The organism is Streptomyces sp. NPDC040610 (assembly GCF_055594065.1).
In genome coordinates this window covers 115343-173013 of record NZ_JBVIXA010000016.1, presented here as the reverse complement: position 1 = coordinate 173013, position 57671 = coordinate 115343, and the positions used below count along the sequence as shown (strand labels likewise).

At 70.3% G+C, this 57671-nt stretch carries 33 protein-coding genes and 3 pseudogenes (2 of these 36 running past the window's edge); 14 read left to right on the top strand and 22 right to left on the bottom strand.

Features of this window, described 5'->3' with window-relative positions; genetic code table 11:
• Positions 1 to 1687, bottom strand: the 5' portion of a protein-coding gene (locus tag ACZ6AA_RS36230) for a twitch domain-containing radical SAM protein (RefSeq protein ID WP_471462719.1). It extends 218 nt beyond the left edge of the window; only the first 1687 of its 1905 coding nucleotides appear in the window; its start codon is at positions 1685 to 1687; the stop codon falls past the left edge of the window.
• Between the two features lie 514 nt (positions 1688 to 2201).
• On the opposite strand from ACZ6AA_RS36230, the gene ACZ6AA_RS36225 reads away from it, so the two are divergent.
• Positions 2202 to 3425, top strand: coding sequence for a serine hydrolase domain-containing protein (locus ACZ6AA_RS36225; protein WP_471462717.1), 1224 nt, complete (start codon positions 2202 to 2204; stop codon positions 3423 to 3425).
• Between the two features lie 44 nt (positions 3426 to 3469).
• Here the strand turns inward: ACZ6AA_RS36225 and ACZ6AA_RS36220 are convergent, their stop codons facing one another.
• Positions 3470 to 3715, bottom strand: coding sequence for a hypothetical protein (locus tag ACZ6AA_RS36220; protein ID WP_468462415.1), 246 nt, complete (start codon positions 3713 to 3715; stop codon positions 3470 to 3472).
• A 250-nt stretch (positions 3716 to 3965) separates the two neighbouring features.
• Between ACZ6AA_RS36220 and ACZ6AA_RS36215 the strand changes: the two genes are divergently transcribed.
• The 3 genes from ACZ6AA_RS36215 (at position 3966) to ACZ6AA_RS36205 (ending at position 5267) form a co-directional block, all read left to right on the top strand.
• Positions 3966 to 4445, top strand: a complete 480-nt coding sequence (locus ACZ6AA_RS36215; RefSeq protein WP_468462409.1) for a hypothetical protein — start codon at positions 3966 to 3968, stop codon at positions 4443 to 4445.
• Between the two features lie 116 nt (positions 4446 to 4561).
• Positions 4562 to 4903: a hypothetical protein gene (locus ACZ6AA_RS36210; protein ID WP_468482333.1), complete on the top strand. Its 342-nt coding sequence runs from the start codon at positions 4562 to 4564 to the stop codon at positions 4901 to 4903.
• A 4-nt stretch (positions 4904 to 4907) separates the two neighbouring features.
• Positions 4908 to 5267 (top strand): GntR family transcriptional regulator, encoded by a 360-nt coding sequence (locus tag ACZ6AA_RS36205; protein WP_468462411.1) that lies wholly within the window; start codon positions 4908 to 4910, stop codon positions 5265 to 5267.
• Between the two features lie 36 nt (positions 5268 to 5303).
• Here ACZ6AA_RS36205 and ACZ6AA_RS36200 read toward each other — a convergent pair whose 3' ends face one another.
• The 7 genes from ACZ6AA_RS36200 to ACZ6AA_RS36170 form a co-directional block, all read right to left on the bottom strand.
• Entirely contained in the window at positions 5304 to 6263 is a 960-nt protein-coding gene (locus tag ACZ6AA_RS36200; RefSeq protein WP_468462412.1) for a sporulation-delaying protein SdpB family protein, read from the bottom strand.
• Between the two features lies 1 nt (position 6264).
• Positions 6265 to 6780 (bottom strand): SdpA family antimicrobial peptide system protein, encoded by a 516-nt coding sequence (locus ACZ6AA_RS36195; protein ID WP_471462714.1) that lies wholly within the window; start codon positions 6778 to 6780, stop codon positions 6265 to 6267.
• Positions 6781 to 6904: 124 nt separating this feature from the next.
• Positions 6905 to 7540 carry a hypothetical protein gene (locus ACZ6AA_RS36190; RefSeq protein ID WP_468462413.1) on the bottom strand — a complete coding sequence of 212 codons (636 nt, stop codon included), beginning with the start codon at positions 7538 to 7540 and terminating at the stop codon, positions 6905 to 6907.
• Between the two features lie 809 nt (positions 7541 to 8349).
• Positions 8350 to 9057, bottom strand: coding sequence for a response regulator transcription factor (locus ACZ6AA_RS36185; RefSeq protein ID WP_468461333.1), 708 nt, complete (start codon positions 9055 to 9057; stop codon positions 8350 to 8352).
• Positions 9054 to 10283 (bottom strand): sensor histidine kinase, encoded by a 1230-nt coding sequence (locus ACZ6AA_RS36180; protein ID WP_468461335.1) that lies wholly within the window; start codon positions 10281 to 10283, stop codon positions 9054 to 9056. The genes ACZ6AA_RS36185 and ACZ6AA_RS36180 overlap by 4 nt, the downstream gene beginning before the upstream one ends.
• 128 nt (positions 10284 to 10411) lie before the next feature.
• On the bottom strand, positions 10412 to 12616 hold the full coding sequence (locus tag ACZ6AA_RS36175) for an MMPL family transporter (protein WP_468483800.1): 2205 nt from the start codon (positions 12614 to 12616) through the stop codon (positions 10412 to 10414).
• Positions 12617 to 12801: 185 nt separating this feature from the next.
• Entirely contained in the window at positions 12802 to 14055 is a 1254-nt protein-coding gene (locus ACZ6AA_RS36170) for an FAD-dependent monooxygenase (protein ID WP_471462711.1), read from the bottom strand.
• 79 nt (positions 14056 to 14134) lie between these two features.
• Between ACZ6AA_RS36170 and ACZ6AA_RS36165 the strand changes: the two genes are divergently transcribed.
• From ACZ6AA_RS36165 to ACZ6AA_RS36145, 5 genes are all read left to right on the top strand, one after another.
• On the top strand, positions 14135 to 14728 hold the full coding sequence (locus tag ACZ6AA_RS36165; protein ID WP_468461469.1) for a TetR/AcrR family transcriptional regulator C-terminal domain-containing protein: 594 nt from the start codon (positions 14135 to 14137) through the stop codon (positions 14726 to 14728).
• Positions 14729 to 15017: 289 nt separating this feature from the next.
• A complete protein-coding gene (locus ACZ6AA_RS36160) occupies positions 15018 to 15929 on the top strand; it encodes an alpha/beta fold hydrolase (RefSeq protein WP_468461341.1) in 912 nt (303 codons plus the stop codon).
• Between the two features lie 157 nt (positions 15930 to 16086).
• Entirely contained in the window at positions 16087 to 16692 is a 606-nt protein-coding gene (locus ACZ6AA_RS36155; RefSeq protein WP_468461343.1) for a dihydrofolate reductase family protein, read from the top strand.
• Between the two features lie 717 nt (positions 16693 to 17409).
• Complete coding sequence (locus ACZ6AA_RS36150) at positions 17410 to 17856, top strand: TIGR03618 family F420-dependent PPOX class oxidoreductase (protein ID WP_471462708.1); 447 nt, start codon at positions 17410 to 17412, stop codon at positions 17854 to 17856.
• 296 nt (positions 17857 to 18152) lie between these two features.
• A complete protein-coding gene (locus ACZ6AA_RS36145) occupies positions 18153 to 19052 on the top strand; it encodes a GNAT family N-acetyltransferase (protein ID WP_471462706.1) in 900 nt (299 codons plus the stop codon).
• Positions 19053 to 19170: 118 nt separating this feature from the next.
• On the opposite strand, the gene ACZ6AA_RS36140 is transcribed toward ACZ6AA_RS36145, so the two are convergent.
• From ACZ6AA_RS36140 to ACZ6AA_RS36085, 12 genes and pseudogenes are all read right to left on the bottom strand, one after another.
• Positions 19171 to 19431 (bottom strand): transketolase-like TK C-terminal-containing protein, encoded by a 261-nt coding sequence (locus tag ACZ6AA_RS36140; RefSeq protein ID WP_471462704.1) that lies wholly within the window; start codon positions 19429 to 19431, stop codon positions 19171 to 19173.
• Between the two features lie 88 nt (positions 19432 to 19519).
• Positions 19520 to 19759, bottom strand: a pseudogene (locus ACZ6AA_RS36135) (transketolase); the annotation flags it as partial.
• Positions 19741 to 20220, bottom strand: coding sequence for a hypothetical protein (locus ACZ6AA_RS36130; protein WP_471462746.1), 480 nt, complete (start codon positions 20218 to 20220; stop codon positions 19741 to 19743). The gene ACZ6AA_RS36130 and the pseudogene ACZ6AA_RS36135, both read right to left, overlap by 19 nt.
• Positions 20221 to 20526: 306 nt before the next feature.
• Entirely contained in the window at positions 20527 to 21684 is a 1158-nt protein-coding gene (locus ACZ6AA_RS36125; protein WP_471462702.1) for an oxygenase MpaB family protein, read from the bottom strand.
• Positions 21685 to 21805: 121 nt separating this feature from the next.
• Positions 21806 to 22861, bottom strand: coding sequence for a polyprenyl synthetase family protein (locus ACZ6AA_RS36120; protein WP_471462700.1), 1056 nt, complete (start codon positions 22859 to 22861; stop codon positions 21806 to 21808).
• Positions 22851 to 23129 carry a polyprenyl synthetase gene (locus tag ACZ6AA_RS36115; RefSeq protein WP_468461355.1) on the bottom strand — a complete coding sequence of 93 codons (279 nt, stop codon included), beginning with the start codon at positions 23127 to 23129 and terminating at the stop codon, positions 22851 to 22853. The genes ACZ6AA_RS36120 and ACZ6AA_RS36115 overlap by 11 nt, the downstream gene beginning before the upstream one ends.
• A 173-nt stretch (positions 23130 to 23302) precedes the next feature.
• A complete protein-coding gene (locus tag ACZ6AA_RS36110; RefSeq protein ID WP_471462698.1) occupies positions 23303 to 24328 on the bottom strand; it encodes an ion transporter in 1026 nt (341 codons plus the stop codon).
• The gene (gene glsA / locus ACZ6AA_RS36105; protein WP_471462696.1) at positions 24222 to 26018 is read right to left on the bottom strand and encodes a glutaminase A; all 1797 of its coding nucleotides are present in this window, start codon (positions 26016 to 26018) and stop codon (positions 24222 to 24224) included. The genes ACZ6AA_RS36110 and glsA overlap by 107 nt, the downstream gene beginning before the upstream one ends.
• 298 nt (positions 26019 to 26316) lie before the next feature.
• Positions 26317 to 28068, bottom strand: a complete 1752-nt coding sequence (locus ACZ6AA_RS36100) for a chitinase (RefSeq protein ID WP_468461361.1) — start codon at positions 28066 to 28068, stop codon at positions 26317 to 26319.
• 252 nt (positions 28069 to 28320) lie between these two features.
• The gene (locus ACZ6AA_RS36095) at positions 28321 to 28914 is read right to left on the bottom strand and encodes a YbhB/YbcL family Raf kinase inhibitor-like protein (RefSeq protein WP_468461363.1); all 594 of its coding nucleotides are present in this window, start codon (positions 28912 to 28914) and stop codon (positions 28321 to 28323) included.
• A 164-nt stretch (positions 28915 to 29078) separates the two neighbouring features.
• Positions 29079 to 29498, bottom strand: coding sequence for a DUF4267 domain-containing protein (locus ACZ6AA_RS36090; protein WP_468461365.1), 420 nt, complete (start codon positions 29496 to 29498; stop codon positions 29079 to 29081).
• Between the two features lie 34 nt (positions 29499 to 29532).
• Positions 29533 to 30261: a 2-oxoglutarate/malate transporter gene (locus ACZ6AA_RS36085; protein WP_471462693.1), complete on the bottom strand. Its 729-nt coding sequence runs from the start codon at positions 30259 to 30261 to the stop codon at positions 29533 to 29535.
• A 40-nt stretch (positions 30262 to 30301) separates the two neighbouring features.
• Here ACZ6AA_RS36085 and ACZ6AA_RS36080 point away from each other — a divergent pair, with 40 nt between their 5' ends.
• From ACZ6AA_RS36080 to ACZ6AA_RS36065, 4 genes and pseudogenes are all read left to right on the top strand, one after another.
• Positions 30302 to 30928, top strand: coding sequence for a TetR/AcrR family transcriptional regulator (locus ACZ6AA_RS36080; protein ID WP_468461368.1), 627 nt, complete (start codon positions 30302 to 30304; stop codon positions 30926 to 30928).
• 159 nt (positions 30929 to 31087) lie between these two features.
• Positions 31088 to 31550: pseudogene (locus tag ACZ6AA_RS36075) on the top strand (transposase family protein); the annotation flags it as partial.
• A gap of 1207 nt (positions 31551 to 32757) precedes the next feature.
• Positions 32758 to 55431, top strand: coding sequence for a non-ribosomal peptide synthase/polyketide synthase (locus tag ACZ6AA_RS36070; protein ID WP_471462691.1), 22674 nt, complete (start codon positions 32758 to 32760; stop codon positions 55429 to 55431).
• Between the two features lie 220 nt (positions 55432 to 55651).
• Positions 55652 to 55801 (top strand): annotated as a pseudogene (locus tag ACZ6AA_RS36065) (VOC family protein); the annotation flags it as partial.
• Between the two features lie 61 nt (positions 55802 to 55862).
• Here ACZ6AA_RS36065 and ACZ6AA_RS36060 read toward each other — a convergent pair.
• Positions 55863 to 56753 (bottom strand): NAD(P)-dependent oxidoreductase, encoded by an 891-nt coding sequence (locus tag ACZ6AA_RS36060; protein ID WP_471462689.1) that lies wholly within the window; start codon positions 56751 to 56753, stop codon positions 55863 to 55865.
• Between the two features lie 205 nt (positions 56754 to 56958).
• Here ACZ6AA_RS36060 and ACZ6AA_RS36055 point away from each other — a divergent pair, with 205 nt between their 5' ends.
• On the top strand, positions 56959 to 57671 hold the 5' portion of the coding sequence (locus ACZ6AA_RS36055) for a serine hydrolase domain-containing protein (protein ID WP_471462744.1). 538 nt of this gene lie beyond the right edge of the window; the window shows 713 of its 1251 coding nt (coding positions 1-713); the start codon lies at positions 56959 to 56961; its stop codon lies off the right edge, out of view.

The following is a 57671-nucleotide window of genomic DNA, read 5'->3' as shown; positions in this document are numbered from 1 at the left end:
TGTCCCACGTCGTCATGTCGGTCTGGGCGGGGCCTTGGCGCACCCGGACGACGTGGTGGGGGCTGGAGGTCACCCACTGCACGTCGACGGTGATCGTGGAGGTGCCGTAGGGCCCGGCGCAGACGAAGCGGTTGCTCCACTTGTTCTCGATGCCGGTCTCCCACGTCGTACGCAGTGACGCCATCGTGGCGGCGGTGATCCCCGCGTCGGGGTTGAGCTGGATCCGTACCGTGACGGCGGTGCAGTTCTGGAAGTACGCGGCGTTCCAGGCGAAAATGCACTCGGACACCCGGAATCCGCGCTGGCCGACGTAGGGGCAGGGGCCCGCGAGGGCCTCGGTGCCTTCGGCGGGCTCGGGGGCTTGGTGCGACACGACGACTCCCTTCGCCGCCACCGCATCGGGAGCGACAGGCTGGGAAGCGGATGAGGGTGAGGTCCTCGCCCGTGGCGGCGGCCCTGATGAGCCGGACGCGCCGGACGCGAGGTATTCGCTGTACTCCGGCAGCGGATCGACGCCGTAGAACGCGTCGGTCCTCCGGGTCAGGTCCAGGAACTCGGCGAAGAGGAGCGGGGAATACGGGACGGCGTCGATGCGGTGGAGGACGTTGCGCGCGTACGCCCGGGCGTTGTTCGCCTTGAAGTCGTACGCGTGCGTCGGCGTCGTCCCACCCGCGTCGCCGAGGTCGTCCAAGAAGCCCTCGATCCGCTCGCGCGCCGCCTGCCGGAGCTCGGGCGGGAGCGTGGAGATCCGGTGGACGGCCGGCACCGTGGCGATGTAGCTGGAAAGCGAGTCGGCCTCGGCGAACTGCCCCGACAGGACCATCGTGTAGTACGCGGGCAGGTCGAACAGGTTGATGTTGGTGATCGTGTTGTGCAGGTTGACGGTCGTGTTGGGAAGTGACTTGATCTCGGTGAAGTGACGGAACACGTCGTCGAAGTCGCTGTGCATGCGCACGTATTCGGTCGTCCGCCGGGTGCCGTCCAGGCTGATGTTGAAATGAACGTGCTGGAATCGCGACAGGTGCGGTCGGATGTCGACCTTTCCTGAAGTCAGTGTGGAACCATTCGAGATGATCTCCACGGAAACATCGTCCGACAGCTCGTTCAGCACGTCCAGGAAACGGGGCTCGTTGATGGGGTTGCCGCCGTGGAACGTGACGATACGGATCGGGTTCGCCCGGATGAAGCTGATGACCTTGTCGATGTCATTGCGCCGGTACCCGACCGGCTCCACGCCCAGCATGCGGTGGCGGTCGGAATTCAGCCGCGTGCTGAGTTTGTCGAAGCACATCCGGCAGCTGTACGTGCACAGGTTGCTGAGGGCGATCAGCAGATACTGCGTCCGACTGACGTCACCGGTCGTCTCGTCGTAGGCCTCCGCGACATCCCGCCAGTCGAATTTCTCCTGGTAGTAGTTGTGGACGGTCGGCTGACGCGTCGCCTCGTCGAGGCACGCCCGGCAGCCCGCCGGCACCTCACCGCGCAGGAACTGACGGCGTGCGAGACGCATCTTCTCGCTGTTGACAAGACCGGACACATCGTCGACCAAGCCCAGCCGACCGGCCTGCGGCCCCTTGTCCTCACAACAGATGATCGACTCGCCGTCGGCCCAGATGGCCAGCGAGACGAAGGGGGCGATGCAGAGCGGAGCCCTGGTCGCGGGATTCCTCTCAGGCTTCTGACTCATCACGGCTCCCGGCGGGTAGCAGATGAAGAACGTCAGCGGTCGGCCGGGGAAACCGAACCAGCCTCGCCGTACGGCATTCTCGCGGAGTGATATGAGAATCCGCCATGGGAATAAGCGCCCACAGATGAAGACCAGCCATACCGTGCGCCACAAGGGTGAGCAGATTTCGCTACCCAACTCGTGGGAGATGCCGGGGAGATGAGTGTCCCTGTACCCCACTCTCTGATCTGCAGTACACAATATTCTCGTGCGGAATGGCTCGATTCTGGCTCAGGCCTGACGTCAGCCTGTCATGGAGCGAAGAGGACCCGCTTCCCTAAGAGCAAGACGGGTCCGGCCGACGGCCGTTCGAAGCTGAGGTTCGGGATCGTGCCCTGTAGGCCTCTGGTGCCGTTCGCGTAGTACCACGGTCCCGTCCTGGCCTCACTGTTCAACCATCTGGCCCGAGGTCGACGTCACACGAACCACAGGGGCACACCTGCCCCCAGGGACGACGACCTGAAAGGCAACACCTATGAAGCAGCGGGCTGCACGTACCACCTCACTCGCGATGGCAGTGGCCGCACTGCTGGGGACGGCCACCGTCGCCCCCTCGGCGCAGGCCGCGGAGCGGACGGTGGACCGCGGGCACGAGGCGACCCGGGCGGCGCTGCGCACGCTGGTCGAGGAGGGGGAGCTGCCCGGCGTCGCCGCCGAGGCCCGAGGCGGCAAGGGGAAGTGGTTCGCCACAGCCGGGTACGCCGACACCGCCACGGGGCGCAATCGGTCGGCCGCCGACCACTTCCGCGGGGCCAGCATCACCAAGACCTTCATCGCGACCGTCCTGCTCCAGCTGGACGCGGAGGGGAGGCTGAGCCTGGACGACACCGTGGAGGCATGGCTGCCGGGTCTGGTCCAGGGCAACGGGTACGACGGCGCCAAGATCACACTGCGCCAACTGCTCAACCACACGAGCGGCATCGCCAATTACACCGACGACCCGGTCATCGCCCACAACTCCGCCGGCCTCGGCTTCCCCGCGCACCGGTACGACACCTACACCCCCGAAGAGCTCGTGGCGGTCGCGCTGAAGCAGCCGCCCCACCCTGACCCCAAGAAGTCGCCGCTGTACTCGAACAGCAACTACGTGATCGCCGGAATGGTCATCGAGAAGGCGACGGGCCACGGCTACGCACAGGAGGTCACCCGGCGGATCATCAATCCGCTGAAGCTTGACGGGACGTCGTTCCCCGGCACGCGGCCGCAGCTGCCGCACCCGCACCCCGTCGGGTACTCCCGTCTCCACCAGCAGACCCCCGACGCCGAAGTGGTCGACGCCACCGAGCAGAACATGACCTGGCTGGGTGCGGCGGGAGACATCATCTCCACCACCGGCGACCTCAACCGCTTCCAACGTGCCCTGATGCGTGGCGCGTTGCTGCCGCGCGCCCAGATGAAGGACATGCTCCGTGAAGTGCCGGACGGACAGGGCATGGGCTTCGGGCTAGGCGTCGAGTTCGCGAAGCTGTCCTGCGGGGTGAAGGTCGTGGGCAAGACCGGCCGCACGAACGGCTCGCTCTCGGCGATGGTCGGCACGGCGGACGGCAAGCACCAGCTGACGTTCAACATCAACGGCGACTGGCTGTGGGACAGCTCGATGTACACCGACGTGGTCGAGGCCGAGTTCTGCGGCAAGATCCCGGCGCGGACCGGTGACGAGCAGCGCCGAGACCTCCTGGGCCGTCGTCTCCTCCGGTGAGAGGGCGCTGGCCGCCGTGGGCGATGCGCGCTCAGAGCCTGTTCTCAAACTGCGGTGGCTTCGAAGGCGATGAAGGAAAGGCATCCATCATCCGATGGGAAATGCAGGTGCAAGGCCTGTTCGGAGGAGCCCGTGCGCATCCGCGCCGCCGCCACCCTTGCCACACTCACCGTCCTGCTCGCGCCTGCCAGCGCCCGTGCCGCGCCCGGCGACGACATCCGACCGGCGCCACCGAAGCGAAAGTCGACCGGTGCTGGCAGTCGTTCCTGCGTCGCTTCGACATCGAGCACACGTTTCGCCTCTTCAAGCAGACGCCGAGGTGGACCAAGCCCCGGCTTCGCAAGACGAACTCGTCGCCGTGCTTGGACGGAGCGGCAGGACTGAGTGCGCGGGCGGGCGAAGCTCAAGGCGCACGTCGAACGGGTGTGGATCAGCGAGATCGACGCCGCGCTGCTGCGTGGGGGCGAGCTTGGGCGCGCCAACTCATCAAGCCATTGTTACAGTAGTACTGTAACAATAGTTCTTGAAGTTGGAGAGCTCATGACCTTCCAGGCCAAGAAGACGCGTCCCGGAATCTCCGATCGCAGTCGGATCGTCTTAGGTGCCGCCCCGTGGATCGCTGCCGCCGTGGCACAGCTGGCCGTCTACGCGGCTGTCCGCGGTCGGCTGCCGGACGAGGTGGTCTCTCACGTGGGCTTCTCCGGGCCCGACGGCTTCATGTCGCCCCTCAAGCTGGTCGCCATCACCATCGCCGTGTACCTGGCCGAGGCAGCCCTGTTCGGATACTTGTTGACAAGCCGCCGCCAGACGGCCGGGCAGTATCGACTCGTTGCCGCCTGCGGGTGGGGCGCCGCTCTGGGCGAGGGCTACTTCCTCACCGCCTCCTTCGCCGCCAACGCCGGACTGTCCGACCCGCGCGACCTCGACTTCCCCATGGCGGTGCACGGGGGGATCGCCATCGCTATCTGCCTGGCGGGCGGCGCTCTCGGGGCAGCGCTGGCATGGAAGGCGGACCGGTGATGACGGCGCACACCCCTCGCAGGGCGGCCTGGAGCCGGAACGCGGGGCCTGCCTGGTGCGCACCGGTCGGAGTGCTCCTGGTCGCCGCAAGCGGCGGTCTCGCCTACGTCACATCGGTGAGCTGGTGGCTGCTCTTCGCGGCGTTCATTGGCCTGCTTCTCGTGCTGTTCGGCAGTACGAGGGTTACCGTCGACGCGGGCGGTGTCACCGTCTCTTCAGGTCGGCTGCCGATCCGGCGCTTCCGCTCGGATCAGATCGTCGCCGCGCGCTCCGGCTACGCCCGCCTCGCCGACCTGGGGGGCTTCGGCTATCGCGTGATGCCCGGTCGGCACTCCGTATCCTTGCGGCCGGGCGATGCCCTGTGGCTGGTGCTGAGCAGTGGGCGAGAGTTTGTCGTGACAGTAGACGATGCCGGGACTGCCGCACGTCTGATCACGGACCTCTCTGAAGGGCGTTGACGCCATGCTGGTGGAGATCGATACAAGCTCCACGCAACCGCTGTCGGAACAGGTTGCCGCGGCCGTGCGGCGCGCCATGCTCGCCGGCTCGCTGCGCGTGGGTGACCGGTTGCCGGCTGCCAGGGATCTGGCCGGGGCATTGGGGATCAGCCTGCACACCGTGCTGCGGGGCTACCAGGCGCTCCAGGCCGAGGGGCTCATCGAGTTGCGGCGCGGCCGAGGGGCGGTCGTCATCGCATGCGCTCCGCAGGACCGCGCCGCAGTCGTCGAACAAGCACGGCAGCTGGTGGCTGCCGCTCGGCGGATCGGCATCTCGGATGCCGAAACGCTCGCGCTGGTCTCGACATGCATGGGCCGGGAGTAGATGCGGTAGATCCGGTGGGAGTCCGTCCTCTGCGTGTCAACTGGCGCTTCGTACCGGAGGTCGCAGCGTCGTGGGCTCGACAGGTTCGACTGGTTCGGCAGGGGCCTCAGCAGTCGGCTGCGCCCGGCGCCGGGCCACAGAGGCGCCGGGCGGCAGGCAGAGCACCAGGATGCCGCCCGCCATCGCGAGGGCAAAGCTCCACAGGCCCATCATCAGCCCGATCGAGAAGTGGAACAGCAGCCCCGCCCACATCGCCGCATAGCGAACCCGCTGCGGCAACAGCGGGGCGATGGCGAGTGTGATCTCGATGAACAAGGGAAGCCACGTCATCAGGGCGACCCCCCATGGCGTCGACACGACAGGACGTACGATGGCGGCCAGCCAAGGGGGAGCGCCGAAGCTGAGGTTGGTGCTCCAGTACCACATGGCCGTTCCGTCGTACCACTCCTGGTGCGGCAGCTTGGCGACGCACGCGGTGAAGTAGACGACGCACATCTGCAGCCGCAGCATCAGCAGTCCCGAGGAGCCGATGAGAGCCCAGCCTCGGCGGGCCCGGGAGCCTTCGTCCGATGGCGGTGCCTGCCAGTGCCACCGGCGCGGGTCACCCAGGGCAGGCAGGATGAACAGCATCGACAGGATGAGCCCGATCTGGTCACCACCGTCGCTGATGGCGATGCCCGCAAAGACGCTGTAATTGACATAGGCGTGCGGAACGGCGGTGAGGCGGGGGCGCCATCCGGAAGCGACGACCAGGAGCAGAAGGACGCACAGCCACTTCAGCCACAAAAGGCCGGCGTGGTCGTCCTTCGCGAGGCAGAACACGGAAGCTGAAGTGGCCCCCTCGCAGGTAGGAAAGTCACCGGCGAGGGCGACCGGGCGAAACAGGGTGTCGACGCTGGAGAATGCGAGGGTGCCCGCGGTGCCGAGGGCGACGAGGGTGCGTGCCAGGCCGTAGACGTTGCTCCACGGCAGGCGGACGAGGCGGTCGGCGGCCATGTCAGCACTCCACCTCCCAGACGGCAGCGCGCACCGGCGTGTGGGTGCCCGACAGCAGATCACGCCAAGCCCACGGAACCGGTTTCATCTCGACCATGGCCGAGCGCCCGCAGATGCTGGGCGACGGCGAACGGTTCTTCAATTTTCGCGCCGCAGATACCTTTTGAAGGCACTCGGCAGCGGAGGTGGCGTCACCGCAGGGATGCCAGACGATGCCCTTCTCATGCAGGAGCAGGGCTCCCTCTATTCCCTGAGAGCGAGAGGCACGGTCCAGGCCGAGAGCATTGGAGGCGCGGGCATGCGGTCCCAGCCGGATATCGCGCCACTCCTCGCCCTGCCGATGGAAAGGAACGAACTCGGAGCTCTTGGCGGACTTGGTGTAAAACGCCCAGCCCTGCGGTGCGACCACAAAGGCGACGTCGTGCAACTTCTCCTGCCCCGGAAAGTGGAGGGCGTTCTTCGGTAGAAATATTTGGGCCAAGTAGAGGACGATCACAGCCCAGATGACGGCAGCCACGACGATCCAACTGCTCGGCACGCGGGTGCGACTAGCGCTATCAGTTACTCGTAGCGGTATGTGCTCGGCAAGTCTCATCAGCGATCTGCAAGCTGGGTGCAAAGAGGTGCTCGGCTGCTGTGGATCACGCAGCGGCGAGTCGGGTGATGTCGGCGACCTTTTGCTCCTTGGTGATGCCGTCCTCGTCGTCGTGTGCTGCCCTCGACATGTTGACGACGTTCTTCCACGCTTGCACATTGACTGCGACGGAAACATTCACAGCGCCGCCTACGTTCACGGCGACCAGCACGTTCACCGCGATCACAGCGCAGCGACCGGTACCCGTGCCCGCGTCCCCAGAGCTCTTGTCGGTGTCCTTCTCGTCCACCGTGACGTCGGCGAGCAGCTTGACGGCCTGGTCCATTCCGGATTCGACCTTGCGGGGATCGCCGGAGCGGACCTTTGTGGAGAAGGCGCTGAAAAAGCCGGGCTCCTTCTCGGCGATCGCGTCGAGCACCTGGGCGACGGCGCGCCGTGCCTCGGAATTATTGTTCTTTCGGTAGGAATCTGGGGCACCGGAGTATGACCCAAGCTCGGTGAACTTCTTGCCAAGGTCCCCCTGCAGGAAGATCAGTCCCGCGTAAAGATGGCGGCCGTCCTGATCGGTACCGACAGCCGGGCCCGACTTTTCGGCGGCGACCGGTGCGGTATTTACAGCAGGGGCGGCAGAAGCATTCGACGAGATCACCCCGCCCACACCGATCGCGGTGACTGCGGTCATTGTGGCCAGGAAGCGCTTGGTTATCGTTATCCGGGTGGACAAGATGCTCCTTCGGTGACGGGCGGACATGCTGGACGGCAGTGATGAGCACGGTAGTTCACCAATATCCGGCACGCCAAGATTCTACGCAGAGACCCGACTCTTGCCCATGACGGAATTCCCTATACAGGGATTGGGAAACCCTCTCACCGGCCCGCGCCAGGTGAATGCGCAGAGCTGTGAAGGCTTTGGAGGCACCTGTAGAACTGCCGTCCTCGTCGACGTATGGGCCCGGCGTGGGCTGCGGCACCGGGGCCGGTAGGGGGACAGCGGGCGTCGGGAGTGACGAACACCAGCCAGATCGCCTCTCGGCTCAACTCAGGCCGCAGGCCTGATGCCCTCGCCGCCCTGCCGATCACGCCGTCCGCGGCCTGTCTCCCTTCCGGGCAGCGCACTCGGCTCCGGCCCGGCGCAGACAGAGCGCGAGCCAGGAGCACTGCCCGCCGCTGCCGGCAGGCCCGAACCCGGCACCGGTCGGAGCAGTACACCGCCGACCTCACCCGCTCCACCCCCACCGTCCACGATCGCCCGCACACCGGACACACCGCCTGCTCGCCCCGCTGTATCGCAGCCACCCGCCTCCGGGTCCGCCGCATCCTCCGCCACCGCCGCGACCTGCACCGACTTGAGCACAACACCGCGGCCGCCGCATCGTCACCGGCAACGGATCACCACACTCCCGGCAATACCGCCGGACCGTCCCGCCCAGCCCCCACACCGCCGATCATCCAGCCGTCTCTGCCTCACGGCCGGAGTTCAAAGACAACTACTCAGGAGCCGTGGCCGGTGCGGGGAGGAGAAGGGGGCGGCTGCGGCACGCGGGCGAAGCCGGTCCGGTAGGCGAGGGCGACGAGCTGCCCCCGGTGGTGGGCGCCGAGCTTGTGCATGATGCGCTGGACGAAGGTGCGAACCGTCAGCGGGCTGACGCACAGGCGCTCGGCGATCTCGTCGTTGCTGAGCCCCTCGGCGGCGCACAGCAGGACTTCCTGTTCGCGGGGGGTGAGGTGCTCCAGCTCGCGCGGGGTGGCGGTCGGGCGGTCGGGTCTTGAGCCGGTGAGGTAGCGGGTGACCACGGCGTGGGTGGCGAGCGGGGACAGCACCATGTCGCCGGCCGCCACGGTGCGGATGGCGCTGAGGAACTCGGCGGGACCGACGCCCTTGCCGAGGAAGCCGCTCACGCCCGCGCGCAGGGCCCGCGTGATGTAGTCGTCGGTCTCGAAGGTGGTCAGGATGAGGACGCGAGTGCCGTGCAGCTGGGGATCCGACGTGATCTGCGCGGCGGCGGACAGGCCGTCCTGGTGGGGCATCCGGATGTCCATGACCACGACGTCCGGTGCGCTGGTGCGGGTGAGGTGCACGGCTTGGGCGCCGTCGGCCGCGGTCGCGACGACCTGAAGGTCGTCGGTGGCGTCGATGAGGACCTGGAAGGTTCCGACGAGGAGCGCCTGGTCGTCGGCGAGCAGCACGCGGATGTTCACGGGGTGTCCTCGAAGTGGGCGGGCGGCATGCCGGCGGGGGAGGGCGTGAGGGTGGGAAGTTCGGCGACGACCTCGAACCCGGCCCGCTCCCGGGGGTGGGCGTGCAGGTGTCCGCCGGCGGCGTGGGCCCGCTCGCGCATGCCGATCAGGCCGTATCCGGCGCCGTCGCGTGTTGATACGGGCGGGCCGTCGTCGCTGATCGTCAGGGTCAGCAGGCGGTCGGTGTAACGCAGGTGGACCGCGGCCGTGGTCGTGAGTGCGTGTTTGGAGACGTTGGTGAGCGCTTCTTGCGTGATCCGGTAGGCGGTGAGGTCGACGCCGGGCGACAGCGGCCGCGCGGTGCCGTCCTGGGTGAGCGTGACGGTGAGGCCGACACGGTCGAACGAGGCGAGCAGTCGCGGCAGTTGCGCCAGTCCGGGGGCGGGCTCGGTCACCGGGCCTTCGGGGTCGTCGCGCTCGCGCAGCAGACCCACGGTCGCGCGCAGTTCGCCCAGCGCCGAGCCGAGTGTGGCAGTGAGATGGCCCATGACCTGCTGTGCCTTGTCGGGCCGGGCCGCCAGCAGATAGTCGGCGGTGGCGGCCTGGGCGTGGGCGAGCGTGATGTGGTGGGCCACGACGTCGTGGAGTTCCCGGGCGATGCGCATCCGTTCGGCGCCGACCCGCCGGCGGGCCTCTTCCTCGCGGGTGTGTTCGGCCATTTCCGCGCGGGCCTCCACCGCGGTGACGTAGTCGCGGCGGCTGCGCAGGGAGTCGGCCACGGCACCGGGGACGAGGGTGAAGGCGGCCAGTCCCACCTGCTCGGGCCGCAGTTGCGGGCCGCCCGGCGGCCAGAGGGCCGAGGCGGCAAGGAGGGCAAGGGCGGCCGCCACGGTGTAGCGGGCCGCTGTGCGGCTGTCGGTGCGCCAGGCCAGCGAGGCGAGCGCCGCCATGACAGGAGCGGCGAGGGTCGAGCCGAACTCATAGCCGAAGGCGGGTCCCATCGCGCCCAGGACAGCGGTGCACACCGTGGCGGTGACCACGGTCAGACGCGGGCGGCCGCGGCGCAGGAGCAGCGCGGCGCACGCGCCGACGGCGACGGCGGTGGCAGGCAGGGGCGGCCAGCGCACGATCCGGGGCGGCTGCGCCATCGTGGTGGAGAGCACCGCGATGGCGCACAGGGCCGCGGCCATCGCGGCGTCGAAGCCGCGGGGGTGGCGGCAGGCCCACGACCGGATGCCGGGGATCACGTGCCCTCCTCAAGGGGTGGAGTACGACGGTTGGTCGGCCGCGGGTGACCGGGGCACGCGCTGCCGGGCGGGATGCCGGAATCCCCGGGGATGCCCGCGGATCGCGGGCGTCCCCGGGGCGGGGCGGGCTAGATGTTCACCGATTCCTCCCGGGATGAGCGCGCTTCCGGGACGGGGTGCCCGGCCGCGGGGGTGCGGGTGAGCTTCTCGCCTTCGACGTCCAGGTCGGGCAGCAGCCGGTCCAGCCACCTGGGCAGCCGCCACGCCGCCTGTCCCAGGAGCGCGAGAGCGGCCGGGACGATGGTCATGCGGACGATGAACGCGTCGAAGAAGACGGCGGCGGCCAGTCCGAGGCCGAGCATCTTGATCATGGGGTCGGACATGCCGATGAATCCCGCGAAGACGGCGATCATGATGACGGCGGCGGCCACGACGACGCGGGCGCTGTGCCGGAAGCCGGTGACGACGGCCCGGGTGGGCGATTCGCCGTGGACGTGGGCTTCGCGGATACGGGTCACGAGGAAGACCTCGTAGTCCATGGCCAGGCCGAAGACCACACCGATCAGGAAGATCGGCATCATGCTCATCACCGGTCCGGTCTGGGCGACGCCGAGCAGGTCGGCGAGCCAGCCCCACTGGAAGACCGCGACGATCGCGCCGAAGGCCGCGGCGACCGAGAGCAGGAAGCCGAGGGCTGCCTTGAGCGGGACGAGGACCGAGCGGAAGACGACCATGAGGAGCAGGACGGCCAGGCCCACCACGACCGCGAGGTAGGGGAGGAGCGCGGCGGTGACCTTGTTGGAGACGTCAATGTTCATCGCGGTCTCGCCGGTCACCAGCATGGAGGCGCCGGACGTGGCCCTCAGGTCGGCGGCCTCGGAGCGGATCGTCTTGACGAGGTCCTTCGTCGCTTCGTCGCTGGGGCCGGTGCTGGGTACGGCGGCGATGGTCGCGGTGTCGCCGACCTTGTTGAAGGTGGCCGGTGAGACGTCCACGACACCGTCGGTGGAGTTGAGGTTCTTGCGGGCCCGCGCTGCCGCGGCCTTCGCGTCGTCGGCGCCCTTGGCGTCGATGACGATGGTCAGGGGCCCGTTGAAGCCGGGGCCGAAGCCGTCGGCGAGCGCGTCGTAGGCGCGGCGCTGGGTGGTGGAGGTGGGCTGCGCCTCGTCGCCGGGCAGGCTGAGCCGGAGGTCCAGTGCCGGGATCGCGACGACGCCGAGGCCCGCCACGCCGAGCAGCAGCGTCGCCAGGGGACGGCGGACGACGAAGCGGGCCCACCGGCTGCCCGCGGGCTCCCGCACGGGCGAGGGCGCGTCGGCGTTGCGCCGGTGCTCGCGTGGCAGTACGGCCCGGGGGAAGAACCCGAGCAGGGCGGGCAGCAGCGTCAGGGCGACGAGTACGGCGATGACGACGGTCCCGGCGGCGGCCAGTCCCATGTCGGTCAGCATGGGCACGCCCGCCACCGACAGTCCGGCCAGCGCGATGACGACGGTGGCTCCGGCGAAGACGACGGCGGACCCGGCGGTGCCCACCGCCCGGCCGGCGGCCTCTTCCGGCGCCTGTCCCTCGGCTCGTTCCGCGCGGTAGCGGGAGACGATGAACAGGGCGTAGTCGATGCCCACGGCCAGCCCCAGCATCAGGGCCAGGGTGATCGTCGTGGTGGACATGCCCGCGGCGACGATGGCACAGACTCCGGCGCCCAGACCGATGAGGGCGGTCACCAGGGGGAGTCCGGCGGCGACCACCGCGCGGAAGGTGATGAACAGCACGAGTGCGGCGACGGCTATGCCGATCAGCTCGGTCACGCCGCCGAGTTCGGGTCCGCCGTCGACGGCCGAGCCGCCGGCCTCCACGGTCAGCCCGGCCTCGCGGCCGTCCCGGACGGCGTCCATGAGCGCGGCGGTCGTGGCCTCACTGAGGTCGTCGCTGGGGGCGGTGTAGGTGACGGTCGCGTACGCGGTGGTGCCGTCCTTGCTGACGGCGCCCGGCTCGAAGGGGCTCGAGGCGTCCTTCACCTGCGCCCCGCGCGCGATGGTGTCCACGACCTTCTCGACGGCCGCCCGGTTCTCACGGGCGGTCACCTTCTGTCCGTCGGGCGCGGCGAAGACGACGCGCGCGTCCGCGCCCTCCGCGTTGTCCCCGGGGAAGCGCTCGTCGAGCAGGTCGAACGCCTGCTGCGACTCGGTGCCCGGCATGGAGAACCCGTCCTCCTCGGCGGCCGGGGCGCTGAGCGCGGCGAAGGAGCAGGCCGCCAGGAGCGCCACCCACAGCAGGACGAAATAACGGCGTTGCCGGAAGGACAACCGGCCGAGCCGATAGAGCAAGGAAGCCATGACGAGGCGCTCCAGTCAGAAGGGGGAAAGGGTGCCGCGGCCGTGCGATCCGCGCTCCGGGCGGGACAGGTCCGCAGTCTCGGCTCCATCCTTGGCACCGCGGGCCGCCCCGTCGTCCCGCGTCTGCGGACACCCGCCCGTACTGCAAAAGCACTACGGGCCCGGCTCGGTCTCCTCCCGCGGGGTCAGACCGCGTGCCCGTTGGCGTACGCATAGGCCGGCAGCCGCCAGGCGCCGCCCCGGTCCTCTTTCGACAACCGCGCGACCAGGTCGGGGACGCGGAAGAGACAGGCCAGCGCGGTGGCGTTCTGGAAGGCGCTGATGGCGTGCTTGCTTCTGGGCATGCCGACGCGCAGGATGCGGGGGTTGACCTCGCCCTGGATCTTGTCGACGAAGGGCCGCAGGACGCGGTCGTAGTTCGCCAGCGCGGTCGGCAGATCGTCCGCATGCCGGTTGATCTCCCCGGCCAGGACGTACGCGCCGACGAGGCCGCCGGAGATGCCCATGCCGCTGTAGGGGGAGGCGCAGTGCGCGGCGTCACCGGCCAGGACCACGCGGCCCCGGGACCAGGTGTCGGTGCGCACTTGGGCGATCTCCTGGGAGTAGAAGAACGGACTCGTCTCCATGCCCGCGATGAACCGCTCGGTCTGCCATCCGGCGCCCCGGAACCGGCCGGCCCAGAACTCCCGCTGCTGCTCTGGGGGTGCGCGGTGGATCGCGGACGCTTCCGCCGACTCCTCACGCATCACGAAGTACACCTGGGTCTCGGTCGCGTTGTGGCTGCGCCGCATGATCTGACGGCCGCCCGGCACCATGTAGGTGTCACGGATGCTGCTGTCGGAGGCGATGCGCGGCACGAACCAGTACGCCATGTGGATGCCCACGCGCCAGTACGGGTCGAAGCCCTCCGGGAGAAGCACCCGACGGACCCGTGACCCCTGGCCGTCCGCGCCGACCAGCAGGTCGAATTCCCCACGGGAGCCGTCGGAGCAGCGGGCGGAGACCTGGGATTCGTCCTGGTCGAAGCCCTCGACGCTCTTGCCGAAGACGTACTCGGTGTCGTCCTTGGTCGCGTCGTGGAGGATGCGGACGAGGTCGCCGCGCATGATCTCGTACTCCGAGGTGAGGCTCTGGCGGCCCGTGCCGGAGGTGTTGGCCAGGATCGTCGCCTTCGGCTTCCCGCGGGAGTTGACGAAGGCGACTCCCGCCTCGTCCACGAGCCGACTGCGGACGGTGTCGAGCAGCCCCATCCGTTCGACCGCTTCGATTCCCTGCCCGCGGAGGTCGACCTGCGCTCCCGAGGCGCGCAGCGCCGGGAAGCGTTCGACGACCGTCACCCGGTGGCCACCGCGGGTGAGCCAGAAGGCCAGCGCCTGCCCGGCGACGCCGCCACCGGCGACGAGAATCCGCAGAGAACGCTCAGTGATCTTGTTCGTCATGCCGACCACCTCAAAATCTATCGGTGATTGGTTCCTGTCCAGAGTCTTCTATCACCGATAGATTGTCAATGTGACCAAGATGAACCGTGAGACCGTCGTCACCGAAGCGCTGAACCTGCTCGACGAGGTGGGCCTGGAGAACGTCAGCACGAGACGTCTTGCCCAGCGGCTCGGCGTCGAACAGCCCTCGCTCTACTACCACTTCCGCACCAAGAAGGATCTCCTCGCGGCCATGGCGCAGGCAGCCATGGCTCCCCATGCCCGCGCACCCCTCCCGACGCCCGAGGACGACTGGCGCGCATGGTTCCTTCAGAACACGCGCAGCTTCCGGCACACACTGCTGCAGCGCCGCGACGGCGCACGCCTCCATGCCGGCAGCGCCCCGACCGGCGACCTCGACCGGATCCGTCGCAAGATGACCTTCCTCATCACCTCCGGCGTGCCCGAGCGGGACGCGCAGATGGCCATGCTGGCCGCCAGCCGTTACACGGTCGGCAGCGTCCTGGAGGAGCAGGCCGACACGGACTCCGCCGACGTCACGGACCGACCGGCCGACGTACCGGAGATCGACCATGAATCGGCGTTCGAGGCGGGCCTCGCCCTCATCCTGGACGGCCTGGTGCAGCGCACCGCGGCGGCTGGATCCCGGGCCCGGCAGGACCCCGCACAGTGATCGCCGCGGGGGCAGCGCCGGCGAGCCCGTCCGGCCGGGCTTGAACAGGACGCCCAGGTGCGCGAGCGCGCCACGTCGCCCGCCCCGGCGAGATGCCGCGGCGCGCCGCGACTCTCCACAACCACTGCCATGGCTTTCTGCGTCTGGTTGTTCGTGTGCCTTCCCGCTCATGACAGGGCGTGATCCGGCAGGTCCTGCCGCACGAGGACGTGCAGGACGTGCAGGTCCTGCCGTGTCGCCGTCGCCCGCCCCGGGCAGCCGTGCTGCCGTCCGTACCAAGGAGACGTTCGTGCCCGAGATCCCCTGCACCCTCGTCGGCCTGCCCCGGCCCGACGGCGCGCGCCTGGCTCTCCACCTGCATGGGCCGAGTGACCCCGACCTGGTGATCGTCCTGGCCCACGGATGGCAGGCGACCTCCGCCATCTGGGACAAGACCGTGGAACAACTGAACCGCCCGTCCACTCTCGTAGTGCGCTATGACCAGCGCGGACACGGCCGCTCCACCACCGGCACCGCACAGCCGTCGATGTCGCTGCTGGCCGACGACATCCAGGCGATCATCGCCGCCACCGCGCCCGGGGACGTACCGGTCATCCTCGTCGGCCACTCCATGGGGGGCGCCGCGGTTCTCACGCTGGCCGCTTCCCGCCCCCGCCTCTTCGGGGAGAAGGTGATCGCGGCTCTGCTCGTGGCCACCAGCGGTGGCGGCCTCGACCTCGCCGCCGCCGGATTTCCGCTGCGGACGCGGTTGGTCGGCCTGCTGCGCCACGCCATGGCCAGCCTGTGCATTCACGCGCCCCGCGTGGCGTTGCGCCTGCACAACCTCTGGGAGCCGCGGCTGAGCACGCAGCCCCCCATGGATGTCGCGGGGCGGTGGTTCAAAGCCCTGATGCGCCACGAGGTCACCGAGCTGGGAGCCTTGCAGCGGATCCCGGTGCACATCCTGGTGGGGGAGGAGGACCCCACACTTCCGCCCGTCCACTCACACCGCCTGGCCGAGCAGATCCCCACCGCCGAACTGCACGTCCTCCCGCGAGGCTGTCACCGTCTGCCCACCCGGCACTCGTCAGTCGTCGTCGCGGCGATCGAGCGCACCTGCTCCGACGCGCTCCACGGGTCCGGCAGCCGACCGGCCGTGGACAAGACCGACGGCCCCGGGCCCGGCCCGGACCCGACCGCGGTCCACACATCACCGGCGTGACGCCGAGCATGGGTCCCCCCCCCGGAGGTGTCGGTGGCACGGAGTGTCCGCGATCGCGGGCCGTTCACGGGTGGGTTGGGTTGCTCCACAGCGCGGCCGATGAGTTTCTGGCTCCCGGCCGGTCCAAACTCGTGACACCTGAGGAAAGGACACCGCCATGTCGGAGCTTCTCGTCGACTTCATCACCTCCCTCGACGGTTACGCATCGGGAGAGGGATGGCCCGGGTTCTGGGGTCTCGAGGGCCCGGAGTACCTCGCATGGCTGGGCGAGCAGCCCGAGGTCACCTACCTGATGGGAGCGAACACCTACCGCCTGATGTCGGGCTTCGCCGCAGGCGAGGTCCCGGATGGCCAGGACGAGTTCAGGCCGGAGGAGGAGGCGTCCGTCGACGAGCTCACGCAAGCGTCCAAGGTGGTGTTCTCCTCCTCGCTCAAGGAGCCACTGACGTGGGCCAACTCCACGCTCGTCCGCGACGACGCCGTCGAGGCGGTCCGCGCCATGAAGGCGAGCGGCTCCGGGCTCCTCAGCACGCTCGGCAGCCTCAGCCTGTGCCGGTCCCTGCTACGAGCCGGACTCGTCGACCGCTTCCGGGTCGTGATGTTCCCGGTGATCACCGGGGCCACGGGCGAGGAACGCATCTACGACGGCTACCCGGACGTCGCCCTGGAGATGATCGAACACCGCACCTTCGACGGCCGCACCCAGCTGGTCGAGTACAAGCCCCGCGTGCTCGAGCACCCGCCGCTCGGCGCCCCTGCGTGACGTCGCCCCGCCCGCCGGTGCGGGCGGGCGGGAAAGGACATACCCGGCGCGGCCGTTACGTTTACGATCACCTGTGTGACTGACGGGACAGTGCGGGCGATCACCGGTCTGTTCCGGGGCCGCAGGCGTGCGGATGAACTTGCTCAGGTCGACGCGGAGATCACCGCGTTCGGGGAGGCGCTCGCAGGGCATTCCTTCGAACCGGGCCACCACAGGGACAATCCCGGTCTCCTCACGCTGGGAGAGCCGCGGAACCGACGGTGTCCAGCTGGTCCGCAGCTAGCCTCGGGAGCCATCCCTGCTGGTGGTCCACCTGGAACGGGCTGCGGACTCCTGGGTCGAGCTGACCAGCCCCCCCCCCCCCGCGACGGCGCACGACCGCCCGAACAACTCCTCACGCACGGCTCCCCGCTGACGCGGGCGATCGTTCCCGTCGAGTTCGACGGCAAGGATGCGATATGCCCGCAGATGAACACCAACGGAAGGTGGCGGATCTGGTTGCATCCGCCGGAGCAGATTCCGCTCCTGGAGCGCGAGCTGAGATCGACCGGCTCCTACGTCCCCCGGCGGCCAGGTGCCCCTGCGGATCACCCAGCATCGACCCGAGCGGCGGGGTGCACAAGTGAGCCTGGACAGGCTGTTGGGAACCGGTGAGGCTCCACCAGCGGCGCTCAACCGCACTCGGTGACGAACGATCATGGTTGTTAGCCTCGCGGGATGAATGCGACCTTTGATGAAGCCGTCCGTGCCCGCCTGAAAGCCGCCAACATTTGGTACGTCGGCACCGTGTTCGCCGACGGAGCGCCGCAGGTGAGCCCGATGTGGGTGGATCTGGAGGGGGACGGGGAGCTGACGTTCAACACCTCCGTGGGGCGGGTGAAGGAGGAGAATCTGCGGCGTGATCCGCGCGTCTATCTCTCACATGCGGACACGGCCGATCCTTTTGACCGAGTGCAGATCAGTGGCGAAGTGGCCCGCTTCATCGAGGGCGACGAGGCGCATGAGCGGATGGACCGGCTGGCCCGGAAGTACCTGGACAGCGAGCGGTTCGAGTGGACCATGCCGGGGGAGCAGCGGGTCTCGGTGATCGTGCGCCCGGTCAAGGTGCGGCACATCATCGGAGTGGAGCGGTTCCGGCCCGGCGGCCCCACTCCAGGACGCTGACCAGCCCTTCACGGGCGAACGCGCCGAGTTGAGCGCGCAGTTGCCCCTGCGGGCACGCACCGCAAGGGGCTTCGGGCGCGCTCGCGCAGAGGACGGATTTGGCCGGGGCGTGAAGAAATCCGTGGACGGCACCGCGGTAGATCACTTAATGTGTGGCTCCACGCCCTGAGACGGATGGAAGGAGGCGAGTGCCGTGCGGTTCACACCTTTCCAGCGCTCCCTCTTGCCGCTGTCCCGGCGTGGTTCTTGAGTTCTGACCGGGAGCGCTCCAAGCAGCCTGTATCCCGGAGGAATCCATGACCGACGCGGTCATCCGCGCGCTCTCCGCGAGCGACGCCCATCTCTTCGACGCACTCCCCGACCCCCTGGGCGCCCGTGAAGCCCATCGGCGTACCCAGTTCCGCCCCGACTGGAAGCGCGTCGCCCTGCGCGACGGCGAGGTCGTCGCACGCGGCGCGTGGTGGGGCGGCCCCAACGACTCGGAGCCCGTGAACATCAACTGGTTCGACGTGGCCGAGGGCGAGGAGGAGGCCGGGGCCGCACTCCTGCGCTCCGCTCCCCGGCAGGTCGAACTCGAGATCAACCTGCCCGGCGACTGGCGGGAAAAGACCGACCTGCGCGCCGCCGCCGAGGCACGCTTCGCCGCCGCACGAGCCGCCGGGTACGAACTCCTGGTGGAACGCTTCCTGTACCGCTGGACCCCCGAACGAGGTCTGCCCGAGCGGCCCGGACGCCTGCGCTTCAGCGCCGAACCCGACGACACCGTGTTCTTCGACGCGTTGCGCCGCATCCACTCCGTCACCCTGGACGCCCACGCGCTCAGGGCCATCGAGGAGGGCGGCATCGACCAGGCCGCCCAGGAGGAACTCGACTTCTTCCACTGGTGCCCCTCCCCACGGGAGTGGTGGCAGGTCGCGCACACACCGGAGGGCGACCTGGCCGGTATGCACATCCCGGCCCACAACCCCTCCGGCCCGACCATCGGCTTCATCGGAGTCGTCCCGGAACAGCGCGGTCACGGCTACGCCTACGACCTCCTCGCGGAGTGCACCCACGTCCTCGTGGAGCAGGGCGCGGAGTTCGTCAGCGGAGCGACGGACCGGGGCAACTTCCCCATGGCCGCGAACTTCGCCAAGGCCGGTTTCCCCGTCATCAGGGAACGCATCAACTTCCACCCGGCGGGCCAACCGGCCTAGCGAGGAGTAGCAGGCGCTGAGGGGTCCGGTCCGGGATCAGGTCCGGACCCCTTGTCGGCGACATGCGGGAGTTGCGCTGTGGCCAACGGCCACCATCGCGTCGCCGTCCCTTCGGGGGCTACCGGCCGAGCTGGATGAGAGCGGCAGCGGTGACGGCCTCGGCGGTGAAGCCGAAGTGGTCGGTGACCGCGGCCATCGGGCCGGAGGAACCGAAGGTGTCCAGGCCGATGACCGCTCCCTCACGGCCGACGTAGCGTTCCCAGCCGAAGCGCGAGCCCTGCTCGATGGCGACGCGCGCGTGGATCGACGGCGGCAGTACCTCTTCGCGGTACACCGTGCTCTGGTGCTCGAAGAGCTCCCAGCTCGGCAGGGAGACCACCCGGGAGGGGACACCGTCGGCGGCGAGTTTGTGGTGGGCGTCGAGGGCGAGGCCGGAGGCGGGACCGTGGACCGTGCGGTCCAGGGGGGGGCAGCGGCTGGCGGGTCAGGGCGAGCGCGGCCGGGCGCTCCGGGTGGGTCATGATGTGGCGCCACGCCTCGGCCGCTTCGTTCGCGTCGCACGGTCGCAGGACGTCCAGGCCCGGCATGGCGCGGAGCGTGGCGAGGTGTTCCACCGGCTGGTGAGTGGGGCCGTCCTCGCCGACGGCGAGGGAGTCGTGCGTGAAGATGTGGACGACGGGCAGTTCCATCAGGGCGGACAGGCGCAGCGGGCGAAGTCGGAGAAGCGCTCGAAGTCCTGGTCCCAGGCAAGGCGCGCGGTGTGGCCACGGTCGGCCAGGCCGGTGGCCATGTGCCCGGCAAGAGAAGCCGCCTCGGCGGCGACACCCTCCATCAGATCACCGTCACCGCACAGCGCGTACGTGTCGTACCCGAACAGGTCGTATCCGGGGCGGCCGTAGCGCGCGGTGAACCAGCGGGCCGCGGCCGCCGTGCCGACGGAGGTCGCCAGGCCGGTGCCCAGCGGGCCGGTGGTGGCTTCGACGCCGGTGGTGAGGCCGTACTCGGGGTGTCCCGCACGACGGGAGCCGAGCTGCCGGAAGTTCTGGAGATCGGCGAGCGACACGGCCGCGCTGTCCAGAACGCGCCCGTCCGGGGCGACCTCTTGGGCGAGGTGCAGCAGCGCGTACAGAAGCGCGGAGCCGTGGGCGACCGTCAGACCACCCAGCACGGCGCCGGGGGCGACCAGTTCGGGCAGCTGCCGCGGGTCGGGCCCCACGGCGTCAAGGAGCCACGACCAGGTGAAGGTCGCCACGTCGACCAGACCGAGCGGATCGGCCGACGCCCAGCTGGTGACCTGCGGACTGCCGTGCTCCTCATCGTCGACGAACGCACCCCGGAATCCGTCCTGAAGGACCTCCGCGAGCGAAAGGTCACCGTCGAGGTGGCCAAGACCCGGTGACAGGACGGGCCGGTTGACCGACTTCCGGGCACGGCCAAGTCCCCTCAGCCGCCCGAGGACAAGGTCGTCGGGTCGTCAGACGGTGGCGGCCGGAGGCACCCACCGGTGGGTGCGGGGCACGGCACCGGAGAGGCCGTAGTCCTTCTTGAGGGTTTCGGGGATCGCGTAGTGCATGACGCGTCCACGGGTGAGGGAGGACAGTTCGAGGACGGTGGTGAGGTGGCCGAGGCGGTCCAGGGCCCAGGCGCCGAGGGGGGAGCGGTCCTCGATGGTCTCCAGGACGCCGAGGAGGTGGGGCACGGCCTTGACGACGGTGTCCCACGATGTGCGCGGTACCTGGAGCCAGTCGGCGCAGGTGTCGCCCACGAGGTGGCGGATGAGGGCGGAGACGATCGGGTCGAAGAAGGTGCCGGGCACGACCTCCTCATAGAGGTCGATCAGCTGCCGGGTCAGATGCGTGCCCTCCTCGGAGGGCCCCATGTGCCGGACCATGTACAGGTCGAGGAACTGGCGGGCCTCGTCGAGGTTTTGCGGGACGGCATCCTGGTCGACGCCGAGCATGGCGCCGACGACACGCCACGCGTAGTAGTAGGCCTCCGCGCCCTCGGTCGACATGTGGATGCCGAGGCGGTGCAGGCTGTCCAGGACGAGCAGGGAGAAGAACATCTGCCCGCCGATCATGTCCTCCTGGCAGATCGGTGTGCCCAGGGCCTCGGTGTCCCAGTGGTTGTCGCGGGTGAGGTGGTGGCGGATGGAGGCGTGCAGGAGGCGGACCTTCTGGGCGGCGGGGATGAATCGGCTGCCGGCCTCGAAGGCGTCGGGCTGCATCAGATGGACGGTGAACTGGCCGGTCTCCGCCATCCGTTTGGACGGGTACTTCAGGCCGTGGGTCGCCGAGAGCAGCTTCGCCACGTGCGGGACGAGATAGCAGGCGGGCATGGAGGCGAAGGACAGGGCGGTGGAGATGTGCACGTTGTTGTCGATGAAGAACAGCCGGGCCTTCTCCATCTCGGTCCAGTCCACCCAGTCCGGCGGGGCGCTGGTGACCGTGAGGTAGTCCCGCGCGACGTCGGGCAGTCCGTCGGGCAGGGGAGCGCCGACGGTGGAGACGTAGCGCATCAGGGTGTTGAACTTGCCCACTTCCCCCCGTTCGAAGAGCGTGGCGACGGTGGCATCGGCAAGCTCGTCCCCGGCCTGCCGCAGGGCGTCCATCGATGCGTCGGTGTAGGTCATGGCGGGGGTCCTCATCTTCCTCGGGGGTGTGCCCACGACAGGCGGCTCGGGGGTGTCTCCACGACAGGCGGTAGGGGCGGCTGCCCGGGACGGCACGGGCCCGCGCCACCCCGATGCGAGGTCAGGACAGGCGTACCGCCGCGGAATGCGCCAGCGCGGTGAGCGCGGTCGCGGCATACGTCGGAAGATCCAGCTCGTGGAGGGCGCCAAGAGCCTCCTCGACCCGCGCCCCGATCATGTCCTCGATCCGGTCGGGTGCCCTCAGCCGGCGCATCACCTCGCGCACCGCGCCCAGCCCCTCCGCGCCCAGGTCTTCCCGGCCCAGCAGGGAGCGCAGCAGCTCGCGCTCCTCGTCGTCGGCCAGACGCCACGTCTCCGCCAGCAGCGCAGTGGGCCGTCGGCCGCGCACATCGTCGGCGTTGGCCTTGCCCGTGTGCTCGGGGTCTCCGAACAGCCCGAGCAGGTCGTCCCGGAGCTGGAACGCCTCGCCCAGCGGCAGCCCGTACGCGGAGTAGACCTCGCGCAGCCGCGCGCCCGCTCCGGCCAACGCACCACCGATCAACAGGGGCTGTTCGACGGTGTACTTGGCGGTCTTGTACCGGATCACCTTCAGCGACGCCTGGGTGTCCGGGCCGGCTCCGGTCCGCAGGATCTCCAGACACTCGCCCGCGATCAGCTCACGGGCCATCACCGCCCACAACGGCCGGGCCCGGACGAGATACGCGGCGGGCAGACCGCTGGTGGCGAACAGCTGCCCGGCCAGCGCCATGAGCAGATCCCCCACCAGCATCGCCAACGACCGCGCGGCGGCATCGGCGTCCGGGCGGGCCCCTACGGCCCCGAGGAGGGCGACGTGGGTGGTGGGCCGCCCGTGCCGCAGCGGGCTGTCGTCGATGAGGTCGTCGTGCACGACCGCGGCCGCGTGCACCAGTTCCATCGAGGCCGCCGCCCGCACCAGCGCGTCGCTGTCCGGCTGCCCCACCGCGCGCCACCCCCAGTAGCAGAACGCCGCCCGCAGCCGCTTGCCGTCCGCGACCGCCGCCTCCAGCCTCTCGGCCACCGCGCCGAGCGTCGGATCCACCGCCGCGAACTCGTCGGCCTCCCGGGCGACGAACCCGCACACCACCTCGTCGACGCGGGCCTTGAACGCGGCCGACTCCCACCGGTCAGATGTCACCGGCGGCCTTCCGGGCCAGGACGCGCTGGGCAAGGATCTCCAAGTGGGCCGGCGGCACAGCCGCGTACCGGTCAAGGACCAGGCGCCCGCGCGCCACCAGTTCGTACTCCGCCTCCGCCGCCAACTCCGCGGCGTCCGAACGACGAAGCAGCGCCCGTACGGTCCCCAGGACCGAACCCGCCGTGCTCACCGCCAGATCGGCCAGTCCGGCAGTCAGCAACAGCGCCTGGCGGTCTAAGCCTCCGCGCCGTCCCGCTTCTTGAGTCACGCCATCTCCCTCACCGTCGTACATCCAGGCAGCCCTGGGCGCGCAGCGCCCTTCCGAGCATCGAGTCCCACCGGGTGCGACAGCGGAAGAACTCACGATCGAGTGATCCCACCGTTCGACCGTGCGGATTGTGGATGCCGCTGACTCGCACTCGCCCTGCGAGCCGCGCGGATTCAGGGGGGCCGGTCGTGCGGGAGAGGGGCCCCTGTCTGTTCCTCGGCAGGAGGGGGCGCGGCGGCCGGAGCAGTGATGCTCTGCTCGAGGTTGTCGAGTGCGTCGCGCGCTTCCGCTATGCGTGCCAGTAGCCGGTCTTCCGCGCCGACGGCGGACATCCGGGTGGCCGTGCCCGGGGGGTCGGTGTTGGCTCCCTCCAGGCGTCGTGCTTCGTCGAGGGAGTTGAGTACGACTCCGATGAGCACGTTGACCAGGACGAATGAGCCGAGGAGTACGTACGAGGCGAAGTAGAGGATGCTCCAGGGGGAGAGTGCGAGGCCGGCTCTGATCGACTCGTCCAGACCGTCCAGGGTGACGAGGACGAAGAGGCTGAGGGCTGCCCGGCCCAGGGAGCCGTAGTGGTCGGGGTCGCTGTCGGCGAAGATCAGCCAGCCGAGCATGGCGTAGATGTACAGCAGGAGGGTGCCGGCCAGGACGAAGCCCAGCGCGCCGGGGAGGCTCTTGCCGACCGCGATGATGATGATGCGCAGTTGCGGCAGCATTCTGGCCGCGCGCAGGACGCGGGCCAGGCGCAGCAGCCGTAGGGCGGTGGCGTTCTCACTGGCGAAGGGGAGATACGCGAACACGACGATGCCGAGGTCGAAGACGTTCCAGGGATCGCGCAGGTACTGGCCCGGACGGTCCGCATGGGATGCGGCACGCAGGGCGGCCTCCGCGGTGAAGGCGACGAGGAAGCAGTGCTCGGCGACCCTCAGCTGCGGATGCCATGCCTCGACTATCCCGTCGTACGTCTCGACGCCGAGCAGGGCGGCGTTGGCGAGGATCAGTCCCAGCGCCAGGCCGGTGAACCAGCCGGACTCCGTGATGGCTCGGCATGAGGCGGCGAACGCCTGACGACGAGTGAGAAGAGGTGAGGGCTCAGCATGCCACGGACGCGGGAGCGGCTCCTTTGGGCAGCGCCTGTGCCTCAGGACCGGCGGGCACCGTCTGCGCCTCAGGACCGGTGGACAGCGCGGGCGTCCCATCGCCGGTGGGCAGTGCGGGCGTCGCAGGGCCGGAGGAGCTGGCAGGGGCCGGAGCAGGTGTGTGCGGTGGGCCCACCTCGCCGCTCGTGCCATCCGTCCCCGATACGCGCTGGTCAGGCACCCGCGTCTCTGCCGCTGCGGAGTTCAGCAACTCCGCGACGGTGCTGTGGCCCGAGCGTTCGGCGTCCGTCAGCGGTGTTCCGCCCCAGCGGTCCCGGGGCGCCGGGTCGACGCCATGGGTGAGGAGGTATCGGACGATCTCCGTTCGCCCCTCCGATGCCGCCAGGTGCAGGGGCGTACGTCCGTCGTAGTCGGCGGCCGACAAGTCTGCTCCGGAGGCGGCGATGCGGCGTACTTCGTCCAAGTCGCCCTGACTGGCGGCCCAGCAGACCGCGACGACATTCTCCACGCGGCTCTGGTGGCGCCGCAGCCGAAGGTCCTTCCGGTGCGTCGGCGATACGGAACCCGCCGAGTGCGGATGCACGTTGTACATCTCCACCAGGCGTCGGCAGAACTCGATTCCCCTGACGGTGTTGCCGAGTTCGTCCAGCCGAGGCGACCACACGCACACCCCGAGAACCTGCGGGACGACGAGGATCAGCGCGCCCGAGACACCGCTCTTGGCGGGCAGCCCCACAGTGAAGGCGAACTCGCCCGAGAAGTCGTACATGCCGCACGACGACATCAGCGACAGACAGTGCTGAACGGTTTCCTCGCTGAAGACCCGGTCTCCGGTCAGCGGGCATACTCCACCGTTCGCAAGCGACGCCGCGACGATACCGAGCCCTTCCGCGTCCAATTCCAGCGAGCAGCACTGGAAGTAGAAATCCAGGGTCTCCGTCAGGTTGGTGCCGGAGGGGAACGCGTTCTGCTCCCGCATCGAGTATCCGAGCGCGAAGTTCCGGTCCGCGGTGTGCCGCTCGGAGAGGTAGACAGCATTGTCGTAGCCGAGCCGCCTGCCTCCGGTGAGGCGTTTCCAGGTCTGCGCCACGTGGTCGAAGCGGTCGGCGAGCGGCTGCCCGGGCCGGATCAGCGCACAGCTCATGATCGCTCCTGCGTTGATCATCGGGTTGTGCGGCCTGCCCCGCCGGTCCAACGTCAGTTCGTTGAAGCCGAGCCCGCTGGGTTCCCGCCCGATGTGCTGGTGCGCGACCTCGACGCCGTGCTCTTCCAGCGCGAGACAGTAACTCACGGTCTTGGACACCGACTGCGCGCAGAAGAAGACGTCGGCGTCCCCGACGGTGTGCCGCTGCCCGTCCACGGTGCACAGCGAGATCGCGAACTGCTCGGGATTCACCCGCGCCAGTTGCGGAATGTAGCTCGCGACTGCTCCGCCCCGCAGGGGGAGCAACTCGCCGTGGATCCGGTCGATATCGGCGGTGAACCCGGTGAAGTCGGGCACCACCAGTCGGCCCTGCATCGCACGCTGCACCAGACCGCTGTGGTGCTGGATCAGCGTGGCGAACTCGGCGAAGCCGATCTCGCGGTCGGCTCCGCCTTCGGCAGTGGCGTCCAGGATTCCCTGGATGCGGGGGTCGTCCTCGAGGATTCCCGCCTCGGCCAGATGCCTGACCAACTCCTCCCGCGACAATCCCTGGCTGCCGTCGTCGTCGAAGGCATCGAACAGGGCACGGTACGCCGACTCGAAAGGGCCGAGGTCAGTGGGCGCCGAATCTGTGTGAGACTCCATGGGCTCCTCTTCCTGCCGACTGCGACCAGCCGGTCGTTCCGCCTTGAACTTGACCGGAAACGAATGCCGCTATTCGGGTTGATCGGAGTACTGCGGGAGCGCCCTGGGACACGTACCAGTGGGATGCGCACGACCGCGCAGACCTGATCACGCAGGGGCGCTCACACAGCTCTGGCGATGACATTCGCCGAGCAGGTCTCCGGGCTACAGGCCCGATCCGGGGCGGCCCGGCCCGCACATGCCCGGAGGGGCGGACAGACCGTTTTCGGTCTGTCCGCCCCTCCGGGGTGCTCGTTCGCTACGGAAGGCTGTGCACCTTCGGGCCGACGGCGTTCGACCACGCGTGGCCCGCCGTCGCGTCCCAGTTCGTCGACCACGTCATGGCGCCGCGCAGCGACGGGTACGTCTTCGACGGCTTGAAGGAGCCGCAGCCGGTGCCGCGGGTCAGGCAGTCGAGGGCGTTGTTCACGACCGACGGGGCCACGTAACCGCTGCCCGCGCCGCGCGTCGACGCCGGGACGCCGATCCCGACCTGCGAGGGGTCGAGGCCGCCCTCCAGCTGGATGCAGGCGAGCGCGGTCAGGAAGTCGACGCTGCCCTGGCTGTAGACCTTGCCGTCACAGCCGAGCATCGAACCGCTGTTGTAGTACTGCATGTTGACGACCGTGAGGATGTCCTTCACGTTCAGCGCCGTCTGGAAGTACCCACCGGACGTGGACTGCATGTCGATGGTCTGCGGTGCCATGGTGAGCACCATCTTCGGGCCCGCCTTCGCCGAGAGCTGGCGCAGCGCCTTCGTCATGTAGGTGGGGTTGAGGCCGTTCTCGAGGTCGATGTCGACGCCGTTGAACCCGTACTCCTGCATCAGCGCGTAGGCGCTGTTGGCGAATGCCGTCGCGGAGGCGTCACTGTTGACGGAGATGGTGCCCTTCTCGCCGCCGACCGACAGGATCACGGACTTGCCCGCGGCCTTCTTCGCGGCGATGTCCGCCTTGAAGTCGGCGGTGGAGGCGTAGCCGACGGCCGGGTCCAGGTTGAAGGTGATCTGCCCCGGAGTGGTGGTGGCGTCGGCGAACGACACGGCGATGATGTCGTACTGCGAGGACACGTCCCGCAGCTTCTGTACGGTCGCGCCGTTGTTGAAGTTCTGCCAGTAGCCGGTCACCGCGTGCCGGGGCACCGTCCCGTCGCCGCCACCGTCGCCCTTGGGTGTCGTCACGGACACCGCCGTCGACTTCGCCGACTCGCCCGCCGCGTTCGAGGCGCTCACCTGGAAGCTGTACGTGGTCTCCGGCGTGAGGCCGGTGACGGTCGTGGAGGCGCCACTGGCCGAGGCGACCTTCGTGCCGTCGCGGTAGACGGTGTACCCCGTCGCCGTGGACGACGGCGTCCAGGACAGGTCCACCGACGTGGGCGTCGCCGTGCCCGCCGCGAGGCCGGCCGGGACGGGCGGTATCTCGACCGGGTCGGTGCCGCCGCCCCCGTCGGGTCCGAAGACGCTCACGTCGTCCACGTAGTACGCGCTCTGCCCGTACCAGCCGTGGGTGTACACGGTGACCGAGGTGGTGTTCGCGCCGGTGGTGAAGCGGGTGGACAGCTGCTGCCAGGACGAGGTGCCCGGCGTCCAGGTCGACACGTCGGTGGTACCGGTGCCGCGGGCGCCGAGGTAGGCGTAGCTGCCCTGCACCCAACTGCTCAGCTGGTACGTCGAGTTCGGCTTCACCGCGACGATCTGGGAACACTCGGCGGTGCCCTGGCCGGACGGGGTGGCCTTGAGTGCTTTCGCGCCGCCATGCACGGGGGACGTGACGGCGGCACCGCTGTTCGCGGCGCAGGTCCAGTTGCTGAGGTCCGCCTCGAACCCGGCGTTCTTGGCGACGTTGACGTCCGCCGCCTTGGTGCTCGCGGCCTTGGTTCCGGCCGCGTTGGTGTCGGCCGACTGCGCGGGCACGGCGAGGGCGGTGAGGGCGAGCGCGGCGGCCGCACCGACGGCCAGCGCCGCGCTGATTCTCCGGCGGACGCCGGGTCTGTCCTGGCGCACACGGTCCACGGGGTGCCTCCTGGGAGAGAGGTGAAGCACGGAAGCGACGACGGTGGCCACCGCTGTTGCGCGCATGGTTGGTCCAGACCAATAGAGTTGTCAAGACCTCTGGAGAGGAGAACCTGCGGCGGAGCACTCGATGGCCGTGGCCGCCGTCATCCCCAGCACCTCGAACGGGAGGCCGGTCAGGAAGCAGCGCGGAGGCGCGCGGGAGTTGGGAGAGGCTCAGGGAGGTGGGGCTGTCCCGCCGGCGCGGCGATGCTATGACTCGCCGGTGATCCTGGCCGAGCCGATCGTCGCCGCGACGATCTCCCTGGCGGCGGTCCGGGTCGACGAGCCGGAGTTCAGGCTGCTCAGCGATGCCTGGTTGAGCGCGTGGACGACGAACTCGTAGGTGTTCACCGTCGAGGGCGAGCACGGTCCCTGGTAACCGTAGAGGTTCGCGCTGCCACGGTAGTAGACCTGCCTGGCTCCCACCGGGGTGGAGGGCCGGTATGTGTGGTCGACGTTCTGGGGGAGTGAGGTCGTGTTCGCCGGGATGTCGTAGATGACCCAGTGGATGAGGTTGGAGTTGTCGAGATCGCGCATGACGATCGCGTAGCTCTTGGCTGTGGTTGGAGAACCCGCCCAGGTCAAGGGAGGGGATTCGTTCCTCTTGCCGGGATCGCTTCCTCCGCCGCTGGTGCACTCGTGGACCTTGGGGATGATGCCGCCGGCGGCGAAGGCGGTGCTGGACAGGGTGAATGCGCTTCGGGTTGCCGACGGCGTCGACGAGGTCGCCGAGGCGGTGGTCGGCGCGAGGCCGACGGCCCCGGTGATGAGCAGAGCGCAAAGCCCGATTCTTGCACTTCTCACGGGATGCTCCCGAGGATATTCGTGGTCGCTTGGGTGTCCGTGGCGCGAGAGCGGTATTCGTGCGATGGAGTCAACGTAGGCATCTTGGTTTCTGATGTCATGTCACTTATCGACCCGATCGATGTACTTTTCTCGCCTTCGGTTCGTCGTCCTGGACGGGACTGTCAAGGCGATGTGCCGCTCGTCCGCTCCGGCGGGCGTTGGCCGCTCTCAGTCAGCAGCATGACGGCGGTGAGCACGACGAGAGCGGCCGCCGATACGTGAATACTCAGGGCTGTGGTGTACGTGCCGCCATGGGTGAGGACCGCGAGCGCGTCGCCGAGCGGAATGATGGCGTTGATGAGGACGACCCAGCCGAGCGTCCGCCGCTGCCCGATCGTGAGCAGCAGGAACACGGTGGCTGCCACCGCGATGTCGCGTACGCCCTTCACGGCGAAATAGCCGTCGGCGTTTCCCTCCGGCCAGGGGGTGATCCCGAATCCGGAGGGTGCGCCGTCGGGGTTCAGAAGGAAGTTGAGCCCGAAGAGCAGAACCGTGGCGCCGGTCAGTACGGCAAGGGCCGTGGTGATGTGACGCCTTCTCACGGAGCCTCGCAGAGGCAGGACAGGGCCTGCGGGGTCACGCGGGAACGGCACGCGTGTGGTCATGGTTGGTCCTCCGGGTCGAGGTAGTGGGTTCCTGCCGGATCAGGGTGATGCCGTACGCGACGATCCAGACGACCCACATCAGCCAGCCGGTGAGACCCAGGAGGCCCAAGGTGCCGTCGGCGATGACCCAATGGGCGAGGGTGGCAGAACTGAACTGCAGTACCGCGGCGAGCAGTCCCAGGATGCCGTGCCACGGCCGGATCAGGCCCGTGCGCAGACCTCCGACGGACAGGCCGAGAAGGGCGAGCGCCAGGAACGTTCCGTTGAGGGTGAACACCGCATCGTGCAGCGCCCAGAGTGCCGGGGTCGCGGAGGGATCGTGCGGGGCTGTCGAGGCCAGTGCGAGGCGGGTCGCGACGACCCCGGCGAAGGTGACGTTCTGAAGGGCCAGACCGGCGAGTCCGAGCAGCGACCACGCCTCGTTGCGATCGCGCTCGGACCGCCGCAGCGCGATGAGCGCGCCGGCGCCGAACAACGTGGCCAGGATCCAGGCGGCGGGGGCCAGTGCGGATCCGATGCCGACGGCCGTGCCCTCCGTGGCGAAGAACTCGGTGACCTTGCCGTTCTCTGCGCCGGTGAGGGGCAGACCGGCGGGCACCATGACCACGTTGCTGAGGGAGATCATGGCGGCGAAGCCGATGGCCGCCATGCCCCCGATGCGGGAGAAGCTGATGGCGGCCAACTTGGATTGATGTGGCATATATTGATTATAAGCAGCGTAAACCCAGAGGGGGCAAGGCATGAGCGAAGAGCAGGACCGGCGTCGCTATGACTCACTGCGTCGCACGGCGCAGGCACTGGAGACCCGGGCCGAGATCGCCCGCGCCGCGCGCCGGCTCTTCGACTCCCAGGGCTGGGCGGGAACGACCGTGCGCGAGGTGGCGCGCGAGGCGGGAGTTTCCGTGCCCACGGTCTACGCGACGTACGGGAACAAGACCGGGCTGACCCGGGCCGTGGCCGATTCGGCGGATCTGTCCGCCGACGCGCCGCAGATGCTCGCGGAGTTGGAGGCCGCAGGGGCGAACCCGAGGGGTCAGCTCGCGGCGATGGCCGCCTACGACCGGCGGCTGTTCGAGCGCGCGGGCGACATCATCATGGTGATGCGCGAAGCGGGCCGCAGCGAACCCGAGCTCGCCACGGCCTACCGTGACGGTCGCGAACGGGGCGATGCGACCAGGGTGCAGGTCTTCTCGTCCTGGCCGGCCGGAACCCTCCGACGCGGCCTTGACCAGCAGTCTGCCGTGGACATCTACGCGGCCATCTGCAACATCGACGTCTACACCACACTCACCACCGAACGCGGCTGGCCGCCCAGCCGTATCGAGGAGTGGTGGGGGCAGGCGCTGGCTCGTGAGCTGCTGAGTTAGGCGCGCGAGTCCCGCTCCGCATGTCGCGGGCTCGCGCATCGTTTCGCCGGTCCCGGCCGATGCGGAGGTCGGTCCGGACCGGGAGTTCCAAAGCCTGTTGCAGAAGGCTGTGAACTGGGCCTCTGTATGGCCGGGGCGCTGAGGGCTGAGGCGTTGTAGGTGGAGACGTTTACCGGTTGCTGCGGTTGGGGCCTTCCGGTGGCTGCTGAAGGCGGCCCGTGAACGGGGCGGCAACGGCACCAGGATGGAGCGCCCGTGGTGTCTGCTGTTGGACGAGCGGGTGATGCTGGTGCCGGTGTACTACCGCACGCATCTGACGAAGCAACAGTTGGCGCCGCTCTTCGGCGCCCCGCCCGCGACGGTGTGCCGAGTGATCCAGAAGCTCGGTCCGCTGCTGACGGTGGAGCTCGTCACACGTCCTTCAGATGCGGTGGACCGGCTGTGGAGCGTGGACGGCACGCTCATTCCGGCCCGCGACCGCACTGTTGCTGCCTCCTCACACAACAACCGGTTCTCGGCGAACGTGCAGGTCATCATTGATGCCGACACACGCCTTGTGGTTGCCACCGCCCGATCGGCCCCGGGGAACAAGGCCGATGCGCAGGTCTGGCGGAGTTCTGGTCCGGCCTGCTGGGTCGTTTGATGGTTTCGCCTACGTCCTGGTGGGGGCGGGGTTGAACCGTGGCCAGCTCGACACGAATGCTCTGGGTGACCTGCTTGTTTCCCTACCGCTTCCGCGGTTCGACGGGCAGGGCGGCCAACTCGGCGGGTGCGCGGGGCCCTTCGGGCACGTGGTCCGCCATGCGCGCGAGGGCGGCCGCCCTGAACGCGGCCGGGAACACAAAACCGAGCGACGCCTCGATGAGTGCGGCGGCGCCCGCGTCCGCGTCGTCGGCCGTCCGTTACTCAGCAGTGCCCGTGTCGCCCATCGGCCAGGCTCCTTCCGCTCCCGATCCTGGTCAAGCGCACCCGTGCCCCACGGACCGCGCCCTCAACCCCGGCTTCCCACGAGCGGATTACCCGTGGCGCATAGTGAGCGGTCACCGCGTCAAGTCGGTCCCGGCTTCTCCGGTTCCCGTTCTCCCGCGCGTCGGGCATCAGCACGTGTCAATGACATGGGCGCCAATGCGAGTCGCCGATCTGGCTGCGCTGACCCCGATCGCTTTCGGATCCTTCACAACCTGCCGAGAAAGTTCGGATGTGCGGCGTCCCAAATCTGTGGGGACTTGAGGCTGTCTGTATGCGCGCCCGTACGGGCTGTCAGGTTTGTGGCTGAGGTGGCCTCGCTGAATCGTGCCGCTGCCGAGAGCGCAGGGCTCTGGAATTCCACGCACGACGGCGGAAGCTGGCATGGGCACGTGGGCATTCCGGCTGTCCGGTGACTGTCATGGCGCCGATCGGGCGGCGGAACCCGTAGTCCTCCCTCCGCTTCTTCTTCGCTTCGGCGGACCGGGTATGCCCAGGTGGCGGGCCATTATCAGCCCTCCGATGTGCTCGTCGCAGTTGATCTTGGCGCGTTCTTAACGCTGGCACCGCGGATCCGTCGTCGCCCCGGTGCGGGTAATCGAGGTGAATCGCTTAAGAATTGCTCGCTGTGCTCCAACGCTGCCGACTTCGCACCTCATGCGCCGCCTGCCGGGCCCAGTTTCTGATTCCGGTTAACTCTGGCTGATTCCTTGCCGGTTGATTCGCGGCTGTCGTAAATGGGTGTGTCCGGTTGCCCGGACAAAATCCTTGGTCCTGAGCGGGAGGTGGGATATCGAGTAGGGAGCACTGAGGTCGCCCGCTCTCGGGTTCGGCCAGCAATCCAGAGGGACGGAGCTTCCGGAATGTCAGATTCCGCAGTGGTCGGGAAAATGCCGATGACGACGTTCTCCGAGCTGTTCGACCGGCAAGCGGCCGCGTCACCGGACGCGGTCGCCATGGCATTCGGCGCGGAACAACTCACGTATCGGGAACTGGACGCCCGGGCGAACCGGCTGGCGCGGCTGCTCGTCGCGCGCGGTGTGGGACGCGAGTCGATCGTCGGTGTCGCGCTGCGACGCTCACCGCGCTTCTGGGCCTCGGCGCTCGCGGTGCTCAAGGCGGGCGGGGCGTACCTGCCGCTGGACCCGGAGTATCCCGAGGACCGGCTCGCCTTCATGGTGGCGGACTCCGGGGCGGGCCTCGTACTGACGGACACCGCGACCGAGAGGCGGCTGCCCCGGCTCACCGCGCCCGTCCTGCGCCTCGACGGAGACCTCGGTGGCGGCCTCGGCGGGGCTTTCGACGGGTCCCCCGACGCGGCTCTCACCGACGTGGACGCCGCCCCGCTGACCGACGCAGACCGCCCCCGCCCCACGCCCGCCAACGCCGCGTACGTGATCTACACCTCGGGCTCCACGGGCCGCCCCAAGGGCGTCACCGTCACCCACACCGGCCTGGCCGCCCTGCGCGCGACGCACCGCGAACGCTTCGCCGTCACGCCCGGATCACGGATCCTGCAGCTCGCCTCGCCGAGCTTCGACGCGGCGGTCTGGGACGCGCTCATGGCCCTGACCAACGGCGCCACCCTCGTCGTACCGGAGCAGACCCGCCTCGTCGGCGACGACCTCGCCCGCATGCTCGCCGAGAGCCGCGTCACGCACGCCACGCTCCCGCCTGCGGTCGTCGCCACCCTCCCAGCCGACGCCCCCCGGAACCTCACCGACCTCAGGGTCCTCATCGTCGCCGGTGAGGCGTGCCCGCCCCACCTGGCGGCGCAGTGGGCCCCCGGTCGCCTCTTCATCAACGCCTATGGCCCCACCGAGACCACCGTCTGCGCCACCCTCAGCGCGCCCCTGACCTCCGACCGGGCCCCGATCGGCACGCCCGTCGCCGGTTCCCGCGTCCATGTGCTCGACGAGCGCCTCGCACCGGTGGGGCCGGGCACGGCGGGGGAGTTGTACGTGACGGGCCCGAGCCTGGCCCGCGGCTATCTGAACCGGTCCGCCCTGACCGCGGAGCGGTTCCTCGCCACCCCGTTCGGCGCCCCGGGCGAGCTGATGTACCGCACCGGGGACGTGGTGCGGTGGGGCGACGACGGCCAGTTGGAGTACCTGGGCCGCGGCGACGACCAGGTGAAGGTCCGTGGACTGCGGATCGAGACCGGGGAGATCGAGGCGGCCCTCGCGGCCCACCCCCGGGTGGCGCACGCTGTCGTCACCACGCACGACGGGCGCGACACGGGGGAGGAGCAGGGCAGCCGCGGGACGCAGCTCATCGGGTACGTGGTGCCCGCCGAAGCGGACGCGCAGGAGCAGGCCGGACGCGGCACCGGGCACCTGGCTCTCGACGCCGGGTTCGGGCCGGGTGAGCTGCGGGCCTTCGCGGCCGCGCGGCTGCCGGAGTTCATGGTCCCGGCGCGGGTCCTCGTACTCGACCGGCTGCCGCTGACGACGAACGGGAAGGTGGACAAGGCGGCGCTCCCCGAGCCGGTGTTCCAGGGGAGTGTGTACCGGGCGCCGCAGTCGGAGGCGGAGGAGGCGCTGGCGCTCCTGTTCTCGGAGGTCCTCGCGGTCGACCGGGTCGGCGTCGACGACGACTTCTTCTCACTGGGCGGTGACAGCATCCAGTCCCTCCAACTGGTCTCGCGGGCGCGCGCCCAGGGCGTGGAGATCACCTCCCGACAGGTCTTCGCGTGCCGGACGGTGGCCCGCCTCGCGGAGGCGGCCACCGCCGAAGGGGACGCGACACCGGTCCTTGCGGAGCTGGACGGCGGTGGCACGGGCTGGCTGCCGCTGCTGCCGGTGGCGAGCTGGCTCAAGGGCCAGGGCCCGGGCTTCGAGCGGTTCCTGCAGACGATGGTCCTCGATCTGCCCTCGGGCATCGACGAGCACGGCCTGAACGAGACGCTCGCCGCGGTGATCGACCGCCATGACCTGCTGCGGTGCCGCCTGACGGACGAGGGCGACGGCGGTCTGGTGGTCGCCGGACCCGGCACGGTGGACGCCGCGTCCCTGGTGCGCCGCGTCGCGTGTGCCGGCGACTGGGCGGAGCGGGCCGACGCGTGGCGCACCCTCGTCCTCGGCGAACTGGACGGGGCCGCAGGCCGGTTGGACCCGCACGCGGGCGTGGTCGTGCAGTGCGTGTGGTTCGACGCCGGGCCGCGGAGGGCCGGGCGGCTCCTCGTCGTCCTGCACCACCTGGTCGTCGACGGCGTGTCCTGGCGCGTCCTGCTGCCGGACCTCGCGGCCGCCTGGAGCCAGGTCCGCGAGGGCCGCACCCCGCAGCTCCCCGCCGTCGGCACATCGGTGCGGCGCTGGGCGCACGCCCTCGCCGAGGAGGCGATGAGCCCCGGCCGGGTGGCCGAACTCGGCCTGTGGCGCTCCATCGTGGACGCCCCCGACCCGCTGCTCGGCACCCGCCTGGTGGACCCTGCGGTGGACGTCCGAGCCACCGTGCGGGAGACGCGCGTCGAACTGCCCGTGGAGGTGACCGAGGCCGTCCTGACCGGGCTGCCCGCCGCCTTCCACAGCGAGGTCAACGACGGGCTCCTCGCCGCCCTCGCCCTGGCCCTGGCCAAGTGGCGGCAGACGCGGGGCGTGCGGGACTCGTCGGCCCTGATCCGGCTGGAGGGCCACGGCCGCGAGGAGGCCGCGGCGCCGGGCGCCGACCTGGCCCGTACGGTGGGCTGGTTCACCAGTGTCTACCCCGTACGCCTCGATCTGGCCGACACCGACCTGGGCGAAGCCTTCACGGGTGGCGCGGCGGCCGGGCGCGCGGTGAAGGCGGTCAAGGAGCAGCTCCGCGCGATCCCGGACAAGGGCATCGGCTACGGCCTCCTGCGCCACCTCAACCCCGACACCGCGCTGTCCCTGGCCCCTCACCCCGGCGGCCAGGTCTCCTTCAACTACCTCGGCCGCTTCTCCGCCGCCGGCGACATGCCCGCCGAGCTGCGGGGCCTGGGCTTCACCCAGGCCCACGACGTGGCCGACCTGGCGGTCCTCGACGCCGCCCACGACCCTCGCATGCCGGCCCTGGCCGAACTCGACATCAACGCCGCCGTCACCGACACCGCCCAGGGCCCGTGCCTGAGCGCCGTGTTCGCCGCTCCCGAGGGTGTGCTCGCCCCCGAGTCCGTACGCGAACTCGCCGACCTGTGGTGCCAGGCCCTGGGCGCACTCGCCCGTCACGTCGCCCACGGAGGCACGGGCGGCCTGACGCCCTCCGACGTCCCGCTGGTCTCCGTGACGCAGACCGACATCGACCGCTGGGAGGGGCACTACCCCGGCCTGTCCGACATCTGGCCCACCTCGCCCGTCCAGTCCGGCATCCTCTTCCACAGCCAACTGCACGCCGCCGCGGAAGACCCGTCCGGGGCCGACGACAGCGACTCCTTCGACACCTACCAGGAGCAGTACACGCTGCACCTGTACGGACCGGTCGACGCCGAGCGGATGCGGGCGGCCGGACAGGCGCTCCTCGACCGGCACCCGGCGCTGCGCACCGCCTTCGTCCCGGACGCCGACGGCCACCTCGTCCAGCTCGTCGTCGACGGCGCCCGGCTGCCGTACGCGTACACCGACCTCGGACGCCTCACCGGCGCGGCCCAGGACGAAGCCTTCGAGGACCTCCTCGCCGCCGACCTGACCGCGCACTTCGACCCGGCGGACCCGCCCATGCTGCGGCTGCACCTGGTGCGCCTCGGCGCTGAGCGCTTCGAGCTGGTCCTGTCCTCGCACCACGTCCTGTTCGACGGCTGGTCGGTGCCGCCCCTCGTGGGCGACCTGCTGCGCTGCTACGCCGACGACGGGCACGCGGGCGGACAGCCCGGCCCCCGCGGCTTCGGCGACTTCCTGGCCTGGCTGGCCGAGCGGGACACCGACGCGTCGGCGCGCGCCTGGCGCCAGGAGCTGGGCGGCCTGGAGGAGCCGACGCTGCTCGCCCCCGCCACGGGCTCCGGCGGCAGTCTCGGCATCGGCCAGGTCGACGTCCCCCTGTCCACCGAGCAGGCCCGTGACCTCACGCGCACCGCCGCCGATCTCGGCCTGACCCTCAACACCCTCGTCCAGGGCGCCTGGGCGCTCCTCCTCGCGCAGGTGACGGGCCGTCAGGACGTGGTGCTCGGCTCGGGCGTCGCCGGGCGGCCGCCCGAGCTGCCCGGTGTGGACTCGATCGTCGGCATGTTCCTCAACACCCTTCCCGTACGGGTGCGGTGCGCGCCCTCGGACACGCTCGCCGACCTCCTCACCGGCCTGCAGGACCGGCAGGGCGCGCTGCAGGAGCACCACCACCACGCCCTCAGCGATCTGCACCACCTGACGGGCCACAAGGCCCTGTTCGACACCGTGATCGGCTTCGAGTCGTTCCCGATGGACCGTGCCGCCATCGCCGAGGCGAGCGCGGCGGCCGGGATCTCCGTCACCGGCATCCGCGCGTTCACGCCCAGCCACTATCCGCTGGTCGTCTTCGTCTACCCCGACGGCCCGCACCCCCGCCTGCACATCCAGTTCCAGCGGAACGCCTTCGAGCAGGCCACCGCCGACGACTACGCCACCCGCTTCGCCCGCATCCTGACCCGGATCGCCGAGGACCCGCGGGCCCAGGTCGGCCACGTCGACGTGCTCGCGCCCGCCGAGCGCCACCAGCTCCTCGCCGACTTCAACGACACCGCCGCGCCCGTCGTGGCGCACACCATGGCGGAGGTCTTCGCCGAGCAGGTCGAGGCGGGACCCGACCGGCTCGCGGTGATCTGCGGCGAACAGGAGCTGACGTACCAGGAGTTGGACGCACGCGCGAACCGGCTCGCGCGCGTGCTCCTCGCGCACGGAGTGGCGCGGGACTCGGTCGTGGGCCTGGCTCTGCCCCGGTCGACGGACCAGATCGTCACCGTGCTCGCCATCCTCAAGGCGGGCGGCTGCTATCTGCCCCTGGACCCCGAATACCCCGCCGAGCGCCTCGCGTTCATGATCGGCGACTCCGCTCCGGCCCTGGTCGTGACGCATACCCGGATCGCGGCGGACCTGCCGGAGGGCGTCTGCCCCTATCTGCTCCTCGACGCGGCCGACACCCGAGCCGCCCTCGCCGACGTCCCGGCCGGACCCGTGGAAACCGCCGCCCCGACCCACGTCGACCAACTCGCCTACGTGATGTACACCTCCGGCTCCACCGGCCGGCCCAAGGGCGTCGGCGTCACCCAGCGTGGCGTCGTCCGGCTGATCTCCGACAGCGGCCACCGCGAGGGCGCGCACGAGCGGGTCCTGACGCACTGCCCGCAGGCCTTCGACGCCAACACCTACGAGCTGTGGTTCCCGCTCCTCAAGGGCGGCACGCTCGTCATCGCCCCGCCCGGACGGCTGGACGCCGCGACCCTGGCGCGGATGGTCAGCGAGCACCGGCTGACGGCGATGATCTCGTCCGCGGGCATGTTCAGGGTGGTCGCCGAGGAGATGCCGGAAGCCTTCGCCGGACTGCGCGAGGCGTGGTCGGGCGGCGACGTCGTGCCCCGTACCGCCTTCGAACGCATCCTCGCCGCCTGCCCGGACACCCGCGTGATCAACGCGTACGGGCCGACCGAGGCGACCATGGCCACCAACATCCACCCCGTCACCGAGGCCGCGGAGATCGGCGTGACGGGGGAGATCGGCCCGCCGATGGACGGCACCCGCCTGTACGTCCTGGACGCCGCGCTCCGCCCCGTCCTGCCGGGCGTGCCCGGTGAGCTGTACATCGCCGGTGACCGCCTCGCCCGCGGCTACCTCGGCCGCTTCGGTCTCACCGCCGAACGCTTCGTGGCCTGCCCGTTCGGTGCTCCGGGCGAGCGCATGTACCGCACCGGGGACGTGGCCGCCTGGACTCCGCAGGGCAGTCTCGTCTTCCAGGGCCGGGTGGACACCCAGGTCAAGATCCGCGGCTTCCGCGTCGAGCCCGGTGAGGTCGAGGCGGTGCTCGCGGACCACCCCGGGGTCGCGCACGCGGTAGTGACGTTCGGCGAGGACCAGACGGGCGAGCGGCGCCTTGTGGGCTATGTGGTGCCGCACCCGGACGCCGCAGATCACGCCGAGGACGCCTCGCGGCAGGTCGGCCAGTGGGAGGAGATCTACGACCAGGTCTACTCGGCCGCGAACACGGTGTGGGGCGAGGACTTCACCGGCTGGGACTCCAGCTACACGGGGCGGCCCCTGCCGCTGCCCGAGATGCGGGAGTGGCGCGACGCCGCGGTCGAGCAGATCGCCTGCTGGGGCCCGCGCCGGGTCCTGGAGCTCGGCGTCGGCTCCGGCCTGCTGATGGCACACCTCCTGTCCGACGTGGCGGAGTACTGGGCGACGGACCTGTCCTCGCAGGTCATCGAGCGCCTCGGGCAGGAGGTCGCACAGGCCGGACACGCGGACAAGGTCACGCTGCGCCACCAGCTCGCGGACGACGTGTCGGGGCTGCCCCGCGGGCACTTCGACACCGTGGTCCTGAACTCGGTGGTGCAGTACTTCCCCGACGCCGACTACCTGGACCGGGTCCTCGCGCAGGCCTTCGACCTCCTTGCGCCGGGCGGGCGCATCGTGGTCGGCGACGTGCGCAACGCGGCCACCCTGGGGCTGTTCCGCGTCGGCGTGCAGCGGGCGCAGCACCCCGACGCGGCGCCGTCGGTGGCGCGGGCGGCGGTGGCCCGCTCGATGCTGATGGAGCCCGAACTGGTCCTGGACCCGGACTGGTTCACGCACTGGGCCGAGCGGCACGGCGCGGCCGGGGCCGACATCCGGCTGAAGCCGGGCCGCGCCCACAACGAACTGACCCGCCACCGCTACGAGGTCACCCTCCACAAGGCGCCGGTGGAACCGGTGGCGGCCGACGGCACGCCGACCCTGCGGTGGGGCCGCCAGGTCGGCGACCTCACCGCCCTGCGCGAACGCTGCCGGGCCCACGGGGACACGCCGGTGCGGGTGGCGGGCATCCCCAACGCCCGGCTCACCGGCGAGGCCGAGGCCGCCGCCGCGATGTCCGTGACGGGCGCTCCCGCAGCGGCCGTCGCCGTGGACCCGCAGGAGCTGACCGACTGGGCCGCCGAGCACGGCTACGGCCTCCTGCTGACCTGGTCGTCCACGGCCGCCGAGTGCTTCGACGCGGTCGTCTTCCCCGACGGCCGGGCGGTGGCCGGTCACCTGGTGCCCGGCGGGTACCTCGCCTCCGGCCGGGCCGACCGGACGCTGACCAGCGACCCCGCCGCCGCAGGCCGTATCGGGGCGGTGGTCGGCTCCTTGCGCGAGTACCTCGCCGAGCGGCTGCCCGCACACCTGGTGCCCGCCTCCGTGGTGGCCATCGCCGAGGTGCCGTTGAACGCGAGCGGCAAGCTGGACCGCAAGGCGCTGCCCGCGCCGGACTTCGCGGCGGTGGCGACGGGCCGGGCTCCGCGCACGCCGCAGGAAGAGCTGTTGTGCGGTCTTTTCGCCGAGGTCCTCGGCCTGGACCGGGTCGGCATCGACGACAACTTCTTCGACCTTGGCGGCCACTCCCTGCTCGCGACCCGGCTGGTCAGCCGCGTCCGGGCGGTACTGGGCGTCGAGCTGCCCATCCGTGTCGTCTTCAGCGCTCCGACCGTCGTGGAACTGGCGGACCACCTGGGACGAGGCGACCGGGTACGGCCGCCGCTCACGCGCGTCACCCCGCGCCCCGAACGCGTACCGCTGTCCTTCGCGCGGCGCCGCCTGTGGTTCATCGACCTGTTCGAAGGACCATCGGCCACCTACAACGCGCCGTTCCCCCTGCACCTGCGCGGTGAACTGGACGCGGGGGCGCTCGCCGCTGCCATGCGGGACGTGGTGGCGCGCCACGAGAGCCTGCGGACCGTGTTCGCCGAGGACGAGGACGGCGTGCCCTTCCAGTCGGTACTGCCCCTCGACCGGGCCCAGTTGGACATGCCGGTCGTGGACGTGGCGTCCGAGGGCGTCGCCTCGGCCATCACCGGGGTCGCCGCACACCGCTTCGACCTGTCCGCCGAGATACCGATCAGGGTCGTCCTGCTGCGCCTGAGCGCACACGAGCACGTGCTGGTGTGGCTGGTGCACCACATCGCGTGCGACGGCGCCTCCATGGCCCCGATGGCCCGCGACCTCACCACCGCCTACACCGCCCGGCTCGCGGGCCAGGCTCCGCGCTGGACCGAACTGCCCGCGCAGTACGTGGACTACACGCTGTGGCAGCGTGACCTGCTCGGCGACGAGAACGACCCGGACAGCTTCCAGTCCGCTCAGGTCGCTTACTGGCGGGAGGAGTTGGCGGAGATACCGCAGCCCCTCCAGCTCCCCACCGACCGCCCGCGTCCGGCCGAGGCCAGCTATCGGGGCGACTCCCTGGAGTTCACCCTCGACGCGCACCTGATGGCCGCCGTCGACGAGCTGGCCCGCGCGCACGGAGCGACCTCGTCGATGGTCCTGGAGTCGGCCCTGGCCGTCCTCCTGCACGGTCTCGGTGGCGGTGACGACATCACGATCGGCTCGCCGATCGCCAACCGTACCGATGAGAACCTCACCGACCTGGTGGGCTTCTTCGTCAACACTTGGGTCCTGCGCACCCGCCTGGACGGCAACCCGACGTTCACCGACGTGCTCGACCAGGTCCGAGCCAAGTCCCTGGCGGCCTACGACCACCAGGACGTGCCCTTCGAACGGCTTGTGGAAGTGCTCAACCCGGAGCGTTCGACGGCCTACGCGCCGCTGTTCCAGGTGATGTTCGCCTGGCAGAACAACAGCCGCCAGGACTTCGCGCTGCCGGGCGTGGAGGTGGAGCTGGAGTGGCTGCACAGCCGGTCGGCGAAGTTCGACCTGTTCTTCAACCTGGTCGAGGAGCCAGGCGAGGGCGTGGTCGGCCACCTGGAATACGCCACGGACCTGTTCGACCGCGACACCGTCCAGCGGCTCGCCGACCGGTTCACCCGGCTGGTCCGGCGGTTCGTCGCCGACTCGCGGCAGCGCGTCGGCGACGTGGAGCTCGTCGAGGCGGACGAGCGGGAGCTCGTGCTGTACGGCTTCAACGACACCGCCGCCGCGACTCCCGACGTGACCGTTCCGGGCCTGTTCGGGCGCCACGTGGTGGCCGCGCCGGACGCGGTCGCCCTGGTGTGCGGTGAGGAGGAGTTGTCGTACGCGGAGGTGGATGAGTGGTCGAGTCGGCTTGCGCGGGTGCTTGTGGCGCGGGGGGTGGGTCGGGATTCGGTGGTGGGTCTGGCGTTGCCGCGTTCGGTGGATCAGGTGGTGGCTCTTCTGGCGATTTTGAAGGCGGGGGGTGGTTATCTGCCGGTCGATCCGGAGTATCCGGCTGAGCGGCTGGAGTTCATGCTGCGGGATGCGGCGCCGGTGCTGGTGGTGACGAACGCCGAGATCGCGGCGGGGCTGCCGGACAGCGGCTGCCCGTACCTTGTCCTCGACGGGCCCGACTCCGTGGCTGCCCTCTCCCGGGTCTCGCACGAGCGCCTTGAACTCGCCGGTCATGCAGAGCAGTTGGCGTACGTGATGTACACCTCCGGTTCCACGGGCACGCCCAAGGGGGTCGGCGTCACCCACCAGGGCCTGATCGACCTCGCCCTGGACCACCGGTACGCGGGGGAAGCGCACCGACGCGTGCTGCACCACTCGGCGCAGGCATTCGACGCCTCCACCTACGAGCTGTGGGTGCCGCTCCTGCGCGGGGGCACCCTCGTGCTCGCCCCGCCCGGCCGTCTGGACGCCACCACGCTGGCCCGCACCATTGACGCACACCGCGTGACCGCGGCCTTCCTGCCGTCGGGCCTGTTCAGGGTGATCGCCGAGACAGGGCCGGAAGCCTTCACGGGCCTCATGGAGATCTGGACCGGCGGTGACGTCATGTCTCCCACAGCGGTACGGGAGACCCTGCGCACCTGCCCGGACATCCAGGTCGTGAACGCGTACGGGCCCACGGAGATCACGATGGCCGCGACCTGCGAACCGGTCACCCGGGCCGACGCGGTTGCTGAAGCGGTGCCGATCGGGTCTCCGATGGACAACATGTGCGCCTACGTCCTGGACTCCGCGTTGCGGCCGGTTCCGCCGGGCGTGGCCGGTGAGCTGTATCTGGCGGGGACGGGTCTGGCGCGCGGTTACCTCGGTCGTCTCGGGCTCACGGCGGAGCGGTTCGTGGCCAGTCCGTTCGGCATTCCCGGTGAGCGGATGTACCGCACCGGCGACATCGTGGCCTGGACTCGTGACGGTCGTCTCGACTTCCGGGGCCGTGCCGACGCCCAGGTCAAGATCCGTGGCTTCCGCGTCGAACCCGGCGAGATCGAGACGGCCCTGACCCGGCACGACGGCATCACCCAGGCACTCGTGCTCGCCCACGCGGGCGCCGACTCCGGCAACCAGCTCGTCGCGTACGTCGTGCCCGCCGACCCCACGGCCGACGGACCGACCCCGGCAGAGCTGCGCTCCTACCTGGCCGACCGCCTGCCCGCACACCTGGTGCCCGCCTCCCTGGTGGCCATCCCCGAACTGCCGCTGACGGCGAACGGGAAGCTGGACCGCAAGGCGCTGCCCGCGCCGGACTTCGCGGCGGTGGCGACGGGCCGGGCTCCGCGCACGCCGCAGGAAGAGCTGTTGTGCGGTCTTTTCGCCGAGGTCCTCGGCCTGGACCGGGTCGGCGTCGACGACAGTTTCTTCGACCTCGGCGGCCACTCCTTGCTCGCGACGCGCCTGGTCAGCCGGGTGCGGGCGGTGCTCGGCGTGGAGCTGCCCATCCGCATGGTGTTCACCGCCCCGACGGTCGTGGACCTGGTGGCGCACCTGGGGCAGGGAGAGCGGGTACGGCCGCCGCTCACCCGCGTCACCCCGCGCCCCGAGCGCGTACCGCTGTCCTTCGCGCAGCGCCGGCTGTGGTTCATCGACCGGTTCGAAGGGCTCTCGGCCACGTACAACGCGCCGTTCCCGCTGCGGCTGCAGGGCGAACTCGACGCCGACGCCCTACGGGCTGCGGTCCGGGACGTCGTGGCGCGCCACGAGAGCCTGCGGACCGTGTTCGCCGAGGACGAGGACGGCGTGCCCTTCCAACGGGTCCTGCCCGTGGACGAGGCACACGTGGACGTGCCGGTCCTGGAGGTCGAACCGGCCGGACTGGAACGCGCGATCGTGGACTTCATGGCCCACCGCTTCGACCTGGCCGCCGAGATCCCGGTCAAGGCGGTGCTCCTGCGCCTGGGCGCGGCGGATCACGTGCTGGTGTGGCTGGTGCACCACATCGCGTGCGACGGCGCGTCGCTGGCTCCGATGGCACGCGACCTCACCACCGCCTACACGGCCCGGCTCGCGGACGGATTCCCGCAGTGGACGGAACTGCCCGCGCAGTACGTGGACTACACGCTGTGGCAGCGTGACCTGCTCGGCGACGAGAACGACCCGGACAGCCTCCTCTCCGCTCAGGTCGCGTACTGGCGGGAAGAGTTGGCGGACATCCCGCAGCCCCTCCAACTGCCCACCGACCGCCCCCGCCCGGCCGAGGCCAGCTACCGAGGCGACTCCCTCGAATTCGCCCTCGACGCAGAGCTGATGACCACTGTCGACGAGCTCGCCCGCACCCACGGAGCGACGTCCTCGATGGTCCTGGAGTCGGCCCTGGCCGTCCTCCTGCACGGTCTCGGTGGCGGTGACGACATCACGATCGGCTCGCCGATCGCCAACCGCACCGACGAGTACCTCACCGACCTGGTCGGCTTCTTCGTCAACACCTGGGTCCTGCGCACCCGCCTGGGCGGCAACCCGACGTTCACGGACGTGCTCGACGACGTACGCACCAAGTCCCTGGCCGCCTACGACCACCAGGACGTCCCCTTCGAACGGCTCGTGGAGGCCCTCAACCCCGAACGCTCCACGGCCTACGCACCCCTGTTCCAGGTGATGTTCGCCTGGCAGAACAACAGCCGCCAGGACTTCGCGCTGCCCGGCGTGGACGTCGCACTGGAGTGGCCGCACAGCCAGTCGTCGAAGTTCGACCTCACCTTCAACCTGATGGCGGAGCCCGCGCACGGCGGTGCTGTGGGCTCGGTGGAGTACGCCACCGACCTCTTCGACGAGACCACGGTCCGCAAGCTGGCGGATCGGTACGTGCGGCTGCTCCGGCAGCTCACCGCCGACCCCCGCCGCCGGATCGGGGCGGCGGACCTGCTCGAGGCGGATGAGCGCGACCTGGTGCTGCGGGGCTTCAACGACACGGCGAAGCCGGCCGTGCGGCACTCCATGGCGGAGGTCATCGCGGAGCACGTGGCGGCGGCCCCGGATCGGCTCGCGGTCGTGTCCGCCGAGCAGGAGCTGACGTACCGGGAGCTGGACGCCCGCGCCAACCGCCTCGCCCGCGTGCTCGTCGCGCACGGCGTGCGGCGGGACTCGGTGGTGGGTCTCGCCCTGCCCCGCTCGGCCGACCAGGTCGTGGCCGTCATCGCCATCCTCAAGGCGGGCGGTTGTTATCTCCCCCTGGACCCCGAATACCCGGCCGAGCGGCTGGCGTACATGCTGTGCGACTCCGCACCGTCTCTCGTGGTCACCGACACCGAGAACGCGTCGAGCCTGCCGGAGAACGTCTGCCCGGCTCTCGTCCTGGACGAGCCGGAGACCACGGCCGCGGTGGCCCGGGAGCCGGCCGGGCCGCTGACCGTCGCCGGGCATCCCGACCAACTGGCGTACGTGATGTACACCTCCGGCTCGACCGGCAGGCCCAAGGGCGTCGGCGTCACCCAGCGCGGCGTCGTACGGCTCAGCTCGGAGAGCGGGTACCGCGAGGGCGCGCACGAGCGGGTCCTTACGCAGTGCGCGCAGGCCTTCGACTGCAACACGTACGAGCAGTGGTTCCCCCTCCTCAAGGGCGGCACGCTCGTGATCGCGCCGCCCGGGCACGTGGACACCGCCACCCTCGCGCGCCTGGTGACCGAGCACCGGCTGACCGCCGTGATGTCGTCGTCGGGCATCTTCCGAGTGATCGCCGAGGAGCTGCCGGAAGCCTTCGCGGGCCTGCGTGACACCTTGACCGGCGGCGAGGTCGTGCCGCGCTCCGCCTACGAGAACATCCTCGCGGCCTGCCCCGGCACCCGGGTGATCAACGGCTACGGGCCGACCGAGGCGACGATGGCGTGCACCTTCCACGGGGTCACGGAGCACGAGGGGATCGGCGTACGCGGCGAGATCGGCCGGCCGATGGACGACACCCGGATCTACCTCCTTGACTCGGCGCTCCGCCCGGTCCTGCCGGGCGTGCCCGGCGAGCTGTACATCGCCGGTGACCGCCTCGCCCGCGGCTACCTCGGCCGCTTCGACCTGACCGCCGAACGCTTCGTGGCCTGCCCCTTCGGCGACACCCCCGGCGAGCGCATGTACCGCACCGGCGACATCGCCACCTGGACGCCGGAGGGCAGCCTGGTCTACCACGGCCGTGCCGACACCCAGGTCAAGATCCGTGGCTTCCGCGTCGAACCCGGCGAGGTCGAGGCGGTCCTGACCCGGCACGGCACCGTCGCCCAGGCCGTGGTGATCACCCGCGACAGCGCGGAGTTCGGCAAGCAGCTCATCGCCTACACCGTCCCCAGCGACACGGAGAGCGGGACGGACCTCGCCGAGCTGCGCTCCTTCGCCGCGGAACAGCTCCCGGACCACATGGTGCCGTCCGCGTTCGTGTCCCTGGACAGCATCCCGCTGAGCCCCAGCGGCAAGGTGGACCACCGGGCGCTGCCGGAACCCGAGTTCACCAGCGCCAAGCCCTACCGCATGCCCCGCACTCCGGCGGAGGAGACCCTGACGGGCGTCTTCGCCGACGTGCTCGGCGCCGACCAGGTCGGCATCGACGACAACTTCTTCGACCTGGGCGGCCACTCTCTCCTCGCCACCCGCCTGGTCAGCCGGATCCGCGCGGCCCTCGGCGTCGAGCTGCCCATCCGCACCGTCTTCGCCGCGCCCACCGTGGCCGCGCTGGCCGCACGCCTCGACCAGGGAGAACGGGTACGGCCGCCGCTGACCAGGGCCGAGCCGCGGCCGGAGCGCGCGCCGCTGTCGTACGCGCAGCGCCGCCTGTGGTTCATCGACCGGTTCGAGGGGCCGTCGGCCACGTACAACGCGCCGTTCCCGCTGCGGCTGAGCGGGGAGCTCGACACGGTGGCGCTCGCCGCCGCCATGAGGGACGTGGTGGCGCGGCACGAGAGCCTGCGGACCGTGTTCGCCGAAGGCGAGGACGGGGTGCCCTGCCAGCGGGTCCTGCCCGCGCACGAGGCCCACTTGGACGTCCCGGTCGTGGAGGTCGAACCCGGTGGGGTCGAGGCGGCCCTCGCGGAGTTCGCCGCGCACCGCTTCGACCTGGCGGGGGAGATCCCGGTCAAGGCGGCACTGCTGCGCCTGGGCGCGGCGGATCACGTGCTGGTGTGGCTGGTGCACCACATCGCGTGCGACGGCGCGTCCCTGGCCCCGATGGCACGCGACCTCAACACCGCCTACACGGCCCGGCTCGCGGACGGATCGCCGCAGTGGGAGGAACTGCCCGCGCAATACATCGACTACACGCTGTGGCAGCGTGACCTGCTCGGCGACGACAACGACCCGAATAGCCTCCTGTCCACCCAGGTCGCGTACTGGCGCGAGGAGCTGGCGGACATCCCGCAGCCCCTCCAACTCCCCACCGACCGCCCCCGCCCGCGGCGGGCCAGTCACGACGGCACCGCCGTCGAGTTCTCCGTCGACAACCGGATCATGAGCGCCGTGGCGGACCTCGCCCGCACCCACGGGGCGACGGAGTCGATGGTCCTGGAGGCGGCCCTGGCCGTCCTCCTGCACGGTCTCGGTGTGGGTGACGACATCACGATCGGCTCGCCGATCGCCAACCGCACCGATGAGAACCTCGCCGACCTGGTGGGTTTCTTCGTCAACACCTGGGTCCTACGGACCCGCCTGGCGGGCAACCCGACCTTCACGGACGTGCTCGACCAGGTCCGAGTCAAGTCCCTGGCCGCCTACGACCATCAGGACGTGCCCTTCGAACGGCTCGTGGAGGAACTCAACCCGGAGCGGTCGACCGCGTACGCGCCGCTGTTCCAGGTGATGTTCGCCTGGCAGAACTTCGACCTCGACGGCTTCGAACTGCCGGGTCTAGGGGTGGAGTTCGAGCGCGCGCACAGCGAGTCGGCGAAGTTCGACCTGACCTTCCACATGGTCGACCTGCCCGAACTGGGCGGTGTGGTCGGCTCGTTGGAGTACGCCACCGACCTCTTCGACGACCTCACGGTCCGCAAACTGGCGGACCGCTACGTCCGCCTCCTCGATCGGCTCACCGCTGACCCGCGCCAGCACGTGCGCGGTGTCGAACTCGTCGAGCCGGACGAGCGGGAGCTCGTGCTCTCCGGCTTCAACGGCACGGCCGCCGCGACGCCGGAGTTGACCGCCGCCGAACTGTTCGCGCGGCGGGCGGCGGCCACCCCCGAGGCCACGGCACTGGTCTGCGAGGACCAGAAGTGGTCCTACGCGGAACTGGCAGCCCGGGTCGGGCGGCTCTCCGGTGAGCTCGCCGGTCGCGGGGTGGGTCCGGAGACGGTCGTGGGGCTCGCGCTGCCGCGCTCGGCGGACCTGGTCGTGGCGATGCTGGGGATCTGGCAGGCGGGCGGCGCGTATCTGCCGATCGACCCGAAGTACCCGAGCTCCAGGCTGGACTTCATCCTGGCGGACGCCCGGCCCGCGCTGGTCCTGACGGACGCTTCCGCGCAGGGCGTGCTCACGGGCGCCGACGTCCCGCGCCTGCTCGTCGACGACCTGGACCTGGGCGTCCACGACACCCCGGCGCGGGACCGGCAATCCGCAGCGGCGCGGCCGTTGAACGCCGCGTACGTGATGTACACCTCCGGCTCGACCGGCACCCCGAAGGGCGTGACGGTCACGCACCGGGACGTCGTCAACGGCGTGCTGCGGCTGGCCGAGGTGGTGGACATCCACGCGGGTACGCGGATGCTCGCGGGCACCTCCGTGAACTTCGACGTTTCGGTGTTCGAGATCGTCACCACCCTCGCGGCCGGAGGCACCGTCGAACTGGTCCGGGACGTCCTTGTGATCGGTGAGCGCGGCGGCTGGGACGGCGGCGTGATCAGCACGGTGCCGTCGGTCTTCGCCGAACTGGTGGACCAGATCGGCGACAGGATCGAGGCCGACGCCGTCGTCTTCGCCGGTGAAGCGCTACCCGCCGCGCTGGTGCGGTCGGCCCACGAGGCCCTGCCGGGAGCGCGCGTCGTCAACGCCTACGGCCAGACGGAGTCGTTCTACGCCACCACCTTCACCGCCGACACGGAGCCGACCGGCGGCGCGAGCGCCCCCATCGGCACCCCCCTGGGCAACATGCGCACCTACGTCCTCGGCTCCGGGCTCGCCCCCGTACCCGTCGGTGTGGTGGGCGAGCTGTACGTCGCGGGCAACGTGGCCCGCGGCTACCACGGGCGGGCGGCGCTGACTGCCGAACGCTTCCTGCCGGACCCCTTCGGCCCGCCGGGGACACGGATGTACCGCACCGGTGACCGGGCCCGCTGGACCTCCCAAGGGCATCTGGAGTACGTGAGCCGCGACGACGCACAGATCAAGGTGCGCGGCCTGCGCATCGAACCGGGCGAGATCGAGGCGGCACTCACTGCACACGCGGGCGTGGCGCAGGCGGTCGTCGGCACCCGGGACGTCCGCGGCAGCACGCAACTGGTCGGCTACGTGGTACCCACCGCCGCCGACGCGGGCATCGGCACCGGTGTCTCCGCCAAGGCGCTGCGCGCCTTCGTGGCCGAACGGCTGCCGGAGTTCATGGTGCCGTCGGTGTTCGTGACCCTGGACCGGCTGCCCCTGGCCCCGAACGGCAAGCTGGACCACTCGGCGCTGCCGGAGCCGGAGTTCACCGGCGGCGCGTACCAGGCACCGCGCACGACCGCCGAGGAGATCCTGGCCGCCGTGTACGCCGAGGTCCTGGGCCTGGACCGGGTCGGCGTCGACGACGACTTCTTCGCCATCGGCGGCGACTCCATCCGCTCCATCCAGGTCGTCTCGCGGGCCCGCGCCCAGGGCGTCGAGGTCACCCCGCGACAGATCTTCGAGTGCCGCACCGTGGCCGAGCTGGCCGACGTCGCGGCGGCCGAAGGACAGGCCGCTGTCCTGGCGGAGCTGGACGGTGGCGGCGTCGGCTGGATGCCGCTCCTGCCCATCGGCCACTACCTGCTGGAACTCGCGGAACAGGGCGGCGGCTTCGGCCGGTTCGCGATGTCCATGGAGGTCGTGCTGCCGGGCGGCATCGACGAGCGAGGGCTCGCCGCGACCCTGGGCGCGGTCCTCGACCACCACGACATCCTGCGCTCCCGGCTCGTCGTCACCGACGACGGCGACGCGGGCCTGCACGTCACCGCGCCGGGATCAGTCGACCCGGCCGCCCTGATCCACCGGGTCGCCTGCGACGGCCGCTGGGACGAGGCGGCCTGGCGCGACCGCGCTGCCGCCGAGCTCGACCGGGCCACCGGCCGCCTCGACCCGGCAGCCGGGGTCATGGCCCAATTCGTATGGTGCGACCCCGGCCCGGGTGCCCCCGGACGCCTCCTCCTCGTCCTGCACCACTTCCTCGTCGACGGCGTGTCCTGGCGCGTCCTGCTGCCCGACCTCGCCGCGGCCTGGAACGACATCCGGGACGGCCGGACACCCCGGCTCGACCCGGTCGGCACCTCCGTACGACGGTGGTCCCACGCCCTCGCCGAGGAGGCAACCAGCCCACGGCGCACCGCCGAGCTCGACCACTGGCGGGCTGTCGTGTCCGGCCCCGACCCCGACCTCGGCTCCCGGGCCTTCGACCCCGCCGTCGACGTGCGCGGCACGGTGGCGCACGAGTCGGTGGAGCTGCCGGTCGCGGCAACCGAGGCGCTCCTGACCACCGTGCCCGCCGCGTTCCGCACCGGCGTCAACGACGGTCTCCTCACCGCCTTCGGGCTCGCGCTCGCGAAGTGGCGGCGGGCGCGCGGGGTCGACGAGCCGTCGGCGCTGATCCGGCTTGAAGGCCACGGCCGTGAGGAGGCGGCGGCGCCGGGGGCTGATCTGTCCCGCACCGTGGGCTGGCTCACCAGCATGTTCCCCGTGCGCGTGGACGTGGGCGGCGTCGATCTGGAGGACGCCTTCGGCGGTGGCCGGGCCGCGGGCCAGGTGCTGAAGGCCGTCAAGGAACAGTTGCACGCCGTACCGGAGAACGGCGTCGGCTACGGCCTGCTCCGCTACCTCAACCCCGAGACCGCCGACCTTCTCAAGTCGGCCACGGGCGGCCAGATCTCCTTCAACTACCTGGGCCGGTTCGCCGAGAACACGCCCGAGGAGCCGCGCGGCCTCGGTTGGACGCCCGCAGACGACAACGGCCTGCGGGGCGCCGACCTCGACGCGGACATGCCCGCGATGGCGACGATCGAGGTAACCTCCCTCGTCTCCGACACCACGCAGGGCCCGCGGCTCACCGCGCAGATCAGCTTCCCGATCGGGCTGCTCGCACCCGACGACGCGCGCGAGCTGATCGAGCTGTGGCGCACGGCGCTCGAAAGCCTCGCCTTGCACGCCGCCGCACCCGGAGCGGGCGGCCTCACGCCGTCCGACGTGCCACTGGTGCGGGTGAGCCAGCGCGACCTGGACCGGTGGCACGATCTGTACCGGGGTGCGCCGACCGACGTGTGGCCGGTGACGGCGACCCAGTCGGGCATCCTCTTCCACGGCATGCTCGCGGAGTCGTCGTTCGACGCGTACCACACACAGCTCGTCTTCAGCCTGTCCGGGAACGTCGACCCGGAGCGCATGCGGACCGCCGGACAGGCCCTCCTCGACCGGCATGCCGCACTCCGGACCGCCTTCGTCACGAGCGCGGCCGGAGAGCAGGTCCAGCTCGTCCTCGACGACGTCGAACTCCCCTGGCAGGCCGTGGACCTGACCGACCTCGACGACGCCGAACGGGACGCGGCCTTCGAGCGCCTCCTCGCCGCCGACCAGGCCGTCCACTTCGATCCCGACAGGCCGCCGCTGCTTCGCCTCGCCCTGATCCACAGGGGCCAGGACCGCACGGAGCTGGTCTTCACCGCCAACCACGCCCTGTACGACGGCTGGTCGATACCCCACCTGCTGCGGGAACTGCTGCGCCTCTACGGCTCCGGCGGGGACCCCTCGGCACTGCCCCGGGTGCGCCCGTACCGTGACTTCCTGGTCTGGCTGTCCCAGCAGGACCAGGAGGCGGCGGCCCGCGCCTGGGCGCGGGAGCTGGACGGCGTCATGGAGCCGACGCTCCTCGCCGCCCCGGCCGGTGCCACCGCCGAGTCGGAGGGCCTCGGGCAGATCGAGGTGCCGCTGCCCGACCCGGCCGCGCGGGAGCTCTCCCGCAGGGCGAGCGAGCTGGGCGTCACCCTCAGCACCCTGCTGCAGGGAACCTGGGGCCTTCTCCTCGGCTACCTGACGGACCGCCGGGACGTGATGCTCGGCACGACCGTCTCCGGGCGGCCGCCGCAGGTGGCGGGGGTCGACGAGATGGTCGGCCTGTTCATCAACACCCTGCCGGTACGCGTCACGTGGGCGCCCGACGCCACGCTCGCGCAGACCCTGACCTCGCTCCAGGAGCGCCAGACACCACTGCTCGACCACCATCACCACAGCCTGAGCCGGATCCACGAGACCATGGGCCTCCCGACCCTGTTCGACACCATGGTCGTCCTGGAGTCGTACCCGGTGGACGAGGCGGGGCTCGAGGAAGCGCACGCGGTGGCCGGTGCCGCCCTCACCGGTGTGCGTGCGACCACCGGCACCCACTACCCGCTCGCTGTGGTCGCCGCCGCGGAGCCGCACCTGCGCGCTGAACTCCAGTACCAGGAGAACCTGTTCCCGAAGGCCGCGGCGGAACGGATCGCCGCCCGGTTCGGGCAGCTCCTCGAACGGGTCGCCGCCGACGCGCACCTCCCGGTGGCCCGCCTGGACCTCCTCGACGGGACGGAACGCGACCAGGTCCTGGAGCGGTTCAACGACACCGGCCGGGAGCGGGCCGGGCGCGGCATCGCCGAGGTGTTCCAGGAGCAGGTGACCGCCGCGCCGGACGCGGTCGCCCTGGTGTGCGGTGAGGAGGAGTTGTCGTACGCGGAGGTGGATGAGTGGTCGAGTCGGCTTGCGCGGGTGCTTGTGGCGCGGGGGGTGGGTCGGGATTCGGTGGTGGGTCTGGCGTTGCCGCGTTCGGTGGAGCAGGTGGTGGCTCTTCTGGCGATTTTGAAGGCGGGGGGTGGTTATCTGCCGGTCGATCCGGAGTATCCGGCTGAGCGGCTGGAGTTCATGCTGCGGGATGCGGCGCCGGTGCTGGTGGTGACGAACGCCGAGATCGCGGCGGGGCTGCCGGACAGCGACTGCCCGCACTTCGTCCTCGACGAGCCCGGCTCCGTGGCTGCCCTTGCCGGAGCTTCGGGTGCGGCGCTTGAACTGGCCGGTCATGCGGAGCAGTTGGCGTATGTGATGTACACCTCCGGTTCCACGGGTACGCCCAAGGGGGTCGGTGTCACCCACCAGGGTGTGGTCGACCTGGCATGCGACGACCGCTTCGCCGGTGACGGTCATGAGCGGGTGCTGCACCACTCGGCGCAGGCATTCGACGCCTCCACCTACGAGCTGTGGGTGCCGCTCCTGCGCGGGGGTACCCTCGTGCTCGCCCCGCCCGGCCGTCTGGACGCCACCACGCTGGCCCGCACCATCGACACATACGGCGTGACCGCGGCCTTCCTGTCATCGGGCCTGTTCAAGGTGATCGCCGAAGTGGAGCCGGGGGCCTTCACGGGCCTCAAGGAGATCTGGACCGGTGGCGACGTCATGTCCTCGGCTGCGGTACGGGAGGCCTTCCGGGCCTGTCCGGACGTGCGGGTCGTGAACGCGTACGGGCCCACGGAGATCACGATGGCCGCGACCTGTGAACCGGTCACCCGGGCCGACGTGGTCGCTGAAACGGTGCCGATCGGGTCGCCGATGGACAACATGCGCGCCTATGTCCTGGACTCCGCGTTGCGGCCGGTTCCGCCGGGCGTGGCCGGTGAGCTGTATCTGGCGGGGACGGGTCTGGCGCGCGGTTACCTCGGTCGTCTCGGCCTCACGGCGGAGCGGTTCGTGGCCAGTCCGTTCGGCATTCCCGGTGAGCGGATGTACCGCACCGGCGACATCGTGGCCTGGACTCGTGACGGTCGTCTCGACTTCCGGGGCCGTGCCGACGCCCAGGTCAAGATCCGTGGCTTCCGCGTCGAACCCGGCGAGATCGAGACGGCCCTGACCCGGCATGACGGCATCGGCCAGGCACTCGTGCTCGCCCACGCGGGCGCCGACTCCGGCAACCAGCTCGTCGCGTACGTCGTGCCCGCCGACCCCACGGCCGACGGACCGACCCCGGCAGAGCTGCGCTCCTACCTGGCCGACCGCCTGCCCGCACACCTGGTGCCGTCGGTGTATCTGGCCCTCGCCCACATCCCGCTGACCCCGAACGGAAAGGTGGACCACAAGGCGCTGCCGCAGCCCGAATTCGCCGTCGCGGCGCCCTACCGTGCCCCGCGCACTCCCCAGGAGGAGATCCTGGCGGGCGTCTTCGCCGGGGTGCTCGGCGTCGACAAGGTCGGCATCGACGACAGCTTCTTCGACCTGGGCGGCCACTCGCTCCTCGCCACCCGCCTGGTCGGCCGCATCCGCGCGGTACTCATGGTGGACGTGCCGATGCGGGTGGTGTTCCAGTCCCCGACCGTGGCGGAACTGGCGCAACACCTGACCGATGGAGCCGAACCCACGGGCCGCACCGACCCGTTCGGGGTGGTGCTGCCGCTGCGGAGCGGCGGCAGCGGCACACCCGTCTGGTTCATCCACCCGGGCCTCGGGCTGTGCTGGCCCTACTTGGGCATGGACGCCCAACTGGGCGACCGGCCGGTCTACGGCATCCAGGCCCGGGGCTTCGACGGGGCGCCGCTGCCGGAGTCCATGGCGGACATGGTCACCGACTACGTGGAGCAGATCCTCAGCGTCCAGGCGGACGGGCCGTTCCAACTGATCGGGCACTCCATCGGCGGCACCATCGGGCACGCCGTTGCCGTGGAACTCCAGCGCCGTGGCCATGAGGTGCCGCTGCTCGCGATCCTCGACTCCGTGCCCAGCGACTGGTTCGCCCGACAGCCGGTGCCCGACACGTCCGAGGCACGCGACGGCATCAGGGACTACGTGCTGTCATCGGGCGTCGACGACGACGCCGTCCGTGAGCGGCTCGTCGAGAACGGCGCCAAGATCCTGGTCGAACACGGCCGCATGACCCGGGAGTTCACCCAGCCCCGGGGCTACCGCGGGGTCACGCTGTTCTTCAACGCGACCCTCAACAGCGACGAGTCGTACGCACCTCTCTGGGCGCCTCATGTCGAAGGGCCCGTGTACGCGTACGACATCGAGGCCACGCACATCGGTCTGCACGAGCCGCGGCCCGGCGCCGAGATCTGCGCGCTCGTCAACCGCCACCTGAAGGAGGAGCCGGTCACCGACCACTGACACGCCCTTGAGCGGGGCCGTGGCCGCTGAACGGCTACGGCGCGCCCCGTTGCCCGCACTGGCCGTTGTGTGCATCGCGGACAACAGGAACCGCGGTTGCGCCTTTGAGCGTCTCGGTCCCGTACCCCTTGCTGATCTTTTACGCTGTGTGCCGGGGGAGGCTTGAGAGTTCATGCGGTGTCGTGGAATGGGGCAAGCGGAGATGGCGTCGCTCGCGGGGCTGCTGGGGGAGTTCGGCGACGACCAGGAGGCGGAGGCCGCCCGGCCCCGGGCCCTCGGCGCCACCGACATCGACCTCGGGCAGGGCGACGTCCCGTGGCGATGCATGACCGACCCGGACGGCCACGAGTTCTGCGTCCGGTCCTCCTGACGTAAGGCCCCGCCTGCTCTGCCTGCCGGACATCCGGCAGGCAGAGCAGGAATCCGCTGCACTACTTCCTGAAGTGCTCGACCAGACGCGCGTAGCTGTCGTTGGCATGCCCGTCCTCCATCGCCTTGTCCACGAGGCCGAGGGTGTAGCGGGGGAAGCCGGTGTCGATGTTCCGCGCCTCGCTCTCGCGGATCAGGTCCTCGACCGAGGGCCGGTGGTGCTGGAGCGCTCCGTACTCCGCCGCATACGCGCCGCGGTCCACCTCGTCGGCGATCATCGGGAAGGACGCGAGGAGAGCAGAGACGGACGCGCCGGCGTCGTCCAGGAACCGCTTGACCTCGATGCCTTCGCTGGACAACAGCGCGGCCGCGTGCAGGAATCCGTTGAGCGTGCCCCACATCGTGTCGTGCACGGCCATCCCGTACAGGGTCGGCACACCGGCGTCGGCCGCGACCAGGGTTCCCCGGACGCCGATGAGCCGGAGCATCGGCTGACAGCGGTCGTACACGGCGTCGGAGCCACCGTAGAAGATCACGGTCTCGGCGCCGCCGATGCCCGGGGCGATCGTCATGATCTGCCCGTGAAGATAGTCCGCGCCCTGGCCTGCGACCCAGTCGGCCACAGCCCTGACTTCCGCCGACGTCCCGTCCGTCAGGTTGACCACGGTGCGGCCGGACAGCGCGTCACCCGCTGACTCCAGCAACTCCCGGGCCGTGGCGTTGCCCTTCACGCTGACGACCACGAGCGAGCTGGCGGCGACGGCGTCGCGGACGGTCGCGGCCCGCTGGGCTCCCTTGGCGACCAGGGCGGCGGCCTTCTCCGGAGTGCGGTTCCACACCGTGGTCGGATGCCCGCCGTCCAGGAAGGCACCGGCGAGCGTGAAGCCCATTTCGCCCAGACCGATCACGGTCACGGCCGGCTGAGCGTCGGTCCGTGTCGAGGCAGTGGTCATCAACGTCATCCTCGTTCAGGTCGTGGTGGCCCGGTTCGTCCAGGGCCGCCTGTGGCGCTGCGCGGAACGCACGCTAGAAGTTGAACGGGACTTGAGGTCAAGAGACGTCCCGGTGCGTGCCGGAGGTCGCGAACCCCGTATCGGGCATCCCCGCCCCTTTGGCCGTACGGACAAAACCAGCCAGGGATTTCTGGACGGGCGCCGCATGCACGCGGTCAGAACAGGAGAAAGACTGCGCGCAAGCCGCTCGCAAGGAATTTCACACGGCAGCCGCCGCACTCCTTGGCTCGAGGCGGAATCCCATCAACGCCGCACGCATATGCACGGTGAAGGAGACATTATGCGAGGCAAGGCGAGTGCTGTCCTGGCCTTGGCGTTCACGGCCTCTCTCGTGGCGCCGACCGCCACGTCGACCGCGACACCACGATGCGAAACCAAGCCCGTACAGACCGCATTGAAGGCACTGGACAAAGTCGGGGCGTCGGGCATCAGCGTGACCGTGAAAAGCCCGCGCTGCGGCGTCTGGAACGGCGGTGTCGGCCTCGCCGACCTCAGGACGGGCCGAAAGGTCGTCGGCAATGAGCACAGCCGCATCGCCAGCGACACCAAGACCTGGGTGGCGACGGTCGTGCTGCAACTCGTCGGCGAAGGCAGGATCAAGCTCGATGACTCCGTGGACCACTACCTGCCCGGCCTGATCCGCACCAAGGACTACGACGGCCGCAAGATCACGGTCCGGCAGCTCCTGCAGCACACCAGCGGCCTGCCCGACTACCTGGAAGGGCCGGAGTGGGAGGACCTGGAAGAGCACCGCTGGGACCACTTCGACCCCCTGGAGACGGTCGAGCAGGCGCTGAAGCTGCCCCCGCCCGACGACCGGACCCCGGACGGCTTCTCCTACTCCAACACCAACTACAA

Bases quoted from the DNA above. Each gene is read 5' to 3' on its own strand.
- ACZ6AA_RS36225 (WP_471462717.1), top strand. From the start codon at position 2,202: ATGAAGCAGCGGGCTGCACGTACCACCTCACTCGCGATGGCAGTGGCC.
- ACZ6AA_RS36215 (WP_468462409.1), top strand. From the start codon at position 3,966: ATGACCTTCCAGGCCAAGAAGACGCGTCCCGGAATCTCCGATCGCAGT.
- ACZ6AA_RS36205 (WP_468462411.1), top strand. From the start codon at position 4,908: ATGCTGGTGGAGATCGATACAAGCTCCACGCAACCGCTGTCGGAACAG.
- ACZ6AA_RS36200 (WP_468462412.1), bottom strand. From the start codon at position 6,263: ATGGCCGCCGACCGCCTCGTCCGCCTGCCGTGGAGCAACGTCTACGGC.
- ACZ6AA_RS36190 (WP_468462413.1), bottom strand. From the start codon at position 7,540: ATGACCGCAGTCACCGCGATCGGTGTGGGCGGGGTGATCTCGTCGAAT.
- ACZ6AA_RS36175 (WP_468483800.1), bottom strand. From the start codon at position 12,616: ATGGCTTCCTTGCTCTATCGGCTCGGCCGGTTGTCCTTCCGGCAACGC.
- ACZ6AA_RS36170 (WP_471462711.1), bottom strand. From the start codon at position 14,055: ATGACGAACAAGATCACTGAGCGTTCTCTGCGGATTCTCGTCGCCGGT.
- ACZ6AA_RS36165 (WP_468461469.1), top strand. From the start codon at position 14,135: ATGAACCGTGAGACCGTCGTCACCGAAGCGCTGAACCTGCTCGACGAG.
- ACZ6AA_RS36155 (WP_468461343.1), top strand. From the start codon at position 16,087: ATGTCGGAGCTTCTCGTCGACTTCATCACCTCCCTCGACGGTTACGCA.
- ACZ6AA_RS36150 (WP_471462708.1), top strand. From the start codon at position 17,410: ATGAATGCGACCTTTGATGAAGCCGTCCGTGCCCGCCTGAAAGCCGCC.
- ACZ6AA_RS36145 (WP_471462706.1), top strand. From the start codon at position 18,153: ATGACCGACGCGGTCATCCGCGCGCTCTCCGCGAGCGACGCCCATCTC.
- ACZ6AA_RS36125 (WP_471462702.1), bottom strand. From the start codon at position 21,684: ATGACCTACACCGACGCATCGATGGACGCCCTGCGGCAGGCCGGGGAC.
- ACZ6AA_RS36110 (WP_471462698.1), bottom strand. From the start codon at position 24,328: ATGGGACGCCCGCGCTGTCCACCGGTCCTGAGGCGCAGACGGTGCCCG.
- glsA (WP_471462696.1), bottom strand. From the start codon at position 26,018: ATGGAGTCTCACACAGATTCGGCGCCCACTGACCTCGGCCCTTTCGAG.
- ACZ6AA_RS36085 (WP_471462693.1), bottom strand. From the start codon at position 30,261: ATGCCACATCAATCCAAGTTGGCCGCCATCAGCTTCTCCCGCATCGGG.
- ACZ6AA_RS36080 (WP_468461368.1), top strand. From the start codon at position 30,302: ATGAGCGAAGAGCAGGACCGGCGTCGCTATGACTCACTGCGTCGCACG.
- ACZ6AA_RS36070 (WP_471462691.1), top strand. From the start codon at position 32,758: ATGTCAGATTCCGCAGTGGTCGGGAAAATGCCGATGACGACGTTCTCC.
- ACZ6AA_RS36060 (WP_471462689.1), bottom strand. From the start codon at position 56,753: ATGACCACTGCCTCGACACGGACCGACGCTCAGCCGGCCGTGACCGTG.